The sequence below is a fragment of the Rhodococcus sp. NPDC058521 genome (assembly GCF_042719695.1).
Lineage (GTDB): Bacteria > Actinomycetota > Actinomycetes > Mycobacteriales > Mycobacteriaceae > Rhodococcus_F.
Genome location: NZ_JBHXNL010000015.1, coordinates 1 through 55,538, shown reverse-complemented (window position 1 = coordinate 55,538; position 55,538 = coordinate 1). Strand labels below are relative to the sequence as shown.

Below are 55,538 nucleotides of genomic sequence, written 5' to 3'. Positions count from 1 at the left end.
CGAGTTCGCTCACCGGTTCTGCGGCACGCATGGAGTTTTCGTCCAGAACCAACGGCACGACGCCGGTTCCCCACCGCTCGAGCGCCTGCGCCGTGAGCGGTGCCAGCTCGGGAGATGTCACGACAACCCGAGGTTCGGACTGTTCGAAGATCGCTGCGATGTGGTCTACATACTGTTCTACGTCACCGAATTGTGGTGGAGCAACAGGAGTGAACGCACCACCCGCGGCCCACACGCCGTACAGCGTTGCTATGCAAGGGAATCCGGTGGGCATGACAACACATGCCACATCACCGGACCGAAGTCCGTTCTCCTGCAGCACGGTAGCGACGCGAAGGGTCAGATCTGCGAGTTCGGGATAGGACAGCGAGTTCCAGCCGTCGGAATCGTCCGCGACATACGTGGCCGCGGATTCCACAGGCGACAACATCCAACTGCGGATCCTGTCGACGCTGCCGTCACTCGGCATCCCTACCAGTCCCATCGGAGAGTACGACGACGACGCCCCGTGCCCCGTCTACTCTCAGGTTCATCCCCGTTCGCACCAATTTCGTTACGTCCTTCACTTGCACAACGGTGGGAACACCGAGCTCGCGGGCAATGATCGCGACGTGAGTGAGAGGACTCCCACGCTCGATGACCAGTGCGGATGCAGACGGCAGCGCGGCCACCCAGCCGGGATCGGTGCGATAGGCGATGAGAATTCCCCCTGCCACGTCCCGAGGTTCGTCGACTACCACGGCACGGCCCTCCACGATGCCGGACGCCGAAGGTGTTCCCTCCAGGACTGCGCCGCTCTCGGCGGCTTCGGTGGCTTCGAGAGGAATCCAGCCCTGCTTCTCGAGCGCATCGACGCTGAAGTCCACACCCTCGGTCACGAAACGCGGCGGCGCGACCAGCAACGAATCGCGGGACTTCTGTGCCTTGCGGCCCGCGACGAGATCACGCAATGTTTCCGTGTCGGTTGCACCTTCGTAGCAGCCGCGTAGTTCGTCGAGTCGGAGGTAGAACACGTCCGAGAACTCGTCGAGGACGTCGCGCCGAACCAGATCGCGGCCGAGTGCACGCAGCATCCTTTTCACCATGCCGAATGCCCTGGTCCGGCAGAAACGCAAGCGTTCGCGGTTGGCAAGAGAACGGCTGGTCTTGCTCCGCAGCTTCTCGTAGGCCCGCCGACGGATGCCGCCAAGATGCTCGTCCAGGTAGTCGTCGGCATCGGCGCGTTTGCTCATCGGCCCCTCCGGCAGCGCGCTGCGCAGCATCACGAAGAGACTCGAAGGATCTTCACGCAGATCGGGCGCCTCGAGTTTCAGCTCGTCGAGGCTTCGGTAGCCGTAACTGTCTATATAGGCGTCGACCTCGGCGGCGAACTCCGTCCACTCACTCGACTTCAGCTTTTCGTAGGCGGTCGCCGGGTCGGTGGTGTTCACGAAGTCGAGCAGTTTCGGGTCTGCGCGAACATGCTCGGCCATCAGACTCATCGCCCGTGCAGGTTCCGCAGATTCCACGTCCGAACCTGGGCTGACCACGGCGTACGTGAACCACTCCGGCGCGTTCGGCAGAAAGGCCTTGGTGAGCAGGTAGAGCAGACCCGAGGACGTGAGGAGGATGGCGTCGAGAACCATCATCGGGCCCCAGCGGTCCACGAGATCGCGCTCCATACGGCGGTAACGCTTGTATACCTCGTCCCCGGTCAGGGCGTCGTAGTCGATTGCGTCGTACTTGTCGTAGACGCGGTAGAAGCCCCTCATGAACCTGTCGGTCTTCTTGTCGATCTCGAAGAACCGCTTGATGTAGGTGGCGGTGGTCACCGCACGGGAAACCACGCGAGCGGGTAACGAGTCGAACGTGAAGGGTTTCAACGTTTTCGCGGTTGCGTCGTCCAGAGGTTCGTCCACTCCGAGCGCTACTTCGAGTACACGGCGATTGAGCGGGTAGCCGGGTGCGATGCCGACCATTCGATACCAGTGCAGGAGGTTGTAGTAGACGCGGCCGTGGAAGTACCCGAGCATCACCGGGTTCCACGACTGCATCTGCTTCAACTGCGCCTTGGGCACCCGCAAGGACTTGGCGTAGCTGAGGTATACGCGGCCGTAGACATCCGACGCTGTCGTGAATGTCAGCGGTGAGCTGATTCCGCTGAAACTCTCGATGATGTTGGAGTTGTCCCAGATTCGCAGTTCACCGGCAGGAACGTCTTCGTCCGCGCCCTGCAACTGCACACCGGGCAGGCGTGCCGAGACGGGTGGTTCGCCGAGGGTGGTCACCGGCCGCGACTGCACGATCCAGATGTCGTCGCCGCCCAGGAGCCATTCGATGTCCTGGGGAGCGCCGTAGATCTCCTCGATCCGGTTGCCGACCTCGACGAGCCTTCCCACCTCGTGATCCGTGATCGCGGGCCGGCTCCGCAACTCGTCCGGTACGACGATCGGAGCGAGCCCGTGATCGCCGTCGGCGACGTACTGCTGCTCCTTCTCTCCGACTATCCGGTCTCCGAACACTCCGGTGTCCTTGTTCACCACCACCGAATCGGCGTCGACGGCCCCCGAGACGAGGCCTTCACCGAGCCCGAGGACCGAACTGATCACGATCTCGTCGCGGGCACCGGTGATCGGGTTCGCAGTGAACATGACACCGCTCGCGCGTGCGGGGACGAACTGCTGGATCACCACGGCGATGCCGGAGGCGGACACGGTCGTCCCGCTGCTCAGCAGGTAGCGCACCGAACGATCGGAGTAGGCAGACACCCAGCAGCGACGCACGCAGTCGAGAACGTCTTCCTCGCCGAGGACGTTGAGAAACGAGTCGAACTGGCCCGCGTGCGAGAATTCCGAACCGTCCTCGGCAACGCCCGACGAACGCACCGCAACGGAACCGCCGCCGACCGACTCGTAGGCACCCAGTACCGAGGCACGGACCGAACTCGGAAACTCCGCCTCGGCGATACCGGCGCGCAGGTCCGCTGCCAGTGCGAGAGCGTGCTCGAGATCCTCGGTGTCGGCGAGTTCTCCGATCATGCCTTCGAGGTCGTGTGCCACGACGAATGCAGCGAACGCGTCGACCGCCACCGCCGTCCACAGCGGCACCGGTAACCCCGCTGAGCTCAGCCGATGCAGACTCGCGCCTTTGCCGCCCGTTCGATAGACCTCGTCTTCACTCACCCGGATTTCACCCCACCGTTCTCGCGTACTCCCACCATTGCGCCACCATAACCGCGGATCGGCGGGTGGGCACGGGGTAGCGCCGAATCCGATACAGGCGAACCGGATTCGCCCGGGGCGAAGACTTCGCACGTCACCCGAGGTGGTAAGCAGAACTCATCATGAGCCCAGGCATACAGACCCACGGACCCGAGACGAACCCCAGCGACGACGTCGTGCTGGCAGTGAACGACGTGACCGTCGTGCGGCAGGGCCGCGCCCTGATCGAGTCGATCAGTGTCGACGTTCGTGCCGGCGAACAGTGGGCTCTTTTCGGTCCGAACGGGGCGGGGAAATCCACGCTGCTCGCATTGTGTGGTGCGCGGCTTCATCCCACCTCCGGGACGGTGCACGTGCTCGGACACCGCCTAGGCAGGGTCGACATGCGCTCACTACGCACGCACATCGGCCACGTAGATCCACGATCGCGCATCGAGCCTGCCCTCACCATCCGGGAGACCGTGTTGACGGGTCTGCATGCCGCCTCCGACATTCCCAAGCGGTGGGCACCGTCGGCCGACGAGGAAGCACGCACGGACGAACTGATCGACGCCCTCGGGTTGGCTGAACGGTCGTCGAGCCAGTGGGCCGTGCTGTCCCAAGGTGAACGTGGACGGGCTCTGATCGCCCGGGCACTGATCACACGGCCCGATCTGCTTCTGCTCGACGAGCCGACCACCGGACTCGACGTGGCAGCCCGCGAGATCTTGCTCGGCGTACTCGCCGAACTGCGAGTGCTCCGCCCCGAATTGTCGTCCGTGCTGGTCACCCACCACCTGGAAGAGCTTCCCAGCACCACCACCCACGCACTCGTGATCGCGAACGGTGCCGAGGTGGCCCAGGGCAATGCGGAGAAAACTCTCACTTCCGACATCATCACGCGGGCCTTCGAGTACCCCATCGACATCGAGCGCAAGAAGGGGCGATGGTCGGCCACCGGGGCGCAGTCCACCTCGGCGGCCGACCATTCGTCCGCGTTGCTCAGCCGCCCGACCTCGTAGCCACCAGCTCGTCCTCGGGGTCGGTCGGGTCATCGATCATGAGACGGGATTCGACCCAGTCGCGTTCCGAGCCGGCGCAGACGGCCCGTGATATCCGGGGGTGCATCGAGGATGAACTCGGCTCCGAGGGCGGCGACGAGCACGATGTACTGAGTGACCAGATCCGGAGACTCGGCCGTGAGGCGGACCTGGCACCGGCCGGGGCCGAGGGCATCGATCTCGCCTGGGATCGGCCCGTAGATGCCGTCCCTGACTGCTGCTTCCGATAGGTCCACGGTCAGTCGCGCCGTGTAGCGGTAGTTGGCCGCTGCCAGTGAGCGCATGACGAAACTGACGGCATCGGTTGCCGGCAGCTCCCGTCGATCGGCGGGTCGATGGGTGCGGCGGGGCGTGTCGATGCGGTCGATACGGAAGGTGCGCCAGTCCCCGCGATCGTGGTCGTCTGCCACGAGGTACCAGAATCCACGGTGGGTGACGAGACTGTGCGGCTCGACCCGTCGCGGGCTGACGCGTCCGCCACGACCGCGGTAATCGAAGCGAACGATCTCGTGCTCGCGGCAGCAGGCGGCCAGAATGGCTAGCGTGGCCGGGTCGACGTGTGCCGCGTCATCGCCGGGTGCGGCGCTGGTGGCGCGGGAGATCGCAGCCAATTGCGGGCGCAGGCGTGGCGGGAAGATCTGCTCGAGCTTGACCATGGCCGTGAGCGAAGCGTCCTCGATCCCACTGATTCCACCCCGGCCGGCCATGGCCAGCCCAGCAGCCACCGCGACGACCTCTTCGTCCTCGAGGGTCAGGGGCGGGATATTGCTCCCGGCTGCAAGCCGGTATCCGCCCGCCGTTCCGGTGGTTCCGGTTACCGCGTAATCGAGGGCGCGCAGCCGTTCGATGTCGCGGCGCACCGTTCGCTCGGTCACTCGCAGCCGCTGGGCCAGTTCGGCGCCCGACCAGATCCGGCGCGACTGCAGCAGGCCGAGCAGCCGCAGCATTCGCTCGGGCAGATCGCGCCGTCGAGGTTCGTCCATGTAGTTCAGACTGCCACTCATTGCGGACGTGCAACGTCCGGAAGGACGCCTAGCGTCGCCTTCATGGAGATCACCGAGACCGACAGACAGTCCATCGACCAGTACGTGAACGGAACTGTTTACACGGGTACCCAAGACCCGGAAGACAGGGCGGGTGCTCAGCTTCTCGCCCCGCATCATCCAGCGGTCGTGCTCGAAGCGGAAAGTGCCGAGGATGTCTCTCGGGCCGTAGCGTTCGCCGCGGATCACGGGATGCAGGTGGCGGTCCAAGCCACCGGGCATGGGCGCACGCGCGCTCTCCACAGGGGCCTGCTGATCGATACGGGTTGCATGTGCGAGGTGAGGGTCGACTCCGGGACACGTAGGGCGTGGGTCCCGGCCGGGGCAACGTGGCAGCATGTCATCGAGCAGGCGGCACCACACGGGCTGGCGCCGCTGTCGGGCAGCCTCCCCACGGTCGGCGCACTCTCCTACACCCTGGGTGGGGGCGTCGGGCTCCTCGCTCGACGCTACGGCTACTCAGCCGACCATGTGACGCGATTCGAAGCGGTGACCGCCGACGGCAAGATCCGGCAGGTGAGCCCAGAAGACGAACCTGACCTGTTCTGGGCACTACGCGGAGGTGGCGGCAACGTCGCCGTCGTGACCGGCATGGAGATCGGTCTCATGCCCGTCGCAGAGCTCTACGGCGGCAGCCTGATGTTCGACCTCGCGAAGTCCCCCGAGGTACTCACCGCCTGGACCGCGTGGACCAGGTCGGTACCGGAGGCGATGACCTCGGCGGTGGCGGTGATCCCCTTCCCGGACCTACCCATGATCCCAGCGGACGTACGAGGGCGTCAGGTGGTCCAACTTCAGGTCAGCTTCGCCGGACCGGAGGAAGAGGGACGACGTCTCGTCGAGCCGCTGCTCCACGCCGGATCGCCGCTGCGAAACACGTTGCGCACCATCCCCTATATCGAGTCCGGGGCGGTCTTCGACGAACCGGACCGTCCGGCGGCGTACCGGGGAAAGAGCGTGCTCGTCGACGGCCTCGATCCGCGCTCCCTGTCCGAACTTTCCCATCGAGCCGGCGGGTGCATCGTCGGGGTGCGACACCTGGGGGGCGCTCTGGCGCGCACCCCAAATGTTCCGAGCGCCGTTGGCCATCGGTCTGCCCAGTACTCCGTGGGCGTGTTGTCCCTGCTCCACAACAGCGATCCCAGCGGAGTGTCTCAGGTCCAGGACGAGTTGCTCGCCCCGTTCGCGCCGCGCCGTCTCGGTCTCTCGCTGAACTTCACTTTCGGCCCGGTCGAGCCGGATCAGGTGCGATCCGCCTTCACACCGGCCGATGCCGACCGCCTCGGCGAGATCACGGCACGCTACGACCCGTGCGGCGTCCTGTACGCCAATCACCCGATCCCAACGCCATCCGAGTCCACCTCGGCGGCCGACCATTCGTCCGCGTTGCTCAGCCGCCCGACCTCGTAGCCACCAGCTCGTCCTCGGGGTCGGTCGGGGCCGTCCGCGATCCGAGCTTGGCACCCTCGATGTCGATGTTCGGAAGGATCCGGTCGAGCCACTTCGGGATCCACCATGCGGATTCACCCATGAGCGCGAGCAGTGACGGGATGATGACCATCCGCACGATGAAGGCGTCCAGCAGAACGCCGGCTGCCAGTGCAAAGCCCATCGACTTGGCGACGACGTCCTCTTCCAGCAAGAAGGCGCTGAACACCGAGATCATGATGATCGCCGCGGCCGTCACGACGCGTGCGCCGTGGTGGTAGCCGTTGACCATCGCGTCCTTCGGACTCGACCCGTGCACGTATTCCTCACGCATTCGGGTCACGAGGAACACCTGGTAGTCCATCGCCAGTCCGAACACCAAGCCGATCAACATGATCGGTAGGAAGCTGACGATCGGTCCCGGATCGGAGATCAACCCGAGGGCGCCTTCCTGGAATATCAGCACGGTGGCACCGAACGTCGCTGCCATCGACAGAAGGAACCCGAGGGCAGCCGTGAGCGGCACCAGAATCGACCTGAACACCAGGATCAGCAAGAGGAACGCTGCGCCCGCCACGATGCTCATGTACGGGACGACCGAGCCGAGCAGCTTGTCGTCCACGTCGGCGTAGATGGCCGTGGTTCCGGTGACGCCGTACTGCATTCCGAACTCTTCGGAAAGCCCAGCCTCGGCATCGCGCACGTCCTTCACCAGGTCCTTGGTGTCCTGGTTGTTCGGACCCGACAGCGGGATCGCCTGGAACAGCGCTCCGGCACCGTCCTCGCTCAGTGTCGGGCCGACGACGTAGTCCATGTCCCCGTAGGACTCCATCTCGCCGCGCAGCCGATCGAGAGCGGCGTCCCGGTTCTGCTCCGGGACATCGCTGAGGTCGACCGCTACCTGGAGCACGCCGTTGCTGCCTTCACCGAACCCCTCGGTCCGCAGCTCGTAGGCCTGGCGCACAGTCGAGTCCGCCGGTGCACTCTCCTCGCCCGGCAAACCGAGGCTGAGGTTGAGAGCGGGTGCGGCGAGCGCACCGAGCACGACGACTCCGAAGATCAGGGTCAACGCGGGCGCCTTGCTGATGAATCGAGCGACGCGCTGGCCATTCGTGACCGAGGTGTCGTCCTCGGGGTCGTGCTTGGCGACGAACGGAATCTTCGGTTTGAACAGGAACCGCCCGAACGCGCCGAGCAGTGCGGGCATCAGGGTCAACGCCACGAGCACCGCGAACGCGGCCGCGATGGCGCCGCCCAGTCCCATGAAGGTCAGGAACTCGACCCCGACGATGCTGAGGCCGCTCAGCGCGATCACCACGGTCAGACCGGCGAAGACCACGGCCGAACCCGCCGTTCCCACGGCACGACCGGCCGCTTCCTCGGGACTCTCCGAGACCGTCAGCTCGTGTTTGTACCGGGAGACGATGAACAGCGCGTAGTCGATCGACAAGGCGATACCGATCATCGACGCCAGGAACGTCGTGAACGTCGGAATGGTGAGCACCGAGGTGCCGGCCATGATGAGCATGGTCGCCGCGGCCAATCCCACGATTGCGGTGATGATCGGGACGAATGCTGCGATGAGAGCACCGAACGCAATGATCATCACGATCAGGGCGACACCCATACCCATCAGTTCTGCGGTGCCGCCGGGTGCGCCTTCCTCCATGGCGATCGACCCGCTCACCTCCACCTCGAGGCCCGCGTCGCGTGCAACGTTTCCGGCGTCGTAGGCAGCTTCACGATCTTCGGGAGTGATGTCCTCGAAGGATGCGATGGAGAACGGCACCTCCAGGAAGGCGACACTGTCAGGACTGTTCTCGTTGAGAACGTTGAGAGGCGCTGCGGTGCAGGTGGAAGCGAAATCTGGGCTCGCTCGATCACCGTCGAGGCAACCCATCTCTTCCGCCGCGGTTACGGGGTTCTGAAGCGGTTGTTCCTTGTCGACGATCCCCAGGCTTTCCAACTCCGCGACGAGTGAGTCGACGGCGGCGCGATTCTCCGGGTCCGTGAGCTTCGTTCCATCCGGTGCCCCGATCACGTAAGTGCCGGTCACAGCATCGAAATCGAATGCGGCGGACATGCCGGGGAAGTGTTCGTCCATGATTTCCGTCGCCCTCTCGGACGGCAGATTGGGCATGGTGAAGTTGTCTTCCATGGGTTTCGACACCGCCGTTGCGAGTGCACCCAGCACGATCACCATCAAAAGCCATATGGGCAACACGACCCATTTGCGCCGAAACGCGAACTTGCCGAAACGATAGAGATAGACAGACACGAGAATTCCCCTCGGATTGCACTGACAGGCACCGAACGACCGCCGTCTCGCTCACAGTCGACCACATGATCATCAACCGTCGGGGAGTGATTTGTCATCAGGGTTATCCCCGAGATCACAGCTCGCGCCGACTTCGAGGCCGCACACGTGTGATCAATCTGTCGGGATCGTCGACGTAGAGGCTGATCGCGAAGACGTCCGTACTTCGTCGATTTCCGGGCAGAAGTCCGGGTATGCGTGCGGGGACTGGGCTCTTCAATGCGACGTCGACCATGGTTCCGTCCGCATTCGGCAGGAACAGTCGTCCATCGGCGATCGTCGCCGCCGTCTCGGTGAATCTTCGTCGGTGAGCGACAACGTCTATGTCGTCCAGGTCGACCTCGGCGACGACTTCACCGGATCGCCGAAGAATCAGTCGACCACTCGTCGCGTAGTGCGGATGGGAGCGATCGATTGCAAAGTGCCCCAACAACATCAGGAGTGACAATACCGACAGTACGAGCACCCCACCTTGCAGCCACATCCACGGAATCAGCACATGGAGGACCACTACCTCGATTCCCGCGGCCACCGCGAATGCCACCGGAATCACGAGTGTGCCCTTGCCCGAGTCGAATACGGTCACATCTTCGGTGCCGTGTTGGTAGTGAACTCTGCGGTCTGAACCGTCCTGGGTCTGGTGGAGACCGTGATCTCACCAGGAGAATGACGGAATGGCTGCACCACGAAAGTTCGATCAGGAGACCCGTGAGCGGGCAGTGAGGATGTACCACGACCGACGTGCCGAGCACGGGGAGTCCAAGCTCCGCGCCCGTGAGCATGTCGGCGAGTTGCTGGGCGTGCATCAGGCGACGCTGCGGAACTGGATCGAAAGGGACGCCCCGGTCGCGGCGGGGCAGGGTTCGAAGACGGTGGCCGATCAGGATGCAGAGCTGCGAGCCCTTCGCCGTGAGGTGTCCGAGTTGCGGCGGGCCAATGAGATTCTGAGAACGGCGTCAGCGTTTTTCGCGGCGGCGGAGGTCGACCGCCGACTGCGGTGATCGTCGACTACATCGACGCGCATCGTCATCTTTCGGGGTCGACCCGATCTGTGCCGTACTCACCGAACACGGCATCACGATCGCCCCGTCCACCTACTACGCACGCAAGCACCGCCCGATCTCGCCGGCCGCGGTGGCCCAGGCCCATGCCGCGAACGCTGTGCACCGGCTGTATTGGGCCAACAGGGGTCTCTATGGTGTCCGCAAAATGTGGCATGCGATGCAACGCGCTGGCCACGACGTCGGCCGGGACCAGGTAGGTAGGTTGATGGCGATCTGCGGCGTTGTCGGAGTGGTGCGCGGACGACGCCGAACGGTGACCACGCAGCGTGATGATCGGGCGCCTCGACACCCGGATCTGATCGGCCGCCGTTGGGGTGCGCCGGCCGGTCCGGATCAGTGGTGGGTCGCCGACTTCACCTATTGCTGGACGCTGTCCGGGTTCGTCTACACCTTCGTCGTCGATGTGTTCTCCCGCCGGATTCTGGAGTGGCGGGTGATGACGACGAAGGCTACCTCGCTGGTGTCCGGTGTCCTCGAGCAAGCACTGTTCACACGTCGCAGAAGTGATTTCTCTTTCACAGCAACAGGTTTGGTTCATCACTCCGATGCCGGGTCGCAATACACGTCGCTGGCATTCACGGAGGCGTTGATCGAATCGGGGCTCGCCGGATCGATCGGCACCGTCGGTGATGCGCTCGACAATGCGTTGATGGAATCGACGATCGGGTTGCACAAGACCGAGTTGATCGACCGGCAGAAATCGTGGACCGGACGCAGCGAGATCGAGCGGGAAACCGCGTCCTGGGTGCATTGGTACAACACCAGCCGGTTGCACTCGGCGATCGGATACCTTCCGCCCGTCGATTACGAGAACGAGCACCGTCAGCAGTGCTCGAACGCCACCTCCGACTGCGAGGTGGCCTGAACCAGGTCTCCATCACATCCAGGACGGTTCAGTCCACTACCGATATTTGTGGTGAATTATCGACTCGAGCTGTGGCCGAACACGACTACGTTCGAGGCATGTCCAACATGGTCTTTTCCGTGATCGGTTCGCTCGACGGATATATCGCCGACGAGCGGGGAAACTTCGACTGGGCGTACCCGGGCGAGGAGGTCATCGCTTTCCTCAACGCGCGAAGCGAGGGCGTCACCACCCACCTGTACGGGCGGAGAATGTACGAAATGATGGCGGTCTGGGAGACGGATCCTGCTGCTACTGCGCAATCACCGGAGTCTGCGGCGTTCGCGGAGATATGGAAGCAGGCCCGAAAAGTCGTGTACTCCACCACGTTGGAGGCGGTGTCCACACGCAACACCCAGCTCGAGCGGACATTCGATCCCTTGGCCGTCCAGCAGATCAAGGACGAGTCGGACGGTGACCTGTACATCGAGGGGCCGACCCTCGCGGCTCACGCCTTTCGCGCCGGACTCGTGGACCGAGTGGAGATCGTTGTCGTTCCCATCATCGTGGGCGGTGGCACCCGCATCTATCCCGAACATGTACGCCTCGACCTCGAACTCGACGGCGAACAACGATTCACGAACGGGATGGTGCACCTTCGGTATCGATCTCTACGCAGTCCCACGTGATCGTTCGTTCTCGCGGAATCGGATCTCCGAACTCCACGAACGTGGACGGCCCCGACGGATTCACCGAGTACCAGCCCGGATAGCTGGTCGGCAGGCGATTGGCTTCCCGGGTGACCACACCCCGCCGAACGATGACACCCCGTGAGAGCGGAACCGTCGTACTGAACAGATGTAGGTAGCGGTCGTACATGAGGCAGCCGGTCAACTCGGCGTCACCCTCACCAGCAGATTCACCGTGCAGGAGTGCCGACACGTTCGGGTCCGCGTGCGCGACGTACTCGTCCTTGCCGGATTGTTCGACGCGCACCCTTTCGATGTGGACGGGCACGTTCTCGCTCACGAGTTCCGGCGGAAGGGTGTCGGCCGGACACCATTCCGTCGTCGCCTCGATCGGATCGCCGACGTGGAGGCGCTCGTAGCCTGGTTCCTGATCGACGAGCATCCAGATCCTCATGCCACAACGGTCGTCCGCGGGCGGCTCGCACGCAACCGTCTCCTCACTCACGAATCCTTGGACCGCGCGGTGTGAAAGGCTGCGCGCCTGCACGATGATCCACGATCGACGCCGGATACCCCGCGGATTCGTCCGGGAGCAGCTTCCACGGCGTGTGCGCGTCGAAACCGGCAATTCCACCGAGTTCGGGTACCCAGCGACGCATATACGCGCCGTCGGCGTCGTAGCGCTCGGCCTGCCGGATGGGGTTGAGCACCCGGTTGGGGCCGGGCAGCAGTGAGCACCGGGTTGTCGTGCACCCGCAGGTCACGGGTGAACAGGCGATCGCGACGGTCATTCGGCGGCTCCTGTCACGATGCGGACCATTCCCCCGAAGACGATGAAACGGCGCGATCGCCTTCCAGTAGGCGTGACCAGCCGACCCACGGAGAAGGAAGACGGCAGGTTGCCGATACACGGACCCAACATGTCCATCCGAAACCACGGACAGCTCGAGCCAAGCCAGCCCCGGAACTCGCATCTCCGCGCGCAGTCGTAGAAGCCGCGGCCGTTCGATCTGCTCGACTCGCCACCAGTCGAGAGCCTCACCGTGGTGGAGCCTGCTGGAGGGCCTTGCGACCGCGTCGCAGCCCGACTCTGCTCACCATTCGCTCGATCCATCCGCGTAACGACCACGCCAGTGGGAATGAATACCAACCGGCCTCACCCCCGATGGATTCGATGACACGCCAGAGCGTTTAGGAGTCGGCAGTCGTGCATGCTTCGCGAACGTCCTCGTATACGGATCCGCCGGACCAATCCGGATCTGTCGGTAGCGGGTCCGAGGACAGTGGGCACAACCACAACCGAACCCCCTCTGCCGCAATCGAAATTGGTGACATCGCACGTTTCGTGGCGAACCTGCGCTACTTTCTTCCGGAATCCGTGCGTTATCGCACTGTTACCGCTACGTTGTCCGCACGTGCCTGAACCGCGGTAGCGCCAGAACGCTTCTACGGCGTGCGGCACCGCCCCGCCCGCCCACACAGTCACGAGGATTTGTCCATGGTCAAGCCCGGAAACTTCTTTCGCCCATCGAGACTCGGATTGATTCGCCGTGCAGCCGTAGCCGCGGTCGCGCTGACCTCTATCTCCAGCGCCGTGGCGATCGCGGAGCCGACGCCGCCTGCTCCAGGATTACGCGAGGTGCTGCTCGTCGGCAATAACTGGGAGGGAACCGCAGACGTCATCGGCTCGACCGCGCCGTACGAGAAGGTCGGCCGGATCAGCGTCATTCCGGACAAGGAGGCGCGCATGGCCGAGATCTTCTCCAATCCGGTCAGCGCCGCACTGTTCCTCGGAATCCGTCATACGGTCGGCGAGGGCAATGACCAGTTGATCGACGATCTGTACACGACGCGCGACGGCGAGTCCATCATTGCCTCGCGTCCCAGTTTCGCCGACGTGGTCTCCGTCGACATCGAGTCCGGTGACATCAACTGGCGATTCCCGGTCTCGGGCTTCCGTGCCGACCACATGGCGATTTCACGGGACGGTGCGACCGTCGCCGTCTCGGCGTCTACGAGTAACACGGTGCATGTCGTGGACACTGCGACCGGTGTCGAGCGCGGCCAGTTCGCGACAGGCGACAAACCGCACGAGAACTACTACACGAGCGACGGCAAATACATCTGGAACATGGCGATCGGGGAGGTCAACACGCCCTTGGATGCGCCGGCGCTCGACTTCACCAAGGGTGATCGCTACATCACGGTCGCCGACACCACCAACTTCGAGCGGGTGCGCACCATCGACATGCGTGAGCGCCTCGACGCGTTCGGTCGCAACGACCTTTCCGACTCAGTGCGCCCCGTCGCGTTCACCCCGGACGAAAGCAAACTGTACTTCCAGGTGTCCTTCTTCAACGGATTCGTGGAGTATGACATCGCCCAGGACCGGATCACGCAGATAAAAGAACTGCCCAAGAACCCGGAAACGAGTCCCCGCCGGTCCGACTGGATCAACGACTCCCGTCACCATGGGCTTTCGATGAGTCCGGACGGCAGCAAGCTGTGCGTCGCCGGGACCATGGACGACTATGCAACCATCGTCGATCGCGAAACCTTGACCGAAGGTCCACTCGTCCCCGCGAGCAAGCCGTACTGGGCTACGGTGAATGGGACAGGCACCGACTGCGTCATTTCCGAGAGTGCATCGGATTCGGTGTCGGCCATCAGTTTCGAATCGGGTGAGAGGGTTGCCAGCATTCCCGTCGGCGACCATCCGCAGCGAATCCGACTCGGCGCCGTCCCGACCACGTGGAGCGGGACGAACAACAATTGAGTTGGGCAGGCACTACCGCCGCTGACTCCGAGCGGTCGAACGTGCGGTGACGCCCGCGATTTCATCTTCAGTGAAGGCATTCACGAACAACCAGTGGTCTCTACGGCTCACATCGGCGTAACCGATTCCGATCCGCCGTCGATCACCTCTGAAGTGTCCGACCTACGCCTCCTCGAAGTCGTTGACATCGAAGATCAGCGTGTCCTCTCCGAAATTCATGTACGTCCCGAAGTTCTCGAGATGCAGGTCGCCATGAACAAGCACCCGCCCGGTGCGTTCAAGCATTGAATGGGTCGTAGGTCCCGTGTCGGACGCGGTGATTACGGTAGCCACATGAGCGAGGAATTGTCCGTCGACGACCTCGAAGCACTCCGCGGACCACTGACCGGATACTGCTACCGAATTCTCGGCGCTGCCGCAGACACCGACGACGCAGTGCAGGAAACCATGATCCGAGCGTTCGGAAAGCTGGGACAGTTCGATCCCGAACGCGCCCGGCTGACGACATGGGTGCATCGCATCGCTACCAATGTCTGCTTCGACATGCTCCGCGGAGCCGGCAGACGTGCCCTCGTCATCGATATGAGTCCCTATTCGTCCGGACCCGATCTGGGTGTTCCCCTGCCCCCCGATCGGTGGGTGGAACCCATGCCGGACTCACGTCTGCTCCTCGCCGCGGACCCTTCGGACATCGCAGTGGAGCGAGAGACGATTCGTCTCGCGTTCGTCGCGGCGCTGCAGAGACTTGCTCCAAGGCAACGGGCCGTGCTGGTGCTGCGCGACGTTGTCGGCTTCACCGCACAGGAGACCGCCGACACGCTGGAGACAACGGTGGCGGCGGTGACGAGCGCGCTGCAACGCGCCCGGGCCACGCTGGAAGCCGACCGGCCCACGGCGGCCGACGTTCTCGACCCCGCAGACCCCGAACAGCAACGGTTGTTGCGACGCTACGTCGCCGCGTTCGAGTCGCACGACATGGCACAGCTGAGCGAACTACTGCGGGAGGACGCGATCACGTCGATGCCTCCGTTCGTGTGGTACCTGCGTGGACGCGAAGACATCGTGGCGGTGATGGGGGCAGGCGACGCCTGCGTGAGCGACCGTCTGATTGCCACGAGCATCAACGGGTCACCGGGATTCGGCCAGTATCGGCCGGACGAGGACGGGGTTCTGCGTCCGTTCGCACTGCTCATGCTCGAATTGCGTGAAGGTCTGGTGTCGCACAGCGTGACCTTCCTGGGTGCTGCGGACCGCTTCCCCGAATTCGGCTTACCCGAACGGCTGTGAATCGGTTTCGCCGCGACCGATTAGTTTCCGCCGCCGTGGACGTACAAGAAGGAGAACAGCACACACTCGGCCCTTCGACCCACAGGAGCAGTCATGACGAACGAGACCATGAACGCCACCATCACCATCGACGCACCAGCTCACACCGTGTTCGGGATCCTCGCCGACCCGACGAAACACGCGGCCATCGACGGCACGGGCTGGGTGCGGGAATCGCTCGACGGGATTCACCTCACCGAGGAGAATCAGGTCTTCCGGATCGCTATGTTCCACGGCAACCATCCGGACGGAGCGTACGAAATGGCGAACCGAGTGGAGGTCTTCGATGCGCCACGCGCGATTTCCTGGGTACCCGGCCAGGAAAACGGTAACGGGAAGATCGAGTACGGCGGCTGGACGTGGCGCTACGACCTCGAACCGAACGGCGCAGGATCGACCGTCGTCACCCTGACCTACGACTGGTCGGCGGTTCCGTCGTACATCCGCGAAGAGATCCAGTTCCCGCCGTTCGACCCGGACCATCTCCACAACTCGCTCGAGCACCTGGCCGCCCTTGCACGTCCCGCGTGAGCATTGTGTATGTTTCACTACGTAACAGATACTTCTATCGGGCAACGTGAGGGGTGGCGATGACTGCAGGCATTCTCTTCTCGATCGGACTCGCTGTTTTCGTGGCAGCACTACTGCATCCGGGTTCGGATCTCGACTTCACAGGCCGTTCGGTCCATGCCACGTGCAAGGCCCGTAGTCACCCCGGTCGGCGACGGGTGCGGTACTGAGCAGGTGGCCTCCGAGCTCCGCAACTTCACCGTGCACATCGACACGGGACGCTGGAGCGAGACGGTTGTCGACAGCGTGGACCTCCTCGTCCCGGACGGTCGGATCACCGCGCTGCTCGGGGAATCGGGCTGTGGGAAATCCATGGTGGCAGCAGCCCTGACGGGCACCTTGCCCGAATCGGCGCACGTCAAAGGACAGGTGCGCGTAGGCGCCACGGTCGGTTATGTACCTCAACAGGGGGTCACAGCATTCGACCCCGCCGTGAGCGTCGGCGATCGACTCCACGACCTCGAGCTGCGTCACAAGCGGTGCACGGTGGCCGAGGCCGCGGCCGCCGCACAGTACCCGGTGGCCGAAGTTGGTAGCCTCTATCCACACCAGCATTCAGGTGGACAGATCCAACGCGCTGCCCTGGCCGCCGCGTTCCTGACCGCGCCGGACCTCCTCGTCGTGGACGAGCCCACCGCCTCGTTGGACCTGGGAACCGCCTACCAGGTGTGGCACAGCCTGCGCCGGTACGCCGATACCGGCGCAGCTGTCCTGGTGATCACGCACGACGTCTCGATCCTCGTCGCAACGCGGGTTGCCAACCACATGTCGATCATGAGGGAAGGTCGAATCGTCGCTGCGGATACGGTATCTCGGGTGTCCACAAGCCGCGATCCGTACGTTCAGGGATTCTTTCGGGCATTCGGCGAGTAACGAGAACCGCCTCGACTGCTCACCGAGAGACCATCACGAGGGGTTGGCTTCTACGGCAGGTGGGTTTTCACCGTGGCTTCGCCGATGTGCAGTTCTCTTCCGATTGCGGCGTTGGTGTAACCCTGTGCCACCAGGGAAAGAACTTGAATCTCGCGGTCCGAGAGCGTCGGCGTCCTCGGAGTCCGCACGCGACGAGCCAACCGAACCGCGACCGATGGTGCCAGCACCGTCTCGCCACGCGCCGCAGCCCGGACGGCCTCTGCCAGTTCTGTTCTCGTCGAATCCTTGAGCAGGTACCCGGAGGCGCCGGCCTCCACCGCACGGAGTATGTCCGCGTCGGTTTCGTACGTCGTCACCACCACCTTGCAGTCGGGACGTTCGAGAAGAATCCGTTCGGTGGCCGCGACACCGTCCACGCCGGGCATGCGCAGGTCCATGAGCATCACGTCCGGCGCCACCCGGCCGACCACTGCCACAGCTTCCGCACCCGAGTCGACTTCGCCGGCAACTGCGAGGTCTTCCTCGGCATCGAGCACGCCGCGCAGCCCTTCCCTCACCACGGGATGATCGTCGACCAGCACGATGCTGATGGTTTCTCGGGCGGTCATGTCGGGATCTCCATCTCCACCGTCGTTGCCTTCCCCGCATGGCGAATCCGCCTCCATGCTTGCCGAAGTCGAGGGCGAACACCGCGAACCCGGCCTCGGCGAGAGCGGGCCTGAGGGCGAACCAATTCACGGCCATGGTCTCCGCGAGCCCGGGCACAGGTTCATCGGTGGCTTCGCCGGGTCGACCTCGTCCCACTGGTTGGCGGGCGGGGGTCGACGGCGCGTCGACCGTGCATATACGCGGCGCGGGCGTTACGCGGAGGCGGCCGACTACTGCTCATCTACTTCCTGCTTCCTGGATTCGGTGGTGCCACTCACGGTTGCAACTTGCGCTTGACCGCACGCGCGAGCGGACCCGGAAGATGCTCCAACGAACCGAGGACATGCGGCATGGCCTTCAGCTTCCACGGACTGAAAACCGGTTGAATGACGACCTCTATGAGATGCGGTCCCGGCTCGGCATAAGCACGCTCGAGCTCCGCTACCAAAGACTGCGCATTCTCTGCCCGAGTCGACGGCACCCCGAGCCCATTACCCAGTTGAACGAAATCGATTGGGGGCGTGTTCAAGTCGAGTTGCGCCTTCGCCTTCGGTCCAGGATCTCCGGCGCCGACGCGACTGAGCTCGAGATTCAGGATCGAGTACGACCGATTGTTCAAGATCAGAACCGTGACATCGAGCTGTTCACGGGCCATGGTCCACAAGGACTGAATCGTGTACATCGCCGACCCGTCGGCTTGCAACGCGAGCACCTTCCGGTCCGGGCATGCGACGGCAGCGCCGACCGCGACCGGCAAACCCTGACCTATCGCGCCGCCGGTCAGGGTGAGCCAGTCGTGCGGAGGTGCGCCCGCCGTGGTCGTGGGCAGGCTGGTCCCGGAGGTCTGGGATTCGTCGGACACGATCGCACCTGCCGGCAAGGTGTAACCAACAGCTGCCGAGACTGTGTCCGCGGTGAGCTTCCCGCGCGGGCGGTCGGGGCGGGACGGCTGTTGAAGTACCGGTGGCTCATCGCCCTCGATTCGCGTACCGATCGCTTCCAAAGAGCCGATCACGTCCGTGTCCTCCGCCGCCAATGTATGAACCTGGCAGCTCTCGGGCACCAGGTAGCTCTTCTTGTCCGGGTAGGCGAAGAAGGAGACGGGCGCATCCGTGTCGATCAGGATCAGGTGTTCCAGACCGTCCAGCTGTACCGATGCGAGCTCGGCCAAGTAGGCGAGCCGCTCGACCACGGGCCGACCGGCGCCCCGCTCCATTCGAGCCGGGAACGTCTCGGCGAGCAGGCGAGCGCCGGTCGCCGCGGCGAACTTCGCAGCAAGCGTCAGGGCGGGCTCGCGTAAGCCCCTTCTGCCCACCAGAATTGCCGTCCGCCGCCCCCGACCCAGCGCATCGACCACGGCGTCGAGCGTCGACTCGTCGACGACTTCGCCTCGATGCGCGGACTCGACTTCGCCGACTACGCCGCCTTCGCCCCAAGAGACATCCGCGGGAAGAATGAGAGTTGCGACCTGGCCAGGAGGTCCGGAAGCAGCCCGCACCGCCGCCGCTGCGTCCGACCCGAGCCCTTCGGTGCTCGGGGACGTACGTACCCACGACGACACGTTCCGTGCAACGGTCTCGATATCCGACTGCAACAACGCGTCGTACTGCACGTGATAGGTGGCGTGATCACCGACGATATTGACGACCGGAACCTTGCCTTTGCGCGCGTTGTGAAGATTCGCCACACCGTTACCGAGACCGGATCCGAGATGCAGGAGCGTCGCCGCGGGACGATCGGCCATCCGCGCGTAGCCATCGGCGGCGCCCGTGGCCACGCCCTCGAACAACGTCAACACTGCCCGCATCTCCGGGACGTCGTCCAACGCCGCGACGAAGTGCATCTCGGAGGTTCCGGGATTCGTGAAGCAGGTGTCGAGCCCGTTCTCGATCAGCGTGCGGATCAGGGATTGTGCACCGTTCATGCATCGAGGTTGTCTCGGTTCGGGAGCAATTGCAATGACTTCGCGCCCCGACTACTTTGACATTTCGTGCCACATTGGAAGGACGCGCCCACTGTCGATCCCCGCACGGTGTCGAACGCCTATGTGCGCACACTGATCTCCACGGTCGAGAAGGCGGGGATGCCGCGATCCTTACTGCTGAAAGGGTTGCACCCCGGTGCAGCGGACCTCGTGGTTCCGAACGGCAGAATCTCGGTCGAGGTGGTTCACCGACTGTGGGAACGCGCTGTCGACTACACCCGCAACAGACTTCTCGGACTTGCGATGGCGGCAAATGTCACGCCGGGTACGTTTCGCTCGCTGGGACTGGCGATGGTGCACGCCGCATCGCTCGCGGAAGTTCTGATACTGGTGGCCAGGCACAGCCGACTCGTTAGCGAAGTAGGCTCCCTCACAGTCGGTCGTCACGACGACGGCGCCATGTCGGTGATCTTCTCCGACCAGATGTTGCGCAAGCAGTTGCTGCCGCAGCAGGCAGAAGTGGCGATCGGCGCGGTCCATACGCACGCACGCTGGCTCTCCGGTCACTCGCAGGTCATACCTCAGGCAGTTTCGTTCCGTCATCCCCCTCAAGGGGGTCGTTCGGCATACGAGGACTTCTTCGGGGTGCCGGTCCGATTCGGGGCGCCGCTGGACGAATATGTGCTTTCTGCAACAGACCTCGCTGCGCCACTCCCTTACGCAGATGCCGAACTGTTCGCGATTCAGGCCGCGCGACTCGAACAGGAATTGGCTTGCCTTCCCCCGGTCGGTTTCGTTTCGGCCTTCGCAATCCAATGGCTGGAGGCGCGCCCGCCCGGTTCCGTCCGCATCTCCGATCTGGCGGTCAGGATGGGCACGAGCGTCCGAAGCCTGCAACGGCAGCTCGCCGCCGAGGACACGAGCTGGTCGCAGGTTGTCGACTCCGCGCGGCGAAACGCCTGTACATCACTCCTGACTCAGGGCCTCCCGTTGGACCAGATAGCGCAGCGCCTGGGATACCATGATGCCAGCAGCCTGAGCCGCGCCGCGAAACGTTGGTTCGGCACAACGCCCGGTCGGATGCGGGGCCTATGAGCCTGACCTGTCCAATCGCGGCCGACGTCGGATGCCCGGTTTCGGGTCCGACGCGGGCATGATCACTCGTCCGATGCGCCCGAATCGGGGATCAGTTTGCCCGGGTTGAGAATTCGTGGGGGTCGAGTTCGTTCTTGACCGCACGCAGAATCCTGTCCCCTACGCCCACCTCGTGTCCGACCCACGGGCGATGATCGGTTCCGACCGCATGGTGGTGGGTGATGGTTCCACCTGCGCTCGCGATTGCGCATGGTGAAGTAGTACAGCGATGCACCACCTGCATACAGGTGCGAAATATGGCACTGAACCAGAATGTTCGGGCCGAGCGCCGCGACAATGACTTCCCGAACCCCCGTGTAGAGGTTGAACAGATTCGACCAGGAGGTCGCAGTCTCGAGGGTCTCGACGAGGATTCCCTTGTCCATGAGGTAGTCACGCTGGTAAGGCCCACTGAATCGGCGGCTCATCCGATGCTCGGCGATCGTCTTGGGAAGTCGAACACCCTTGTGTGAGCGCATGATTCGACGAGCAATCCCGCGCCGGTAAGCCAAATTTCGCCGATCGGTGTCTTCCCACTGCAAGACCCCCAGAACGGGGGAACGCCATCCGCGCGCGCATGTAACCCAGCGCGGACAGCCCGGAGCCGGCTGGCCGAGCACGACCGACGCCTCGTCGGGATCGGAGAGACGACTCGGGCACCGACTACTGACCGATGCCGAACCCCACACATCGTGGAGTGGCGAGCCGCGCTGCTGTGGAGGGATATCTCGCTCCCTGCCGCGTCGGGCCTTCCGATCAGTGACGCATTCTTTCGTAGGCGGCTTGTAGCTCGGCGCTCGCCAACGGCGCCGTCGGGTTCGGCCGCGGGATGCCGAGGTGAAGTTCGCGCAGCTCGTCCATCAGGCCTTCCACGAGTTCTGGCCGCTCTCGCATCAGTTCTGCGCGCACGCGCAATTCCTCGGTACCGTCGCGGTGGTCGAGACCCCAGTTGCCTAGCGCCACCATCACGGGCAGCGTCGCGATACCCGCTTCGGTGAGTGAGTACATCGCTCGCTGTCCCCGTGTTGTGTCCGGTTTGGTGAGGAGTCCGGCCACCACGAGCCGCTTGAGCCGACTGCTGAGGATGTTCGAGGCGATGCCTTCTTCCGAACCGGTCAAGAGCTCACGGAAGTGCCGCCGATTGCCGAACATCATGTCGCGCAACACCAGCATCGACCAGGGATCGCCGAGCGTCTCGACCGCGGCATTGATCGGGCATCCGGATCGCTGTTCCATCGTCACCTCCAAAGTAGTTGCATTCTACTATCACCAGAACCTATGGTTGATCCAATTGCACAATGCAATCGGATTAGCGTGACCGGAGGAACCGAAATGTCTCGCACGCGCGTACACAACTTCTCGATCTCCCTGGACGGCTTCGCCACCGGCGAGGGCCTGAGCCTGGATGCGCCCTTCGGCCACGCAGGCCAACGGCTGCACGAATGGGTGTTCGCCACCTCTTTCTGGCGTGAACAGAGCGGTGAAATGACCGACAGCGCCGGAGACGTTCCGAGCCCTCGATCGGGCAATCACATCGGGGCGGGCGTCGACGACGCATTCGCCAGACTTTTCGCGCCCGGCATCGGCGCGGAAATCATGGGCTCGCGCAAGTTCGGACCGCCCGGCTGGCACGAAGACCCGGAATGGCGCGGGTGGTGGGGCGCCAACCCGCCTTTTCACACGCCCGTCTACGTGCTCACCCACCACGAGCGCCCGCCGCTGGAAATGGACGGCGGCACCACTTTTCATTTCCTGGACACGTCACCGAAAGAGGCGCTGGAACGAGCACGCGAGGGTGCGGAAGGTCGGGATGTGCGCATCGGTGGAGGACCGACGACCGTGCGCGAGTTTCTCGCTGCCGACCTGATCGATCACCTGCACGTGGTCCAGGTCCCGATTCTGCTCGGCCGGGGTGTCCGCCTCTGGGACGGATTGGAAGACCTTCAGGATTCGTACGAAGTCGAAGCGACGTCTTCGCCCAGCGGCGTCACGCATCTGACGTTCGATCGAAGCTGATCCGGCACACTCACGGGATGGGCCAACCCGGATACGACGCGCTCGCAGAGCTCTACGCCGAAACTTTCCCGTCTCCGTACCTGCGACCGATCGAGCGCCACGCCATTCATGCGTTCGCCGACATGGTGAACGACATGGACGGCGACGGGCTCGTCATCGATGTCGGATGCGGGCCGGGCGACGTGACCGCGGATCTGGCGCAGTTGGGCCTCGACGTTCTGGGTGTCGATCCGAGTCCGGAGATGCTCGCGATCGCCCGCCGCAAGTACCCGAATCAACGATTCGCGCTCGACGACGCACACCTTTCCGCATTGGCGACGACCCTGCGTGTCGACGCAATCCTTGCCCGTTTCAGTCTCATTCACGTTCCACCGAACGAGATTCCGGGGATTCTGTCGACCTGGCACGAACGCCTGCGGCCGGAGGGCGTCGTCGCCGTCGCGTGCCAAATGGCGGACGAGACAGTTCCCGATGTGGCCGAGTTCGATCACCGTGTCGCACGGGCATGGCGGTGGAACCCCGATCACCTCACCGAACTTCTCACGGAGGCCGGCTTCACCGAATTGTGGCGGACCATCGGTCGCCCGGATGCCGACCACCGATTTCCGGAGGTACACCTAGTTTTCCAACGAGAATCGGAAGACGACTTCACCGACCCGAAAGGCACGCCATGATCGACATGAAACCAGCCCGCGACCGGATGATCGGCCTACTGGACACCGTGTCGGACGATCAACTCACCACCCGACCCCGTGCTACGAGTACACCGTCGCCGACCTCATCGACCACGTCGAGGAAGTCGCCCGTGGCTTCACGGCTCTGGCAAGCGGCACCACCGGCCGGATCGACGGCGTGAGCGGCCGGGCCGTCGTCGCACAGTGCGTGCGTGAACTCGGTGCGGCGTGGGACAACCCGATCGCGTGGCAGGGGTACAGCACCGGAGGATGCGTGGATCTTCCGAACGATGTGTGGGGCAAGATCGCACTCACCGAAATCGTTGTACGCAGCTGGGATCTCGCCCGTGCAGTCGGGTCCACCGTCGAGTTTCCCGACACCGTGTTGGTTGCGGTCCTCGACCAGGTCGCGTCATTCGTCGGCGCGGGGATGATCGACGGACACCGCAACGGGCACACCAAAGCCCTCGAACAGCTGGAGGGCCGACTGGAGCATAACGGACGATAGCCGTATTATTCGTCTCCGTATAGATATGTTTTCCAGAAGGCAGGACAACGAATGGGCGCCTTGCGCACTCCGCGTGGAAAGTGGATCGAAGCGGGCCTTCAGGCCCTGGCGGCCGGCGGCGCGGACAGTGTGCGCGTCGAGTCGCTGGCCAAGGCGCTCGGCGTCACCAAAGGCGGTTTCTACGGCTACTTCTCGGATCGTGACGATCTCCTGGAGGAGATGCTGGACGCCTGGGAACGGGAGAGTGTCGACGAGGTCCTGGAGAAGATCGCACACGAGTCCGGGGATCCGGCCGAGAAGGCCAAGATCGCCGGCCAACTCACCTTTTCCGAAAACCGCATCCTGCCCATCGACCTCGCCGTTAGGACCTGGGCCCGTAGCGACGAAGCGGTCGCGGAACGCCTCCGCCGTGTGGACAATCGACGCATGCAGCTGGTCCGCGAGGCGATCGCCACCTACTGCTCGGACCCCGAGGAAGTAGAGGCCCGCAGCCTACTCGCCTTCTGCATGGCAATCGGCGTCCATTTCGTCGCAGCCGACCACCCCGGGCACACCTCGGACCAGGTTTTCGCCCGAGCCAGCGCCATCATTCTGGGACGCTGACCGGAAGCCGGTCGACCGATTAAGACCAGTAATTCTGGTCCGTATGATCGCGTAAGACGATTGTCGATTCATGAGGACGATCAGCAACACCGACGCGAAGGCGAAGCTCGATGCGCTGCTCGCCGAGTGGAGAGACCGGCGAATCGGTCATCTTTCCGGCAAGACCACCATCCCGATAGACATAGCCGATGCCGTGATGGTCGGCAACTTGCGCCGCGAGCACCGAGACTCCTTCGGCCGTACGCTTGTTGTCGCCAAGCCGCGCGACTGACGCTTGCCAGCAGCGATGTGGCGGTACTGGAGGGCGCTCTATCGGGTACCGCCCCCAAGTGGCCGTGGGCCGCGCGTTCCGACAGGAGTACGACCAACAAACTCTCCGGTCGGCACGACGCGGAGACGGAAGGTGTACGCAGATGGAGAATGTCCTACGTGCAGTAACTGCATCCGCCATGATCCTTCGGGTTGGCAGCGGCAGGTAGCTCGGCCGCCCTCGCCCAGCCTTCTGGTTCACTCGGTGGGGGCGGCGCAGACATCACCTTCTCTCGAGGTGCGGCTGCCGGCCCTGGTGGCTGTTCCGTCGAGGTCGAGAACGTCGGCACCGAAACCGTCGAAGGCGTCAACGTCAGATCTGTGGTCGTCCCGGGGTACAGCGAAGATCTCGGCGACATCGAAGCCGGTGAAACTGCCACTGCAGAGTTCATCGACTGCGCGATCTCACAGTTCCCGATCCCGTTCATCGGATCCACCGCCAACTGGGACGCCAACCTGTTCGACAACTTCGTAATCGTGACTCCGCAGTCGGATAACGCGGAAGAAGGCGAGTAGCAGCATCTCCGCCCCGCAGCAGTTGACACGACCTTTCCAGGAACTGCTGCGGGGCGTCAGCGCGCAAGATTCCGGATTCCGCGCGTGAGCCGCGACAGCAATCGAAATCTTCGGCCCCGGTCCGGCGGGGTCGATATCTGGAGCTCGCTTCTTCCCGCCGCTATCGCGCTGGCGGCCTCGGCAGGATCCACTCCAGCGAAGACCATCAGATCGACCGCTACCAGGTGAAGACTGGCCAGGCAGGTGACCAGCGCTCCGTCCAGCGGTGCGTCGGGTTCGTCGACCATGATGGCATCCGGGATTCTGTCCACGGCTCGCTGGCGCACCGATTGATCGCCGGGTGACGCCGCCAGCTGAGCGAGAAGCTCGGCTACTCGATCGACCGCCGTCTCGATAACTTGGCGGTCTGCGGGCCGTAGTGCGAGCGAGGTGCGCGTCAGCAGCAAACAGCTCCCGCCCAAGAGGTCGAGCTGACCGGCGTTCTCCCGTTCATACACGAGAGGCTTGACCCGTGATCGCCAGGCCAGGGAGCGCCGGGCAACGTTGGCGCTGGCAGTCCGGGTCTTACCGAGGTCGGCGAGCCGGTCGCGCAGGTTGCGCAGTTTCTGCATCGCACGGTCACCGGATTCGTCGTCATCGGTCGCCAAAGCACGAGCGGTCAGCCGCATTCCGGATGCCATGTCCCTCAGTGCGTTCGACTCTGCTCGATGCAGCAGCTTCATGGGATCGGGGCTGAACAACACCTGGCTGAATACCAGGGCCACCCCAGCACCGACGAGGGCATCCGCGATCCGATTGAACCCGCTTTGGCCGTCCGCCACTGCCACGGTCAGGATGGCGCCCGCCGCCGCTTGTGCAACCACAAGGCCATTCCCCCCGAAGGTCCGGGCAATGGCCATGGCGACAAAGGTGGCGAGCCCGAGGCTCACATAACTGTCCGCGCTGAACAAGAGCGTGACCTCGGCAACCGAGATCCCGAGGACCACGCCAAGCAACAGCCGAATCGCGTTCACGCCTCGCTCGCCAAGGGTGGCATTGAGCGCGATGACGGCGGCAATCGGCGCGAAGAACGGCTGTGGGTGGTCCCCGATCCCGAGGGCAATCACCCACGCGATGACAGCGGCAGCAGCACGCTGAGCCAGCGGCCAAGCGTCGGCTCGGATCCGCTGCCATGCCTCTCGGACGTGCGATTGCATCGGTGCTCCAGTGCTTCCGGTTGTACGTGTCGCCGCTATGCCGCGGGGGTATCCGGCTTCCGCCCGTGTGCGCGTACCTGGAGTTCTGCATCTATGTGGTCGAAGTCTCGGTCCTTCGTCTCGGGAACCAAGCGGTAGACGAACGCCAACGCGAGTAGGCACACCAGCGCGAAGATCAAGAACACCGCACCCGATCCGATCACCCCCGTCAGCGGCAGGAATGCCGTCGACATGACGAAGTTCGAAAGCCAGCTGACAGCTGAGCCTGCGCCTGCACCCTCCGCTTGTGCGTTGGGCGGGAAGATCTCCCCGAGGATCACCCACAGCACGGGGCCGATTCCGATCGCGAACGACGATACGAACACCAGCATGCACACGAGCAGGGTCACCGCGCCGAGATCGACGATGAACGAGACACCCAGCAAGGCCACCGAAATTCCCATCCCGATCAGCGAGGTCAACAGCAGCGGCCTACGTCCGATTCGGTCGATCAATCGGAGCGAGACGATCGTCATCCCCAGGTTTACGACGCCGATGACAACCGAATAGACGATAGAGTTCGATGCACTCAAACCGGTGTCTTCCATGATTGTCGGCGCGTAATAGAGCACGGTGTTGATACCGACGAATTGCTGCAGCGCGGCGAGGCCGATCGCTACGACCAGCGCCGGGCGTACCCGACGCACCAGCAAGACACCCCACCCTTTCCGTTCACGGCTAGGGTCCCTCTGCCGTTGCTGTCGCTGCTCTTCGTCCTGCTCGCGGTAACGCTCGATTACCTGGTCGGCACCCTCGGCTCCAGCTACCGACTCGATCAAGGATCGCGCAGAGTCGGTCCGGCCCTTGGCAATCAACCACGCGGGCGACTCGGGTAGCCGCACCACGATCACCGCCAACAGAACGGCGGGGATCGCGCCGACCCAGAACATCGCACGCCAGTCGCCACTGCCGCTGAACGCGAGGTTCACAACGTAGGCGACGAGCATCCCGACCGTCTGCAGCAATTGATTGAGCGTGAGCATCCGGCCGCGGATCTGTGCGGGCGAGATCTCGCCGAGATAAGTGGGTACGAGCGCCGACGCGATACCAACTCCGAGACCCATGACGAGGCGACCCAGGAGCAGCAGTTCGAAACCCGTCGCCAGCGCCGACCCAGCGAATCCCAACAGGAACAGCACCCCCGCGCAGCCGAGCATGGCCTTGCGTCCGAAACGGTCAGCCAGCCCACCGGTGAACATCGCCGCCACCATCGCGCCGAGCAGAAGAATGCTCGTGACCAGTCCCTGCTGGGCGTCGCCGAGGTCGAGGTCGCCGCGGATGTAGAGCAGCGCACCCGAAATGACGCCGGTGGCATAACCGATCATGAAGGTCGCGAGGTTGATCAACAGCCCCCAGCGCGCAACCTTGCGTAGTCCGGAACTGGGGATGTTGTCGAGTGGACTTGGTTGCCCTGACCTGTCTGCCATTTCATATCCCCTCGCCGGGCAGGCCAGTGTGGCTCCAGCCGCTCGGCCCTGGGCTGCCCGCCCTGTACTCGCCCAAGGGCACCCGGTTCTCGCGCCAGGCTCGACGAACCGGTTCGATGATGCGCCAGCACTCCACGGCCATGTCCCCGCGAACCGACAGCGGCGGTTCGCGCTCGATGATGCCCAAGAGAACTTGACCATAGTGCGGCAGCTGTCCTGCACCGAACGTGCCCGCCACACTCACCGGATCGACCTCGAACGGGTCACCTGGACCGCTGATGTTCAGGTCGAGGGAAAACATGTTGGCGCCCAAAGGGATACCGATGTGGAGCCGGTTGGGAGGAACGTTGCCCTTCATACCGGCGGGCACCTGTCGCGGTGGTTCGAACGTGACGGTCACCTCGGTGCTCGGCGAGCCCAGAGCCTTGCCGGAACGCACCCGGAACGGCACCCCCGCCCAGCGCCAGGTATCGACAGCCAGTACGAGCTCGGCGAAAGTCTCGGTACGTCGAGAACCGTCGATGCCGTCCTCCTCCACGTAGGACGGCACCTCACGCCCGTCGATCTCCCCCGCGGTGTAGCGCGCGCGGCGACTGTAGCTGATCGGGTCGTCATCCCAGACCCGTGTGGCCCGCAAAACCTGTGCCTTGGCGTCGCGCACATCCTCGGCTTCCAAAGTGGGGACCGGCTCCATGGCGAACAACGCCAAAACCTCGAGCAGATGGCTCTGAATCATGTCCACCAGCGCGCCGGTGGCATCGTAGAAACGGGCGCGCCCTTCCAGCGTCAGACTCTCGTCGAAGACCACGTCCACGCTGCGCACATGTTGGTTGTTGAGCACGGGTTCGATGATCCGGTTGGCAAACCGCAGACCCAGGATGTTGAGAACCGTCGACATGGCGACGAAATGATCGATCCGGTGCACGCGGTCCTCCGGCACCAGTTGCGTGACCAGATCGTTGAGGGCCACGGCGCTGTCCGCATCGCTGCCGAACGGCTTCTCGATCGCCAGGTGGGTGCCTTCGGGCAGCTCCAGTCCGGTCAGCACGCGGCAGACCTTTTCGGTGACGACAGGGGGGAGCGCGAAGTAGAGAATCAGCTCGCCAGAACACGAGTCCAGGAGACGCCGAAGGTCGTTCTCGTCCGTCACGTCCGACTGGACGTAGTGAGTGTTCGATATGACTGCGTCGACCTGCGGTCCGCTTGCGTCCTCTTCCGCGAACGACTCGGCGACGTGCGAACGCCAACGATCGTCGTCCCAGGCCTCCTGAGCACTGCCGACCAACTGAAGTCGCTCGACCTCGGCTGACGCCAATAGCGCACCGAGACCTGGCAGTAGTAGCCGTGCAGTCAAGTCGCCGGTCGCCCCGAGGATCACGAGAGTCCGATCGTTCGAACTGGGCATATCATTGCTCCTGTCGATCGAGAACGGTAGCTGGAAACCGACCGCGCCAAAGCGATTCGCGCGACCAGTTTCCAGCGCACCACATCGACGGAAGTTGTGTCTTGTCAATCCGATAACGACTCGGCCGGAAGGAGTCCCTCACATGTCAGCCGGCACACAGGTATACGCAGGACTTCCCGTACGCGATCTCGACAAGGCGCTCGACTGGTACGCAGCGTTCTTCGGACGTCCAGCGGACGAAGTCGTCGGTGACGAGCTGATGTGGCAGGTGACCGACAGCACGTGGGTGTTCGTGGCGCCCGACGAAGTACGCGCCGGCGGCGGTTTGATCACCTTGGACGTGGTCAGCCTCGATCCCTACCTGACGCGATGGCAGGCGTCCGGACTCGAGCACAAAGCCCTCGAGACCTACGGGAACGGGGTTCGACACGTCACGATCATCGACCCGGACGGCAACAGCCTGTCGCTGGCCAGCGCGCCGACACCGGACTGAGGTCCGGACCCTGGTCCATGCCGACGCAGACACGGCGACCATCTGTAGTCGGCGGCAAAACGCCACACACTACCAATGGCTCGGTGCGACCATGAACTGTGTCGTCGCCCGGGGCGAGCCCGCCAACGGACAAGGAGGCCATGGAATGCGCGAGAGCAAGGAGCCTGGGACAGACAAAGCAGCGACAGTGGGATTCCGGGTGGTCACCGACCCGTGGCCGACCCGTCACGACGATGTTGCGGTCGCCGCCGAACTCGTCGCCTCTATGACGACCGAGGAGAAACTGGCCCTGGTCAGTGTTCCGATGGGGTACGGCCCCAGTGCGCCGCCGGAGGCGTTGGGTTCCGCCGCGTACTGCAGCGGGGCACCGCGCGTAGGGGTGCCGCCGTGGGACGAAAGCGATGCGAGTCTGGGCGTCACGAACCCGATGGGTGTGCGCGGGGCAGACGACGTGGCCACCGCATTCCCCTCCACTCTCGCTGTGGGAGCAACGTTCAGTCGCGAATTAGCGGCGGAGCAGGGCCGAGCGGTAGGGGCCGAAGCCGCCATCAAGGGCATCACCGTGCAGCTCGCCGGGGGAATGAACCTGGTGCGTGAGCCCCGCGGTGGCCGCAACTTCGAGTACATCAGCGAGGACGCCTTGCACACGGGCATCCTTGCCGGCGCTGCAGTGTCCGGCATCCAGTCCCAGGGCGTGGTGGCGACCGTCAAGCATTTCGCGCTCAACGCGCAGGAGACCGGACGAGTGATGGTCGGTTCCGACCTCGACGAGGCAGCTATGCGCGAGTCGGACCTGCTGGCCTTCCAGATTGCACTCGAACACGGAGCCCCGCGCGCGGTCATGACCGCCTACAACCGGGTGAACCGTGTGTACGCGGCGGAGAACCCTTGGCTGATTCGGACAGTGCTCAAGCAGGACTGGGGATTCCCCGGGTTCGTCATGTCCGATTGGGGCGGTACCCACTCAGCGGAGCACGCCGCCCTCGCCGGGCTGGACCGGCAGTCCGGCCACCAACTGGACACCGCACACTTCTTCGGCGAGGCGTTGGCCGCGGCGATCACAGACGGCCGGGTCCCGATGTCGCGTCTCGACGACATGGTCACTCGCATCGTTGCCGCGTTGCGCTCGGTCGGTGGGCTCGGCGAACGCCGCCGACCCGGCGAACTCGACAATGCCCAACAACGCAAGCACAGGGGAGTTGCCGAACAGGTCGCCGCTGCCTCCATCGTCCTGCTGCGCAACAAGGACGATGTACTGCCGTTGCCCGCAGACACTCCGCGCATTGTCGTCGTCGGAGGGCGGGCCGACGTCGGAGTTCTTTCCGGCGGCGGAAGCACGACGGTCACCCCGCCCGGTGCGGTGAGCGAGCCCGGAATCTCGATCGCCCAAATAACGATGCCGAAGGTGCATCACCCACCCGCGCCCCTCGACGAGCTGCGCGCACGGATGCCCGGCACCGAGATCGTCTTTGTCGACGCAGACCCCGGTGATGTTGCCGAACAGGTCCGCCCCGACGACGTCGTGGTCGTCTTTGCTCAGCGCTGGGGGACCGAAGGCCGAGATCTTCCGGATCTGAGCCTCGACGGTGACCACGATGCCCGGATCTGCGCTGTGGCGGCGCGTGCGCGCCGGACCGTTGTGGTGCTCGAGGTCCCCGGACCGGTCGCCATGCCCTGGCTCGAGCAGGTGGATGCGGTTCTCGTGGCCTGGTACGGCGGCAGCGGTGGCGCCGGCGCGATTGCTGCCGTCCTCAGCGGTGAGGCCGCACCGTCCGGTCGATTGCCGGTGACGTTCCCGTGCGATGTCGACCAACTACCCCGGCGTGCAATGACGGACCCGGACTCGACCACGTCCAATCCGGGGGAGCCACGCCACGGGTTTGTCACGGTCGACTATGACGTGGAAGGCGCCGACGTCGGATATCGGTGGTATGCGCGCGAGTCACTGACACCGCTGTTCTGGTTCGGCGCCGGGCTGTCCTACACGGCCTTCGTCCACGAGGACGTGACGATCGAGCTCGACGCCGACGGATATCCGGTGGTGACAGCTACAGTGCGCAACGTCGGGGCCCGCGAAGGGGTCGACGTGCCACAGGTCTACATCGCCCCACCCGGCTCGGGCTTCCGTCTCGGTGGGTGGGCGCGGGTGTCTTTGGTGCCGGGAGGGGCGCAGCGCGTAGAGATCGTGCTCGACGAGCCCCGCTGTTACGCACGCTTCGACGTTGATGACCCCGGATGGACGATCGAGGCCGGCGACTACCGCGTGCGCCTCGCCCGCAGTGCAGATCCCGGCGATTCCGTCGTCGAAACGACGGTGTCCCTTGCCGAACATCGCATGCGCCCGTGACGGTGTCGGCTAGGACTCGGCTACGGGTCGGGTCTGTGTGGAGCGCAGATGCTCTCTCAGGTAATGGCCGGTGATGCTTTTCTCGCAGTCGGAGACGGACGCAGGAGTGCCGGCCGCCACAACCCGGCCACCGTCATCCCCTCCCCCAGGCCCCATGTCGATTATGTGATCGGCATTGGCGATCACATCCAGATCGTGTTCGATCACCACCACGGTGCCGTCCTGGTCCAGCAGACGCTGCAGCACGCCGATCAGAACCCGCACATCCAGCGGGTGCAGCCCGACCGTCGGCTCGTCCAGTACGAACAGCGTTCGCGCCTGACCCCGATCGATCTCCGAAACGAGCTCGAGGCGCTGCGCTTCACCGCCGGACAGTGCCGGGGTCGCCTCGCCTAGGGTCAGGTATCCGAGGCCGACGTCGAGCAATCCCTCGAGCCGTGCACGAATCTTCTTCACATCGCTGACGTGTTCGACCGCTTCGCAGGCGGTCATGGCCAACAACTCGGGCAGCGACAGATCTCCGCTTCCGGTCGCGGAGGGACGGCGATACCGATCCGCGGCCGGGCTGTAGCGGCCACCCCCACAGGTGGGACACACGATGTCGACGTCCGGCAGGAACTGCACATCCAGGGAGATCTCACCGGTGCCCTGGCAGTGCGGGCACCGCAGGGAGCCGGTGTTGTAGGAGAAGTCGCCGGCTTTCAGGCCGTCGGCTCGGGCCGAGTCGAGACCGGCATAGGCCCGGCGCAGGTCGTCGAGCACCCCTGAGTAGGTGGCGACGGTCGAGCGGACATTGATGCCGATCGGCGTCGCGTCGACCATGCTCACTTTCTCGATGCTCCCGGATTCGAGTCCGATCACATGCTTCGGCCATCCGGCCGCGCCCTCGGCCTGAAGTGCCGGCACGAGGCTTTCCAACACCAGAGTCGTCTTGCCGGAGCCGGAAACCCCGGTGATCGCAGTGATCCGGCTCCGCGGGATTTCGACGTCGAGTGCGTGAACGGTGTGCACCGGCTCGGTTCGCAGCCGGATCCTGCCATTCGCGAACATGGACTCGGCACCACTGCGCTCACGGACGACGCTCGCCTCTCGGCCACCGAGAAACCCGCCGATCAGCGAATCCTGGCTGCGACCGACTTCGCCGACAGTGCCGGATGTGACGACGGTGCCGCCTTCCCGCCCGGAGCCTGGGCCGATCTCGATGAGGTGATCGGCCTCGCGCAGCACCTGCACATCGTGGTCGACCATTACCACGGAGTTACCCTCGGCCAGTAGATCATCGACCACCCCTTGGAGGCCATGGACATTGGCCGGGTGCAGGCCGATGGACGGCTCGTCGAGTACGTAGAGCACCCCGGTCGTTTCGTTGCGCACAGCTCGGGCCAACTGCACGCGCTGCCGCTCTCCGGTGGACAGCGTCGAGGAGGCGCGGTCCAGCGACAGATATCCCAAACCGAGTTCGAGCAGGCGACGAGACATGCCACTCAGAGCATCGACGAGACTGACGGCCATCTGTCGCATGTCCTTCGGTACACCCTCGACGATGGTGGGAGCCCAACGTGCGGTCTCCTCGAGTGTCTGGGCTGTCGTCTCGGCCAAGTTGATGCCGCCGATCTGTGGCGTTCGGGCCGCCGGGGAGAGGCGCGTGCCGTCGCACTCCGGGCACGTGCGTTCACTGAGAAACCGGCTCACCCGTGCCAGACGCTTCTCGTCCTCGGCGCGCTCGAGTTCTTTGGTAACCGTCAGCCGAGCATTACGGAAAGTGAAGTCCAGTTCGTGCACGCCGTTCTTGGTCGTGACGGTGATGTGCTTCTTCTCCTCCGGACCACCGAAAACGATGCCCTTCTCCTTGCCGGTCAGCTTCCGCCACGGCACATCTGTGCGCACGCCGAACTCCCGGGCGATCTGCGGCATGACGTTGAAGCCGAACATCTGCCAAGGAATAACGGTGCCGTCATCGATGGATCTATCGGTGTCACGGATCAGTGAATCATCGTCCACCTCGCGAACAGTTCCCGTGCCCTCGCACGAAGGACAGGCGCCTGCAGAGTTGAAGGCGAGATCTTCCGCGCCGGGGGCATAGAATTCCACGCCACACTCGAGGCAGACGATCGACTCTCCAGCAGCGATATTCAGCGTGGGATTCTGACGGTGCCCGTTGGGGCAGACATGCTCAGCCAGGCGAGAGAACATCAATCGGAGCACGTTGAGCAACTCGGTCGAGGTGCCGAACGTGGAACGTATGCCGGGCACCCCCGGACGCTGACGCAGTGCCAAGGCTGCCGGTACGTGCATCACCCGATCCACGTCGGCCCGTGCAGCCTGACCCATCCGACGGCGGGTGTAGGTCGACAGCGCTTCGATGTAGCGACGCGATCCCTCGGCATAGAGCACGCCCATGGCGAGGGAGGATTTACCGGAGCCCGATACACCGGCGATGCCGACGAACCGGCCCAGCGGAACGTCGACGTCGAGACCTTTGAGGTTGTGCACCCGGGCGCCTCGAACTTCGACGGCGGACGGCTCCTGGCGCTCGTCGGACTTCGGTCGGCTTGTGTCCACCCGCACCTCACGGCGTCCTGAGATCCACGGCATACAGGCATTCTGCTGAAGTGATGAAAACACGGCTACCGAACGGTGACCCACCGAAGGCGACGTTTGAACACACGTGCGGGGTCTCGATCACACCGAGAATCTGGGAATTCGCGTCGAAAACCTGCACGCCGCTGGCGGAACTGGTCCAGACCCAGCCATGAGAGTCCACGGCAAGACCGTCGGGCAGTCCGGGCTCGATGGCCGCGAATCTTCGTCGACCGGACAGTTCCGGTCCGCTTTCGACGTCGAAAGCAAAGATGTCGTGTAGACCGCCCGAGTCGTATTCCCTGGAAGTGTCCGACACGTAAAGGGTCTGTCCGTCCGGGGAGAAGGCGAGGCCGTTCGGCTGTTCGAGGTCGACCATGCGACGCACCTCGTTTGTGGACGGGTCGATGCGGTAGACGCTTCGATGATCGAGTTCGGGCGGCGCCGGATACCCTTGTTCGGCTTTGTCGATGCCGAATGTCGGGTCGGAGAACCAGATTGCGCCGTCGTCGGCAACGACGAGGTCGTTCGGCGAGTTGAACCGATTGCCCTCATAGTGCTCGATGAGCACGGTGATGGTGCCGTCTGTCTCGGTGCGGCTGACACAGCGGCGGCCGTGCTCGCAATGAACCAATCGGCCGCGCTCGTCGACGGCGTTGCCGTTGATGAATTCGGTCGGCGCCGCCCACACCGTCACCATGCCCAGTTGTTCTCCGGAACCGTGCCAGCACAAGAGCTGTCGGCTCTCGATGTCGCTCCACACCAGAACCTCGGACTCGCCTCTCCATACGGGTCCTTCGCTCCACCGCGCGCCATCGAACAGACTCAGCAGGCGAGATTCGGGACCAAGCACCGATCGCATACGGTCGTCGTGCACTGTGATGTCCGAGACAGCCACTTCGTGTGCCGGTCCCGCCGCTCGGAGCACCGTTCCCGGCGGTGACGGCGTTGTCGACCGAGTCAAGAGAACCTACAGGGTTGATCTCGAGTGGGGTCACTCGCAAGCGCGATCATCATCTGCACGCATGGCTCGTGGCCCACCGTGCCTGACAGGTGGCCGACGTTTCCGTCATCGTCGGGGAGGCAGTTCTGGTCCTCCCCGAAGTGAACCTCGCCCGGCCCCATTTCGAGGCGGGTGCCGTCCTGCGTCTGAACGAACCAACGACCCGACAGCGGGACCACCCATTGCGGATGCGGATTGGGATGCCAGTCCCCCACCCATCCGACGGGAAGCACCGAGAAAGTGACCGAGGCGATGCCTTCGTTCAATTTGTTCATCCACTGGTCAGCGACATCCGGACCGACGCTGTCGAGCGTGAACGCTTTCATCGTGCAATGGTGAATGCGACTGTGCCCGTCCGAGCCGATGTAGACGTGTGGATACGAGATCGTGGGGGTTTCGCTCATGGTGTCAACTCGCCTCACTTCTGTTTCCGTGGCGTCAGATTTCGGACTTTGTGGTCGAGTTCACGCTGGTAGAAGTCGATGAAGCCGTCGGGATCCGGGCCTGCGTTCTGCATCACGAGATGATCGAAGCCCGCATCGACATACTCCTGCGTGACATCCACGTAGCGTGCGGGATCGGGGCCGCAGGCGAACTTGCCGCGTATGTCGTCCTCACGCACAGTCGTGGTCGCCGCGGCGAAGTTGACCGGGTTGGGTAGCTCGCTCATCACCTTCCATCCGTTCAGTGCCCAGCGCGAGGTGTCCAGTGCCGCTTGTGCAGCGGAATGCTCGTCCTCCGCCCAGGCCATCGGTACCTCGGCGTAGCGTGGGCCACTACCACCGGCCGCATGAAACTTCTCCACGATCTCGGCCTTCTGTTCGGTAGCGAACAGCCCATCGCCCAATTCCGCGGCTATGCGCGCCGACACCGCTCCGCTGGCCGCGACGGCAATGACCGGGGGCTGGTCCGGCAGATCGAACACCTGCGCGTCGTCCAAGCTCAGATGCTTGCCGTCATAAGAGCGGTAGCCGCCGCTCCACAACAATCGGATGATTTCGAGCGCCTCGCGAAACCTTTCGTGACGAGTCCGAACGGCATCGGGGAAGCCCTGAGCGACGACATGCTCGTTGAGCCGTTCACCGGAGCCGACACCCAGAGTGAACCGACCATCCGAAATCAGCGCGAGTGTGGCAGCTGCCTGGGCGATGATCGCCGGGTGGTACCGCATATGGGGACAGGTCACGCCGCTGACCAGCTCGATGCGCTCGGTCTTCGCCGCCATCGCACCGAACACGGTCCACGCGAAAGGCGAATGTCCCTGATTGTCGAGCCACGGGTGGAAATGATCACTCATCTCCACGAAATCGAAGCCGGCTTTCTCCGCCAACACCGTCTGCCGAACCAGCTCACCGGGACCGAAAGCCTCAGCGGCAAGTTTGTAACCAATCTTCATCATTCGCTCCGCTCGTCGGTCGGTGCAATTCAGCCCAGAAAATCGACGTCACCGCGATCGACGTGGCACGGCGGTGGACCACAAGGTCCAAGCGACCAGCACCGGCTGGAAAAGTAGTCGGGCGAATCGCATCGCGTCGTTGTTGAGACCGAAACCATCTCGCTTGTGGATGAATTGAGCGATGTTCCCTGGGAACACAGCGATGAAGAACATTGCGACCAGCTGCCCCACGAGGACCCGATCGCGGGTAAGCAGGGCAAGACCGGCACCGAGCATGATCTCTACCCCACCCGATGCCATCACGACGCCGTCTTCGTCAAGCGGCACGGACTTGGGCACCTGGGCGCGGAACGTTTCACGTGCCCAGAACAAGTGACTTGTGCCAGCGAGCACGAGTACACCGGCCAGTGCAAGACGTCCGACGGTACGGGCGGGCGTCGACGGCGGGACGGAAGGTAGTGTGGTTCTCGCGAACTGGCGAGCGAGTGGTCCGTCGCCAGGACCTTTGCGGTTGTCGATTATTCGCATCGCGTTTGCTTCCTATGATGATGAAATTGCGGAGGCACAGGAGCCGTCGTCCGGCTCGATTACAGTGCTGCTGCGCCTGCTTCAGCGACCGCTTGGTCTTGTTTCCCGGTGCCTCCGCTGACTCCAATCGCGCCGATGACCTGACCGCCGCGCTGAAGAGGAATGCCGCCGGCGAAGATCATGACCCGGCCGTCATTGCTGGCTGCAATGCCGTAGAACTGCTCACCCGGCTGACTGTTCTCGCCGAGCGCACTGGTCTCGGTATCGAACGCACGGGCCGTCCATGCCTTGTTGATGCTGATGTCGACGCTGCCAATCCACCCACCGTCCATCCGGATATGGGCAACAAGATTGCCACCCGCATCGACGACAGCAACGTTCTGTGGTTGTCCGAGCTCTTCGGCCTTGCCCTGCGCCGCATCGATGATGCGTCGAGCTTCGGCCAACCCGATGGTGTCGTTTGTCATGATTCTCCTCAGCCGTTGGTCGGGTTCAGTACGACCTTCGTCCAACCCCTTTCGCGATTGTCGAAGTCCCGGTATGCAGTCGGGGCGTCGGCGAGCCCGAGGTTGTGCGACACCAACCGCGACGGTGTCGCCTTGCCTTGATGGATCAGATTGCACAGCCTGCGGTTGTACGCCTTGACATTTGCCTGACCAGTGCCCATGCTCTGTCCCTTGAAGAAGAACTTCCCGAAATCGAACGCCAGCTGGCCGTTTCGGGCGAGCTCGTCCGACGCGCCCGGGTCCTGCGGCAGGAATACTCCGACCACTCCGATTCCACCTGTCGGCTTGACCACCTCGACCAGGGCATTCATAGTCATGTTGGGGCGCTCGTTGCCCTCGACGTCGTGGGCCTGATAGCCGACCGCCTCCACGCCGCGATCGACTCCCCGCCCCTCGGTCGCCTCCATGATCTGCTCGACCGGGTCGCCATCGTTGGCGTCGATTCCCACCGCGCCGAACCGTTCGGCCAATTCGAGCCGCTCGGGGATATGGTCGATCACGAACACTCGGCTCGCCCCCTGCAAAACAGCCGAGTATCCAGCCATCGTGCCGACTGGACCGGCACCGTAAATCGCGATGGTCTCCCCGGGTTCGAGTTTCGCCAACCTGGTTCCGTGCCAACCTGTGGGGAAGATGTCGGACAGCATCGCGTAGTCGTTCTCTTTCTCGACACTGTCTTCGGGGAGAACGAGTGCGTTGAAGTCCGCATGCGGCACCTGAAGGTATTCGGCCTGTCCGCCCCGATAGGGACCCATATCGGCGTAGCCGTACGCGCCGCCGGCAGCCGGGGGATGGATGCTCAGACAAAACGCGGTCAGGCCCCGCTCACAGTTGTTGCAGAAACCGCATCCGATGTTGAAGGGCAGACACACACGTTGGCCGACTTGAAGATTCTGAACCCCTGTGCCGACCTCGACGACCTCGCCCAGATTCTCGTGACCGAAGACCGAGCCTGGTTCTATGTCGGTGCGGCCCTCGTACATATGCAGGTCCGACCCGCAGATGTTGGTGGCTGTCACTTTGACCACCACATCGGTGGGCTTCTCGACCGCGGCGTCCGGAACATTCTCCACCGACACATCTTTCGGGCCGTTATAGACCAAAGCGCGCATCTTCCGCTCCTCCGATCGGCTACGTCCCGCACCGCTTACCCCTGACGGCTGTACGTAAACAGACAGCGCCAGTCATTGGAGCCACGGTGCTGGCACCCGTTCGTGCCCTCGACCTCGGCCGGGCGGCCCTGACCGGCTTCAGCGGCGGGCTGCTGACCATGTACTGGAGAACACCGGGTATGCATGACATGGGCTCGATCCGCCCCACCCAGGACGGCACATCCGTCGCCAGGGACTTCTGGATGTTCGGCATCGGCATCGCACTGCTGGTCGATCAAGTAGGACGGTGTAGCTCGTGCCCATCGAAGAAGCCGGTGCATTCTGCCGACGCGCACGATCAGTGAAATCGGTAGCTCGACCCACGATGTTGACTCTCCTCGGATAGCGGCGTGTACTGGATGTTCGGGGATTATTTCTTCTGGAGTTGCCATGGTTGTCATCGGTTTGATCATTCTGATCGCGGCAGTGATCGTCGGTGCGGCGGGCGTCATGACGAACAGCGGTGACGCACACGCGCTTACCAACGACTTTTCTATTTTCGGGTACGAAGCCACTGGTTCGACGGGCATGTTGTTTCTTTGGGGCGTAGTGGTCGGCGCAGTGGGCATGTTCGGCCTGAGCGTTCTCTTGGCCGGTTCCCGTAGAACTGCTCGGCGCGGTCGTGCGGCCCGCCACGACCTCGAACATGCACGCAGTGACGCAGCACCGATCAACACGGACCACCGCGACGTTCGGCCAGCCGGGCCGACCCGGGGACGCAGTTGGCGCCATCCCTTCGCACACGATTCCGGCAATCCGTCGACCATGAGTGGGCACGCCTGATCCGTGGTGACGGCGTGGAAACGGTTCCACGCCTCGGTGCGGACGTGCAACGATGCAGCGTATGGCACCCGATCAAGCACAGGAACAACGGTTGCGCGACATCACCGCGATGCGTCATGTCCGCGACCACATCGATCGGGAGTACGCCGAGCCGCTCAGTGTCGAGACGTTGGCGCGGGGTGCGCACATGTCGGTCGGGCACCTGAGCAGGGAGTTTCGCCGCGTCTACGGCGAGTCCCCTTATTCGTATCTGATGACCAGACGCATCGAGCGCGCGATGACCCTGCTTCGCCGCGGAGATCTGAGCGTCACCGAGGTGTGCTTCGCGGTGGGGTCGTCCTCGCTCGGCACGTTCAGTACGAGATTCACGGAGCTGGTCGGTGTCCCGCCGAGCGTCTATCGTCGCGACCACTCTCAGGCGGGGCACGGCATCCCGCCGTGTCTCGCGAAACAGGTCACCAGACCGGTCAGGAATCGAGAAGCGCGTGGACCTAGCCATGTCTAGCGTTGTGGACATGAACATCACCATTCATTACGCCTTCCTCCCGCACACCGACGGCGAGGCCGCACTCGGGTTCTACCGCGACACCTTGGGGTTCGAGGTCCGCAAGGATGTCGGCTACCAGGACATGCGCTGGATCACCGTCGGCCCCGTCGGTCAACCGGAGACGTCCATCGTGCTGCACCCGCCGGCGACCGATCCGGGTGTCACCGACGCCGAACGCCAGACCATCCTCGAGCTCATCGCCAAAGGCGCATACACGGCGGTCACGCTCGCAACGGACGACCTGGACGGGCTTTTCGAGCGCCTCCAAGCGGCCGGCGCCGATGTGGTTCAGGAACCCATCGACCAGGACTACGGCGTCCGCGACTGCGCATTCCGTGATCCCGCCGGCAACTTGATCCGAGTCAACCAGCGCTGATCGCCCTAGCCCCTGTGGAAATCCGCAGGGGCAAGCGCTGGAATTCGGCGGATTTCCGCAGTGAATTGCAATCCTGCACTTCATAGCGTTCGACGTATGAACTTTTCACTCGCAATGTCACAAGCCGAAACCGGCGACCTCGGGGGCGCAGCAGGCGTCGCAATCCACCTCATGGAAACGATCGGGGCCCCAGGAGCTGGGATCGCGGTGGCGGCGGAGAATCTGTTTCCACCGATTCCCAGCGAGGTGATTTTGCCTCTTGTGGGATTCGCGGCCTCGCGCGGTGACATCTCTCTCGTAGCCGCGATCTCTTGGACCACGATCGGGTCCGTGATGGGCGCATTGGTGCTGTACGTGGTCGGCCGTATGTTCGGCCGTCACCGAATGTACGCGGCCATAGCAAAGTTACCTCTGGTCACCACAACGGATCTGGAACACGCCGAGGATTGGTTCGCCCGTCACGGAACCAAGGCAGTTCCTCGGAAGGATGGTTCCACTCGTCCGAAGCCTGATCTCGATTCCCGCTGGTGTCGAAGCAATGCCAGTAGGCACGTTCCTGATCCTGACCGCTGCCGGAAGCGGGATCTGGAACTCGGCCTTTGTCCTCGCCGGCTATCTTCTCGGCTCCAACTGGGCTGCCGTCGAGCCATACTCCGACCTCTTGCAGAAGCTCGTGATCATCGCCGCAATCGGGGCCATGGCCTTGTTTCTCGTCCGCCGTCTGCGAAGCCGACGTGAACGTACAGTCACATCGTGACCGTGTTTCGATCCATTGGACGCCCGCTCGGGAGATCTCTTCGGGCCGTGATTGGTACAGCGGTCGGCATGGTCGGCGCCCTCACCGGCGCGGCGTCCCTGACCAATCGGGAAGCAGCACGACGGTCGGTGCGGCAGGACCGCAGTCGCCTAATGACCTGGTTCGGGGCCGACACTGTGTTCGACCTGCCGGACCGCGATCCGTCCGGATACCTCCTCGTTCGTCTCGCGTACGGCCCCCTCCTGGGTGTTGTCATGCTGCTCGTCCTGATCGCCGGAAGTGGGTACGCGGGTTGGAGCGTCGTCCTGCTTCTCTCCGGACGTATCCCTCTCGTCGATGGCTTCGTGTCGCTGATCGTCGCCGCGATTGCGATCTACCTGGCCATACGCCTGGCCGTGCTGACCGGTCGATGGGATGTCCAGTTGGCGTTACGAACTCTCGGCAGCGACGAGACCGTCAGGCGGGTACACGAACTTCAACGCACCCGAGCGGATGTGGTCGCGGCGATAGACGACGAGCGCCGTCGGATCGAGCGTGCCATCCACGACGACGTTCAACAGCGCGCGGTGGCCCTGGCACTCGAACTCGGGCGTGCGCGGCGAAAGGCTCAGCAGGGCGACGACGGGCTTCTCGACAACCTCGACACCGCAACTGCCCAGGCGGGGGCACTGCTTACTCATTTGAGGGAAGTCGCGTGGCGGATCTATCCGGCGACACTCGACGAACACGGTCTCGTCGCCGCGTTGGAAGGTTTGTCGGCGCGCACCTACTTGCCGGTCGAGTTGGATCTACGAGTCGACGCCGAGCCGCCGCTCGAGGTGGCGGCGGCGGCGTATTACGTAGCGGCCGAATCCGTTACGAATGCGTCCAAACATTCGGGCGCGGAAGTTGTCACGATCGCGGTGAATGCGAGTACCCGCGCAGTCACCATTTCGGCTACAGACAACGGAATCGGTGGCGCTGCCCCTTCAGGATCCGGACTGACGAGTCTGCGTCGTCGAGTGGCTGCTCTCGACGGCACGTTGTCCATTTCGAGTCCATCGGGCGGCCCGACTGTCGTGGAGGCGCGCATCCCATGCGAATAGTGATTGCCGAGGACTCCATCCTGCTGCGGGAGGGTCTGTCGCGGCTGCTCGCCGACGAGGGACACGAAGTTGTCGGGGGTGTCGGTAACCCGACAGAACTCCACCATGTGGTTGCCGAGAAGGATCCGGATCTCGTTTTGCTCGACGTGCGAATGCCCCCGACTTTTTCGACGGAAGGGATCGACGCTGCACTGCGATTGAAGGCCGAACAGCCGCGACGGGCAGTACTCGTCCTGTCTCAATATGTCGAGCACCGCAATGCGATCTCCCTACTCACCAGTGGGTTGGGAGCAGTCGGGTACCTACTGAAAGACCGCGTATCGGACGTCGGCGCCTTCCTTGCGGATCTCGAACGCGTCGCCGCGGGCGGCACGGCGTTCGACCCCGAAGTGGTCCGTCAACTGCTCACGAAGACGCGAAACGGCAACCCGCTCGCGATCCTCACCGAGCGCGAACGCGACGTGCTCGAGACACTTGCGCAGGGCCTCACGAATGCGGGTATTGCTGTCCGGCTGAGCATGTCGGTCAGCGCCGTGGAAAAGCACGTCAACTCGATCTTCACCAAGCTCGGCCTGGACCGCGATTCGGACCACAGCCGGCGCGTGCACGCAGTTCTGCTGTACCTGGAGAACACCAATCGGTACGGCCGTTCCAGCACCGACTAGCGCACGAATACTGCGGATAACCGCAGTGAAGCCTGCGCACTGCAGCAATAACGTCGTCGATATGACACCTCGGACTCGACCCACCCGCTCACTCGCCATCGTTGCAGGAGTTCTTGTCGGGAGCCTTTTCACCTCCAATACATCAGCTCTGGCAGTCGGCAATGAGCAGGTTCTGGAACTCCTGGTCGCTGCACCGTCGGACACCTCGGCCACCGTGCTTTCGGTGGACGAGCGCACTTGGACCGAAGGCTTTCGTGACTCGAACGCGTCGACACCGCCGACGGGGGACGAACACTTTCGAATCGGCAGCATCACCAAGACATTCGTCGCCACGGTGATCATGCAACTGGTCGAGGACAATCGGATAGAACTGGACGCGCCCGTCGGGCGGTACCTGCCGCATGTAGTGCCGGGTGGAGATCGGGCTACCGTCCGCCAGATTCTCCAGCACACAAGCGGGTTCCCCGATTACATGAAGTCGGATGGTTGGTCGACCAACCGCTGGCGAAGTGAGAACCGATTCCAGGACTACAGCCCCAAAGAACTACTGGCCCAAGCATTCGACCAAAACCCCGAGTTTCCTGCAGGTGAAGGTTTTCACTACTCGAACACGAATTACGTGATCGCCGGCCTGCTCGTCGAAGCAGTCACCGAGCGTCCCTACGAGACCGAGATCGTGGAACGCATCCTGAACCCGTTGACGCTGGAGAACACCAGCTTTCCGGGCTCCGACCCGTCGATTCCCACACCGACGATCCGCGCCGTCGGAACGCTGGACGACGGCCGCCAAGTCGACGTCACCGAACAGAACGAGACACTCGATTGGGCTGCAGGCGAGATGATTTCGACTACGTCGGACCTCTCCGAGTTCTTTGATTCACTTCTGGGCGGGCGACTACTCACTGCTGCGAGCCTCGACGAAATGCGCACTACCGTACCGATGGGAATGGGGTTTCGGTACGGACTCGGGCTCGAGAGCTTCGATCTCCCATGCGGCAAGCAGATTTGGGGTCACGGCGGCCAGCTGCTCGGATACGTCACCTATGCGTATCGCGAAGATGACGGGCGCACTTTTACCCTCCTACAAACATCCGGCGCCGACGACGGCTTTCTTCGATTCGCCGCCATGGCCACCGCGGCGTACTGCCGGTAACTCGATTGGCGTCGAAGCTTCTTCTCACGGGGGCGGACTCTTCGGTGCGTATTGCCCGACAATCCATCGACAAATCGCCTCCACGACGTACTCGCGCTCGTCGGCGTCCAGTTCGTGGCCGGCGGGGATGTGGTGCCACCGGGAAAGGCAGGTGCGGCAGCAGGTGGCGGTGGCGTGTTGCGCGACGAAGACCGGGTGTCCGCGGTACGGGGTTTGGCGGCCGTCGTTGCGTGGCTCGGCAGGCGCAAGTCTGCGTGCAATCAATTGTTCGGCATGCCTGCGCACGGTCGCAATTCCTCGCAGATCGACGATGGCGCGGTCCCGTCCACGCAGCCTGAACTTGGCGCGGAACGCGTGCTGCCCGATCCGGTGCAGTCGTGCGTCCAGCTCGTCCACCATCGCCACCTTCGTATCGAGAAGTCCCCCATTAGGGTCTCACCCGTTGCAATATGCAGTCATATGCCTGCATAATTGTCGGCATGGATGCGGACGCGGTGTTCAAAGCGCTTGCCGACCCCAGTCGGCGGCGCCTGCTCGACATGCTCCACGAGCGTTCGGGGTTGACGTTGGGTGAGCTCTGCACGGAGTTGGACATGCGTCGGCAGTCGGTGAGCCAACACCTGGACCTACTGGAGGCAGCCAACTTGGTGACCTCGGTACGGGCGGGACGGCGAAAGCTTCACTATTTGAATGCCGTGCCGATCCACGACGTCCGGCGCCGCTGGATCTGGAAGTTCGAAGACCCACACCTGGATGCCCTCGACTCGATCAAACAACGCGCAGAGGAACCGATCATGACGAACACAGCTCCCGATTACGTCTACACCACCTACATTCGCGCGACGGCGGAGAGAGTGTGGGAAGCACTCACCGACCGAGAGCTCACCAGCCGATACTGGGGGCACGCGCAAGTGTCCGACTGGACCGTCGGCAGCAGACTCGACCACGTCCGCGACGATGGGTCGGGCATCTCCGACGTCGCGGGGACCGTCAGCGAGGTCGACAGACCACGCCGCCTGGCGTTCACGTTCGACGACCCACAGCGCATCGACGATCCGACCTTCGAACCGAGCCTTGTCACCTTCGACATCGACTCCCACGAAGACATCGTCAAACTCACGATGACTCACACCCGCATCAGAAGCCGCGCCGACCGCGATTCGTTCAGCCAAGGATGGCCGGCCATCCTTGCGAATCTCAAGACCCTTCTCGAGACGGGAGAGGTTCTGCCGCAAGCGCCTTGGGAGTTTCACGCCGAAGAGCGTGCCGACCAGATGGCGAAGAACGGCTGACGAACGGTTCAGTCCTCGGGAAGCTCTTTGAAGGCCTTCTTCGTGTTCCGGTACCAGCCCAAACCTGACACCGGACGCTTCCACCGACCCTGCATGTCCTTCAGAGCGGGCTCGTGCGCCGTGTCGCCCTTTGCGACCATTTCTTTCAGGTGACTGTCCTGTGCGTGGATGATGTCATCGGCCTTCTCGGCGCTGAATGCCGTGTCACACGGACCGCCCAACTGTTTGCAAGTCATTGTTTTCATGTCCACAACGCTAGGCGGGTTCCCAGAGCCGGGCTTCTCGATTCGTGATCGGTTTTGCCACGATCCGCGACTCAGCGCCGCCCCCACGCTGCGAGTACCCGCTCGGTGAGACCGGTGCCGCTCGGATCTGTTTCCGGGCCAAGGGCACCGGGCGCCCTCAGGATCGTTCGGACGGGCTCTCCCCGATCCAGCAGGAAACGACCGAGTGCCGGCTCGATCTCGACTGCAGGATCAGTGATCGAGGCAATGTCCCACGCGTGAATTACCAGCTCCTGCACCCGCATCACCAGTAACGTCGGCGCGTCCACATCCTGCACAGGGTGATGCAGAATGATGCCGTCGTCGCGATGGCGTACGAATTCTCGCCTCAGTGCCTGCGCAAGGTCGTCGTGGGACTTCCTCGGATCATCTCCCAGGTGCTCCGCCGTACGACTCCAGACGATCTTGGACGGATCACCGTCGGGAAAGTAGTTCGTGTAGCGGATAGCTCCTCCGAGCACGTGATTCGCCACGTCATGGGTGCTCCACCCCGGACACCGACTCGGCTGCGACCCGATAAGACGTTCCGCGGACAGCAGCTGTCCGAACACCCCGGTCGCGCAATCGAGGAGCTGCAGATCGTCATCAGAGATCACGAGTCACGAACCACCCTGCCACCGACGAACAAATGCTTCTCGTTGTTGCATGCCCACAGCCTCGAGGAGAACTCCGGAGGCCAAGGCGTCCACGTATCCGAAGTTGCGGCCGTAGCCCCGTCCGTCGAAGAAGCTCTCACCTCCATGGGCAGCCCAGCTCGCCATTGTCCGGTCGAGGCAGTTTGACCACCAACCGATGTGGTGAAATCCCGGCTTCTCCGAGTACCAGGGCGATCCTTCGACGCTGCTGACGAGCTCGAAGTGCGGATGCTCGGTCGAGAACACCAATGTGTAGGGCCACGGTCCCAATTGGGATTCGGTCGGCTCGCCCCAGCTCACACCCACCATCCGGGTCAGCTCGTCCATCGCTGCTGTCAGGTCAGGGACGGTGAAACACACATGGTAGAAGCTGGATTCCTCGAGATCATTCGCTTCCGTTTCAGTCACGGTCAAGGGCCTCCTTATCCGATCTGCGGCAACTGTCGCTGCCCGTGATACACCCGTTCATCTTTCCGCTCGCGGGGAGTGTCGTGCCACTTACTGCTCCTCGATCTCGTCTCTGGCGCTGCCGAGGGCTCGCTGCATATCGGACAGAAAGTTGTCGATCGTCTCGCGCTCCGGTGCGCTGTACTTCCCCAGGGCAGTTGTCGCGTTCGCGATGGCCGGTCCGAAGAATGCCCAACCCATTTCCATGGCCTCGGGGGTGACATTGATCAACACACTTCTGCGATCGTGGTCGTCACGCTGGCGTCGCAGGTGCCCGGATTTCTCCATGCGATCGATCAGAGAGGTGACCGATGCTGAGGTGAGGTGAAGCTGCTCTCCCAGCCAAGTCGGGGTTGCGGCTTGGCCGCTGCGCCCCGCGTCCAGCAGGCAAATCAGCGCTCGGACGTCCGTTGCGTGCAACCCGTGCAACCGTGCGAATTCGGTTCCGAGTAAGTGCAGTTCGACCGCTAGTGCGCGCAGGTGGTGCACCGTCTCCATCGCGATTTCCTCCATAGACAAGTGTGCGTCGACACTTTACTATCTCGAATCACCAAGTATCTCGGTACATCGAATTACCTTTGGAGTTCGCATGCGCACGACTACTGCCGATTTCGCCGCCACGCCCGACGGCTCGGCCTTCTATCGCGCCTACGATCGCGTTCTCGACAAGTGGCCCGTCGATGTCACACGTCTCGATCTCGCCTCGGAGTTCGGGACGACCCGCGTGAACGTATGCGGTCAGGTGGATGCCCCGTCGGTCGTTCTCCTACCTGGAGCAGGAGCTACGTCGACAGTATGGTTCGCGAATGTGGCTGCACTCGCGAACCACTACCGGGTCTACGCAGTCGATCTGATCGGCGATGTCGGTCGGAGCGTTGCCAACGGAACACCTGTGCGAACGGTTGACGACCTCATGAGCTGGCTGAACACTGTCACAGCGGCCGTCGACCTGAAGGAGTTCAGCCTCGTCGGCCACTCGTACGGCGCAATGATCGCACTCGCATACGCACTACGTGAGCCCGACAACGTCAGATCCCTGGCGCTACTCGACCCGAACTCTTGCTTCGCCAGAATGCGGACGTCCTACCTTCTCCGCGCCGCACCACTCCTCCTGCGTCCCACCGCGAAACGTGAACGCAACTTCATTCGGTGGGAAACCGATGGGCAACACGTCGACGAGGACTGGCTCGATCTCCTCGCGTACGGAGCCGCGCACTATCCTAAGTCGAAGACCGTTGTTCCTCAGCGTCCCAAACGAAATGCTGTCGAGCAGATGTCCCTCGACACGACCGTCATTCTCGCAGGCGACAGCAAAGTACACGACAGTGCGCGAGTTGCAGCCAACATCGGGCCGATTCCACGGATTCATACTGTTCTCGTGGGAGGAGCGACCCACCACACCATGCCAATGGTACCTGTAGAAGCGTTGAACGCTGCCCTGATCGACGCCCTGTCGGAGCAGTAGCCCCCGCGAACCGGCAGCGCTACATCCTGCCGCGGTGTTCATCGAACGCCGAGATCGAACTCGCAACGTCTCAATGCTGCGCCTTGGCGGTGATCCCGCCATCGAGTTCTGCCGACGAGCCCAGATGACGAGCGACGAGCTCTTGGCCTTGGTCGGCTCCGGAGCACTGACACACTCGGCATTGGGCCGTAACGGCGCGCCCAGGACCTGCATCTTCGGTCACACGGCGATAGTCACCGCTAGTGTCACCAACACCGCTCACTACGGAGGGCAGCTCATCGACGCGGACGATGCGTCAACCGATTGCGTTTCCGACTGTCCGACAGTTCGTTCGACGGGGGAATTCAGATGGTCAGCTTTTTCACCCAACACGGGGATCATCTCGTGTCGGAACCATTGGCCGTCAGCCCGTGGTCACCGAACCAGCTCAGCGGCACTGGCATCTGCGGTCTTCTCGCACGCCAGCTCGAAACCCACAGCCGGCCCGATTTCGTTCCCGCACGATTGACCGTGGACCTGTTCAGCCCCGTGATCAACGAACCGATTCAGGTCCGCAGCGAAGTCGTCCGTGAGGGAACGCGAATCACGGTCGCCGATGCCTCCATCGAGCAGGACGGAAGAATCCGGGCCCGCGCCTCCGCCTCATTCCTGATCATCGGCGCCGAACCGGAAGGCAAAGTGTGGTCACCCGTTCGGGACCTACCCATGCCGCCTACTGGATGTCTATCGCCGGACGGCGCACCGCCATTGTTCAAGAGTGGTGATCACGAGTGGACACACGATTTCACGGCAACGCAGAATCCCCACCGCAAGACCACATGGCAGAGCCTCCCTCCGCTCGTGACCGATGAAGAAATTTCACCGTTCCAACGGGCTGCGGTAATCAGCGACGCCACAAACCTCGTATGTCACTGGGGCTCCGAGGGGGCCGGGTACATCAACACCGATGTAACACTCACCCTCTCGCGACTTCCGCTCGGCTATGAGCTCGGACTACGTGCCGAGAACAGGGTCTCCCGCGAAGGCATCTCGGTCGGAACGGCCACGCTCTACGACCGGAGTGGAGCGCTCGGCACCTGCGTTGTCACCACCATGTCCAATGCGCGTAGACAGATCGACTTCACAGGCAAGACCTAGTTCGGTTCACCTCGATCGATCGAAATTTTCCCGATGCCAGACCGTTTCACCTGCGAGAATGCGGATCACTGTTAGACAGTTGACGTTTCGTGTCGAGTTTCCTGCTGACCACCGCTGCCGAAGCGGGTAGCGTGCCCGACGGCGGCTTCTGGCCGCATCGCTACGGGAGTACGACCAACAACTCCGCTGTCAGCAGGGCACGGAAATGGAAGGTGTACATATGAAGAACGTTCAGCGTGCAGTAATCACATCCGCCATGATTCTCGGGATGGCCGGCGCAGGCAGCGCGACCGCCCTCGCTCAACCGAGCACAGGTTCACTCGGCGGAGACGGCGCAGACATCAAACTGTCTCAAGGTCTCATCGCCGGCCCTGGTGGCTGTTCCGTCGAGGTCGAGAACGTCGGCACCGAAACCGCTGAAGGTGTCAATGTGAGGTCTGTCGGTTTCTCGGGCTATAGCGAGGATCTCGGCACAATCGAGGCCGGCGAAACGGTGACAGCTCAATTCATCGATTGCGCGCTCTCACCGTTCCCGATCCCGTTCATCGGAACCACCACCAACGGCGACGCGAACCTGACCGACAACTTCGTACTCGTGAATCCACCATCCGGTGACGCGGAGGGGACCGGGTAGCGTCATCCTCGAGCGGCCGTTCGCGCTCTGCCGAATCCAGGGCGCGACGGTACGGCCACTCATCTGAGGACTGGTGCTGCTCGATGGTCATACGCTGATACCACTACGGTGCGCTCGAATCGTCCTATGAGGCATAGTCTCAAAGCCTGACGGCTTGAGAAGTGTTACTGTCCCCCATGCCCAGAACCTTTACCGAAGCAGAGCGTGAAGCGTTCCTCGCCGATACACATGTCGGCGTGCTGTCCGTGGCAACCAACAGGGCCCGTCCCCCCGCAAGCGTCCCGATCTGGTACGACTACACGCCGGGTGGGAACATTCGGGTGAATACTGGTTCTTCGAGCCGCAAGGCAAAGCTCATCGAGCAAGCTGGCGCGGTGACCCTTGTAGTTCAGCGTGACGAGGTGCCGTATCGGTACGTGGTGGTCGAAGGCACCGTCGTAGACACTACGATCCCCTCACCGATGTCCGAGAGAGAAGCTATCGCGGCACGGTATCTGGGGGCGGATGCCGGTCGCGAGTTCGCACGCCAGATGGATGGATACACCAGCGTTCTGTTCACGATCCGTCCCGATCGATGGTTCACTGCCGACTTCAGCGACGAGTTCTGACTGAGCACGGTCACACGGTCGGCTGCCGCCACGATGTCGAGAATGTGTAGCGAGTTCCGTCCCAGTCGAGAAGGCGATCAACGAGGTCGAATCTGAATCAGGGAGCGCACATGAACCGCATAGAGATCGAACGCGAGCTTTCCGATGCTCGCGAGTTGCTCGACTCGTCTTCGGCGGCCCACCTCGCCTACAACGGGGCAGACGGCACACCACGGGTGATTCCGGTCGGGTTCTGGTGGACCGGAGAGCAGTTCGTTGTCTCGACAGCTTCGACGGCGCCGAAGGTCAGCGCGCTGTCGGCCCGTCCTGAAGTAGCCCTGACCATCGACGGCGGCGACACACCGGGCGATGCGCGGGCCCTGTCGGTTCGTGGTCGGGCGGAGATCACCATGGTCGACGGCGTGGTCCCGGAGTATCTGGCCGCCGCCCGTAAGGGCATGGACGCCGAAGCTGCAGCAGTGTTCGAGGAGAACTGCCGCACGATGTACGACCGGATGGCGCGCATCGCAATCACCCCGCACTGGGTACGCTTCTACGACTTCAACGCCGGTCGGATACCGCGCTTCCTGCAAGAACTGGCAGAGAAGAATCTGCCGAGTTGACCACCGACCTGATCGCGCCTCTGACCTTCGCTGAGGCGATGACAGCGGATCGTGGACCCACGTTCGACGGCATCAAGATCGGACGACCGGCCACCGGTGCGCTCATCGATGCCGGGCACTCGACCCTGTCCGACTTCCCCTCGGATCTCGATGTCTGAGGTTCCCCCCGGGTGGTGGACACCGACATAGCGGGATCGAAGGTTCCGCTGGAAGGATGTCCTCATGTCCCGCAAGCGCAGGTCGTTCACGACCGAGTACAAGGTCGAGGCCGCCCACCGGGTGATCGATTCCGGCCGCACCATCGCCGAGGTCGCCCGCGAAGTGGGCGTCAACGAGGCCCTGCTGGGCCGGTGGACGGCGGAGGAGCGCCGTCGTATCGAAGCCGCGGCAGTCAGCGGTGAGGAACCGTTGACCGCCGCCGAACGCACTGAGTTAGCGCGCCTGCGCAAGCAGGTCTCCGAGCAGGAGAAAGACATCGCGTTCCTGAAAAAAGCGTCGGCGTACTTTGCGGCGAATCAACAAAAGTAGAGCATTACTTGTTGATGGCCGCGGAGTACGCGATGGCAGAGCGGCGACATCCGCATCGTCGCACTCGTGCCGGTGGGAATGTGACAGGTGGCCGCGGTGGTTCTCACGCACTGCTCGGCACACACCTGGCCAGGGGAAGGAGTTCGGCTACTCCCAGTTCGGCGGCTCGGAAACCATTGTCCTGCTGCAAAACGGACTTTGACGTGCAGATCGACCCCGACGAGAGCGCCCGGCTCGGTCATCACATGCCGCCGGAGAACACGCTGGACCGACCTCGCCCGCTCATGGAGGCGGCAAGGGTTTCGGAGCCCCCTTCACGGGGTAGCCGTGGGTGGTCTAGGAGGGAGGGCGTCATGCGGGCAGCGGTTTTGCCTGAGGTTGGCCGGGCTCCAAGGTGGCCTTCGCCGAACTAGATGGACAAGCAGTCGACGTGCGAGTCGCTGGCTGTAACGCCGTTCTCCAGCTGGCATCGGGCGCAATGGGCGCAGCCGTTATTGGCTTGGTCGTGCCGTGACGGCGTCCTATCTCGATTTCGACGCGGTGCCGATCGGCGGCGGGCTGGTGGGCGATGCCCATGCATCTACGACTCACCTACGTTGCCGTCCGGATCAGCCGCGGCCGATGGCGCCGAGAGCGCCGTCTCCGATTGACCGGGCCGGAGCCGACGTCTTCATGAAAAGGAGAGACTGATGACTGATGACCTCGCATTACTGGAGGACTACATCCAGCGCTGCTCCAACTGGGGCCGGTGGGGTGCCGAAGACCATCTGGGCACCGTCAACCTCATTACCCCGGAAAAGGTACGCGAAGCCGCAAGGCTGGTGAGAACCGGTAAGACGATTTCGTTGACCATGCCCTACGACGAGGGCGGCCCGCAGACCGGCAACCTCGGCAGGCATAATCCCCACCTGTACCAACTCGCGTCGGGACCGGGATATCTTACCGGTGAGCAACAGAGCGTGGAAACCCCGACGATGACCAAGTGGCGAGAATCCTCCGGGCAACCCGCCAATGCTCTCTACGACGACGTTCTGGTCATGCCCACTCAGTCCGGCACTCAGTGGGACGCACTGTGCCACATCTTTTGGCGCGGTCAGATGTACAACGGGTATTCGGCCGCCGACGCTGGGACAGGTGGGAGCCGCACCAATGGCGTGCAGCACTACACCGGCAAAATCATCACCCGCGGTGTATTCGTCGACGTCGCCGAACACCGTGGCGTCGACAGCCTCGAACCCGGCGATGCCATTACCGTCGACGAGCTCGAGAAGTGCTTGGCCGCCAAGAAGCTGGAAATCAGGACCGGCGACGCGCTGATCGTTCGCACCGGCTTCATGGCCGCTCGACGCGGGAAGTGGCAAGACTACGCCGGCGGGCCGGCGCCGGGACTGTCGCTGCATACCGCTCCGTGGATTCGAGAGCACGACATCGCCGCTGTCGCCACCGACACCTGGGGAGTCGAAGTGCGGCCCAACGAGATCGACTGCTGGCAACCATTTCACGTTGTGTGCCTCACCCACACCGGCCTGGCCATCGGCGAGATTTGGGACCTCGACGGCCTCTCCGAAGACTGCAAAGCCGATGGGGTCTACGAATTCATGCTGTCGGCATCACCGCTACCGCTGACCGGCGCCTCCGGCAGCCCGGTCTCGGCAGTGGCGATCAAATGAATCCACCCCCTAGGCATCTGATACGCCGGACGCCCACGAACAGGGCCCCGACCAACGAAAGGACGGACCGCACCATGGCTTTCATTCCCCTGCCCGACCCGGCTGGCATGTCCGATACGCAACGAGAAGTGTACGAGCGGTTTCCCGCCAACCTGGTACGCGGCATGCTGTGTGCCACGCTTGAAGTCGCCGACGCCTATGAACGTCTGGCCACCGTTTTCCCCAAGGCGTCACTGGAGCCCAAGCTCCGTGAGATGACGATCCTCCGTGTTGCAGCAGTCTCTGGCAGCGCATACGAGCGCATGCAGCACATCGACTCCGCACACTCGGCCGGGGTCACCGACGCAGAGGTCGCTGCCCTGGAATCGGGTCGTTACGACGAACTGACTAACCAAGAGGCGGCCGTTCTTCGGTTTGTGGACGAGTTGATCGACACGCCCAAAGCCGCGACTACCCGTAAGGCGGCACTGCAAACACTCGGCGACGTGAATCTGGCGACCCTCACCGTGCTGGTCGGCTGTTACATGATGACCGCCCGCTTCGTGGAAACTCTCGACATCGAACTCGACGACGCTCCAACGAGTTGGGATAACACTTGACCTAAGCCTCAATCCACCGAACCGGTGATTTGAGCGTGGCGAGTTCCGTTGTGGGGCTTTGGGCGGTGTGTGGGCGTGGGTGATCGTCCGACCTCTGCTGCCGGATTGTTCACCTGGGTCTTTCACGTCGCGGGCGGGCAGGAAGGAACCTGTTAGGCGATCATCGGCTGGGTGCGGCCGAACATCGTGTCGAACAGGGTGTTCCAGGCTGTTTCCCATGGCCAGCCTGTCGGTAGTGCCCCGCGTTTGAAGTCGTTGGACGGTGGGCTTTCGCGAGGATTTGTTCGGCGGTTTTCGTCCAGACGAATGGTTGAGCGCGTGGGTTCCAAGCGCTACCGCCGCAACAATAGGCTTAGCCGAGATCGCGCTGCTGTCAAACGGCGGAGCAACGGTGATCCGCGCCGGCGGATTCTGGTTCTTCCCGTGGCTGATCGGCGTTATCTTCGTCGTCCTGGGAGTTGCGGGCGCGGTCTCACTGTTGACCACCCGACCTACCGTTGCCGCACCTCACGTCAACGACATCGCGACCTACGCGGGCCGCAATCCGCTGTATTGCGCCGCCTACTCGCACGTTCGGGACGTTGACGTCGGAGACGTCACGCCAGTTGTATGAGGCCATGACGTTGGTGACACCGGTATGGAGTCGGGTCGCTGGCGGCCGGTTTCCGGCGGTGGTGTGGGGTCGATGGTAGTTGTAG

Annotated in this window: 60 protein-coding genes, 5 pseudogenes and 1 other annotated feature (1 of these 66 running past the window's edge); of the genes and pseudogenes, 37 read left to right on the top strand and 28 right to left on the bottom strand. The window is 63.3% G+C overall.

From position 1 onward, the window contains the following. Together ACFWO3_RS19255 and ACFWO3_RS19250 are read right to left on the bottom strand one after the other, a co-directional pair. A protein-coding gene (locus tag ACFWO3_RS19255; RefSeq protein ID WP_378580739.1) for an AMP-binding protein crosses the window boundary here: on the bottom strand, positions 1-430 show its 5' portion. 2,747 nt of this gene lie to the left of the window's left edge; 430 of the gene's 3,177 nt are visible here — the first part of the coding sequence; its start codon is at positions 428-430; its stop codon lies beyond the left edge, outside the window. A gap of 28 nt (positions 431-458) precedes the next feature. Beyond that, positions 459-3,161 carry a phosphoenolpyruvate synthase gene (locus tag ACFWO3_RS19250; protein WP_378580736.1) on the bottom strand — a complete coding sequence of 901 codons (2,703 nt, stop codon included), beginning with the start codon at positions 3,159-3,161 and terminating at the stop codon, positions 459-461. 161 nt (positions 3,162-3,322) lie between these two features. Here ACFWO3_RS19250 and ACFWO3_RS19245 point away from each other — a divergent pair, with 161 nt between their 5' ends. After that, the gene (locus ACFWO3_RS19245; RefSeq protein WP_378580733.1) at positions 3,323-4,201 is read left to right on the top strand and encodes an ABC transporter ATP-binding protein; all 879 of its coding nucleotides are present in this window, start codon (positions 3,323-3,325) and stop codon (positions 4,199-4,201) included. A gap of 29 nt (positions 4,202-4,230) precedes the next feature. Here ACFWO3_RS19245 and ACFWO3_RS19240 read toward each other — a convergent pair whose 3' ends face one another. Continuing rightward, positions 4,231-5,223: a helix-turn-helix transcriptional regulator gene (locus ACFWO3_RS19240; protein WP_378580730.1), complete on the bottom strand. Its 993-nt coding sequence runs from the start codon at positions 5,221-5,223 to the stop codon at positions 4,231-4,233. Positions 5,224-5,286: 63 nt separating this feature from the next. Here ACFWO3_RS19240 and ACFWO3_RS19235 point away from each other — a divergent pair, with 63 nt between their 5' ends. Further along, entirely contained in the window at positions 5,287-6,693 is a 1,407-nt protein-coding gene (locus ACFWO3_RS19235; protein ID WP_378580727.1) for an FAD-binding oxidoreductase, read from the top strand. Here ACFWO3_RS19235 and ACFWO3_RS19230 read toward each other — a convergent pair. Beyond that, positions 6,674-8,989 (bottom strand): MMPL family transporter, encoded by a 2,316-nt coding sequence (locus ACFWO3_RS19230; protein ID WP_378580724.1) that lies wholly within the window; start codon positions 8,987-8,989, stop codon positions 6,674-6,676. The two genes, ACFWO3_RS19235 and ACFWO3_RS19230, sit on opposite strands and share 20 nt — an antisense overlap. A 115-nt stretch (positions 8,990-9,104) precedes the next feature. After that, positions 9,105-9,614 carry a hypothetical protein gene (locus ACFWO3_RS19225; protein ID WP_378580722.1) on the bottom strand — a complete coding sequence of 170 codons (510 nt, stop codon included), beginning with the start codon at positions 9,612-9,614 and terminating at the stop codon, positions 9,105-9,107. An 88-nt stretch (positions 9,615-9,702) separates the two neighbouring features. Between ACFWO3_RS19225 and ACFWO3_RS19220 the strand changes: the two are divergent. Next, positions 9,703-10,957, top strand: a pseudogene (locus ACFWO3_RS19220) (IS3 family transposase). Further along, positions 9,987-10,117, top strand: a sequence feature (AL1L pseudoknot). (Overlaps the previous pseudogene by 131 nt.) Before the next feature lie 98 nt (positions 10,958-11,055). Then, positions 11,056-11,625 (top strand): dihydrofolate reductase family protein, encoded by a 570-nt coding sequence (locus tag ACFWO3_RS19215; protein WP_378580719.1) that lies wholly within the window; start codon positions 11,056-11,058, stop codon positions 11,623-11,625. Here ACFWO3_RS19215 and ACFWO3_RS19210 read toward each other — a convergent pair. The 3 genes and pseudogenes from ACFWO3_RS19210 to ACFWO3_RS19200 form a co-directional block, all read right to left on the bottom strand. Continuing rightward, entirely contained in the window at positions 11,573-12,130 is a 558-nt protein-coding gene (locus ACFWO3_RS19210; protein WP_378580716.1) for a hypothetical protein, read from the bottom strand. The two genes, ACFWO3_RS19215 and ACFWO3_RS19210, sit on opposite strands and share 53 nt — an antisense overlap. Then, positions 12,123-12,416, bottom strand: coding sequence for an FAD-binding domain-containing protein (locus tag ACFWO3_RS19205; protein ID WP_378580713.1), 294 nt, complete (start codon positions 12,414-12,416; stop codon positions 12,123-12,125). The genes ACFWO3_RS19210 and ACFWO3_RS19205 overlap by 8 nt, the downstream gene beginning before the upstream one ends. Before the next feature lie 96 nt (positions 12,417-12,512). After that, positions 12,513-12,759: pseudogene (locus tag ACFWO3_RS19200) on the bottom strand (DUF2867 domain-containing protein); the annotation flags it as partial. A gap of 364 nt (positions 12,760-13,123) precedes the next feature. On the opposite strand from ACFWO3_RS19200, the gene ACFWO3_RS19195 reads away from it, so the two are divergent. Next, positions 13,124-14,401: a YncE family protein gene (locus tag ACFWO3_RS19195; RefSeq protein WP_378580710.1), complete on the top strand. Its 1,278-nt coding sequence runs from the start codon at positions 13,124-13,126 to the stop codon at positions 14,399-14,401. 165 nt (positions 14,402-14,566) lie between these two features. On the opposite strand, the pseudogene ACFWO3_RS19190 reads toward ACFWO3_RS19195, so the two are convergent. Further along, positions 14,567-14,680 (bottom strand): annotated as a pseudogene (locus ACFWO3_RS19190) (DUF2252 family protein); the annotation flags it as partial. 54 nt (positions 14,681-14,734) lie between these two features. Between ACFWO3_RS19190 and ACFWO3_RS19185 the strand changes: the two are divergent. The 4 genes from ACFWO3_RS19185 (at position 14,735) to ACFWO3_RS19170 (ending at position 17,170) form a co-directional block, all read left to right on the top strand. Next, on the top strand, positions 14,735-15,688 hold the full coding sequence (locus ACFWO3_RS19185) for an RNA polymerase subunit sigma-70 (RefSeq protein WP_378580707.1): 954 nt from the start codon (positions 14,735-14,737) through the stop codon (positions 15,686-15,688). 93 nt (positions 15,689-15,781) lie between these two features. Then, positions 15,782-16,258, top strand: coding sequence for an SRPBCC family protein (locus ACFWO3_RS19180; RefSeq protein WP_378580704.1), 477 nt, complete (start codon positions 15,782-15,784; stop codon positions 16,256-16,258). A gap of 59 nt (positions 16,259-16,317) precedes the next feature. Further along, positions 16,318-16,467, top strand: coding sequence for a hypothetical protein (locus tag ACFWO3_RS19175; RefSeq protein WP_378580701.1), 150 nt, complete (start codon positions 16,318-16,320; stop codon positions 16,465-16,467). A 4-nt stretch (positions 16,468-16,471) separates the two neighbouring features. Next, positions 16,472-17,170, top strand: a complete 699-nt coding sequence (locus ACFWO3_RS19170) for an ATP-binding cassette domain-containing protein (RefSeq protein ID WP_378580698.1) — start codon at positions 16,472-16,474, stop codon at positions 17,168-17,170. 50 nt (positions 17,171-17,220) lie between these two features. Here ACFWO3_RS19170 and ACFWO3_RS19165 read toward each other — a convergent pair whose 3' ends face one another. After that, positions 17,221-17,778 carry a response regulator gene (locus tag ACFWO3_RS19165; RefSeq protein ID WP_378580695.1) on the bottom strand — a complete coding sequence of 186 codons (558 nt, stop codon included), beginning with the start codon at positions 17,776-17,778 and terminating at the stop codon, positions 17,221-17,223. 314 nt (positions 17,779-18,092) lie between these two features. Continuing rightward, complete coding sequence (locus ACFWO3_RS19160; protein WP_378580692.1) at positions 18,093-19,742, bottom strand: acetolactate synthase large subunit; 1,650 nt, start codon at positions 19,740-19,742, stop codon at positions 18,093-18,095. A gap of 66 nt (positions 19,743-19,808) precedes the next feature. Between ACFWO3_RS19160 and ACFWO3_RS19155 the strand changes: the two genes are divergently transcribed. Beyond that, a complete protein-coding gene (locus tag ACFWO3_RS19155) occupies positions 19,809-20,837 on the top strand; it encodes an AraC family transcriptional regulator (RefSeq protein WP_378580689.1) in 1,029 nt (342 codons plus the stop codon). Positions 20,838-20,928: 91 nt separating this feature from the next. Here ACFWO3_RS19155 and ACFWO3_RS19150 read toward each other — a convergent pair. Further along, positions 20,929-21,262 (bottom strand): annotated as a pseudogene (locus ACFWO3_RS19150) (FAD-linked oxidase C-terminal domain-containing protein). Positions 21,263-21,632: 370 nt separating this feature from the next. Next, the gene (locus tag ACFWO3_RS19145) at positions 21,633-22,112 is read right to left on the bottom strand and encodes a winged helix-turn-helix transcriptional regulator (protein WP_378580686.1); all 480 of its coding nucleotides are present in this window, start codon (positions 22,110-22,112) and stop codon (positions 21,633-21,635) included. Between the two features lie 96 nt (positions 22,113-22,208). Here ACFWO3_RS19145 and ACFWO3_RS19140 point away from each other — a divergent pair, with 96 nt between their 5' ends. The 6 genes from ACFWO3_RS19140 to ACFWO3_RS19115 all read left to right on the top strand — a co-directional run bounded on the left by ACFWO3_RS19140 (position 22,209) and on the right by ACFWO3_RS19115 (position 25,502). Further along, positions 22,209-22,892: a dihydrofolate reductase family protein gene (locus ACFWO3_RS19140; RefSeq protein WP_378580683.1), complete on the top strand. Its 684-nt coding sequence runs from the start codon at positions 22,209-22,211 to the stop codon at positions 22,890-22,892. 17 nt (positions 22,893-22,909) lie between these two features. Next, on the top strand, positions 22,910-23,566 hold the full coding sequence (locus ACFWO3_RS19135; protein ID WP_378580680.1) for a class I SAM-dependent methyltransferase: 657 nt from the start codon (positions 22,910-22,912) through the stop codon (positions 23,564-23,566). Between the two features lie 178 nt (positions 23,567-23,744). After that, positions 23,745-24,074 (top strand): hypothetical protein, encoded by a 330-nt coding sequence (locus ACFWO3_RS19130; RefSeq protein WP_378580677.1) that lies wholly within the window; start codon positions 23,745-23,747, stop codon positions 24,072-24,074. Between the two features lie 51 nt (positions 24,075-24,125). Then, positions 24,126-24,677 (top strand): TetR/AcrR family transcriptional regulator, encoded by a 552-nt coding sequence (locus ACFWO3_RS19125; protein WP_378580674.1) that lies wholly within the window; start codon positions 24,126-24,128, stop codon positions 24,675-24,677. A gap of 70 nt (positions 24,678-24,747) precedes the next feature. Then, complete coding sequence (locus ACFWO3_RS19120; RefSeq protein ID WP_378580671.1) at positions 24,748-24,948, top strand: hypothetical protein; 201 nt, start codon at positions 24,748-24,750, stop codon at positions 24,946-24,948. A 191-nt stretch (positions 24,949-25,139) separates the two neighbouring features. Then, positions 25,140-25,502: a hypothetical protein gene (locus ACFWO3_RS19115; protein ID WP_378580668.1), complete on the top strand. Its 363-nt coding sequence runs from the start codon at positions 25,140-25,142 to the stop codon at positions 25,500-25,502. Positions 25,503-25,558: 56 nt separating this feature from the next. Here ACFWO3_RS19115 and ACFWO3_RS19110 read toward each other — a convergent pair whose 3' ends face one another. The 3 genes from ACFWO3_RS19110 to ACFWO3_RS19100 are packed head-to-tail and all read right to left on the bottom strand — an operon-like array spanning position 25,559 to position 29,569. Next, the gene (locus tag ACFWO3_RS19110; protein WP_378580665.1) at positions 25,559-26,698 is read right to left on the bottom strand and encodes an aromatic acid exporter family protein; all 1,140 of its coding nucleotides are present in this window, start codon (positions 26,696-26,698) and stop codon (positions 25,559-25,561) included. 35 nt (positions 26,699-26,733) lie between these two features. Continuing rightward, complete coding sequence (locus ACFWO3_RS19105) at positions 26,734-28,164, bottom strand: sugar porter family MFS transporter (RefSeq protein ID WP_378580662.1); 1,431 nt, start codon at positions 28,162-28,164, stop codon at positions 26,734-26,736. A 1-nt stretch (position 28,165) separates the two neighbouring features. Continuing rightward, positions 28,166-29,569: a glucose-6-phosphate dehydrogenase gene (locus ACFWO3_RS19100; protein WP_378580659.1), complete on the bottom strand. Its 1,404-nt coding sequence runs from the start codon at positions 29,567-29,569 to the stop codon at positions 28,166-28,168. A gap of 142 nt (positions 29,570-29,711) precedes the next feature. On the opposite strand from ACFWO3_RS19100, the gene ACFWO3_RS19095 reads away from it, so the two are divergent. Together ACFWO3_RS19095 and ACFWO3_RS19090 are read left to right on the top strand one after the other, a co-directional pair. Beyond that, positions 29,712-30,062 carry a VOC family protein gene (locus ACFWO3_RS19095; RefSeq protein ID WP_378580656.1) on the top strand — a complete coding sequence of 117 codons (351 nt, stop codon included), beginning with the start codon at positions 29,712-29,714 and terminating at the stop codon, positions 30,060-30,062. Between the two features lie 145 nt (positions 30,063-30,207). Beyond that, a complete protein-coding gene (locus tag ACFWO3_RS19090) occupies positions 30,208-32,409 on the top strand; it encodes a glycoside hydrolase family 3 C-terminal domain-containing protein (RefSeq protein WP_378580653.1) in 2,202 nt (733 codons plus the stop codon). 9 nt (positions 32,410-32,418) lie between these two features. On the opposite strand, the gene ACFWO3_RS19085 is transcribed toward ACFWO3_RS19090, so the two are convergent. From ACFWO3_RS19085 to ACFWO3_RS19055, 7 genes are all read right to left on the bottom strand, one after another. Further along, positions 32,419-35,004 carry an excinuclease ABC subunit UvrA gene (locus tag ACFWO3_RS19085; RefSeq protein WP_378580650.1) on the bottom strand — a complete coding sequence of 862 codons (2,586 nt, stop codon included), beginning with the start codon at positions 35,002-35,004 and terminating at the stop codon, positions 32,419-32,421. After that, positions 34,979-35,887, bottom strand: a complete 909-nt coding sequence (locus ACFWO3_RS19080) for an SMP-30/gluconolactonase/LRE family protein (RefSeq protein WP_378580642.1) — start codon at positions 35,885-35,887, stop codon at positions 34,979-34,981. The genes ACFWO3_RS19085 and ACFWO3_RS19080 overlap by 26 nt, the downstream gene beginning before the upstream one ends. 62 nt (positions 35,888-35,949) lie before the next feature. After that, positions 35,950-36,396 (bottom strand): hypothetical protein, encoded by a 447-nt coding sequence (locus tag ACFWO3_RS19075; RefSeq protein WP_378580640.1) that lies wholly within the window; start codon positions 36,394-36,396, stop codon positions 35,950-35,952. A gap of 14 nt (positions 36,397-36,410) precedes the next feature. After that, positions 36,411-37,388 carry a TIGR03557 family F420-dependent LLM class oxidoreductase gene (locus tag ACFWO3_RS19070; protein WP_378580868.1) on the bottom strand — a complete coding sequence of 326 codons (978 nt, stop codon included), beginning with the start codon at positions 37,386-37,388 and terminating at the stop codon, positions 36,411-36,413. 48 nt (positions 37,389-37,436) lie between these two features. Beyond that, complete coding sequence (locus tag ACFWO3_RS19065) at positions 37,437-37,916, bottom strand: hypothetical protein (protein ID WP_378580638.1); 480 nt, start codon at positions 37,914-37,916, stop codon at positions 37,437-37,439. Positions 37,917-37,975: 59 nt separating this feature from the next. Then, positions 37,976-38,383, bottom strand: coding sequence for a heme-binding protein (locus tag ACFWO3_RS19060; protein ID WP_378580636.1), 408 nt, complete (start codon positions 38,381-38,383; stop codon positions 37,976-37,978). A gap of 8 nt (positions 38,384-38,391) precedes the next feature. Continuing rightward, positions 38,392-39,534: a glutathione-independent formaldehyde dehydrogenase gene (locus ACFWO3_RS19055; protein ID WP_378580634.1), complete on the bottom strand. Its 1,143-nt coding sequence runs from the start codon at positions 39,532-39,534 to the stop codon at positions 38,392-38,394. An 86-nt stretch (positions 39,535-39,620) separates the two neighbouring features. Between ACFWO3_RS19055 and ACFWO3_RS19050 the strand changes: the two genes are divergently transcribed. The 8 genes and pseudogenes from ACFWO3_RS19050 (at position 39,621) to ACFWO3_RS19015 (ending at position 44,939) form a co-directional block, all read left to right on the top strand. Further along, on the top strand, positions 39,621-39,878 hold the full coding sequence (locus ACFWO3_RS19050; protein WP_378580632.1) for a hypothetical protein: 258 nt from the start codon (positions 39,621-39,623) through the stop codon (positions 39,876-39,878). An 85-nt stretch (positions 39,879-39,963) separates the two neighbouring features. Next, positions 39,964-40,356 carry a hypothetical protein gene (locus ACFWO3_RS19045; protein WP_378580630.1) on the top strand — a complete coding sequence of 131 codons (393 nt, stop codon included), beginning with the start codon at positions 39,964-39,966 and terminating at the stop codon, positions 40,354-40,356. A gap of 61 nt (positions 40,357-40,417) precedes the next feature. Then, a complete protein-coding gene (locus tag ACFWO3_RS19040; RefSeq protein WP_378580628.1) occupies positions 40,418-40,861 on the top strand; it encodes a helix-turn-helix transcriptional regulator in 444 nt (147 codons plus the stop codon). A gap of 10 nt (positions 40,862-40,871) precedes the next feature. Continuing rightward, positions 40,872-41,279: a VOC family protein gene (locus ACFWO3_RS19035; protein WP_378580626.1), complete on the top strand. Its 408-nt coding sequence runs from the start codon at positions 40,872-40,874 to the stop codon at positions 41,277-41,279. Positions 41,280-41,375: 96 nt separating this feature from the next. Then, a pseudogene (locus tag ACFWO3_RS19030) lies at positions 41,376-42,036 on the top strand (DedA family protein). 47 nt (positions 42,037-42,083) lie between these two features. Beyond that, entirely contained in the window at positions 42,084-43,121 is a 1,038-nt protein-coding gene (locus tag ACFWO3_RS19025) for a sensor histidine kinase (RefSeq protein WP_378580624.1), read from the top strand. Next, positions 43,112-43,786, top strand: a complete 675-nt coding sequence (locus ACFWO3_RS19020) for a response regulator (protein WP_378580622.1) — start codon at positions 43,112-43,114, stop codon at positions 43,784-43,786. Before ACFWO3_RS19025 ends, ACFWO3_RS19020 begins: the two co-directional genes overlap by 10 nt. Positions 43,787-43,847: 61 nt before the next feature. Further along, positions 43,848-44,939 carry a serine hydrolase domain-containing protein gene (locus ACFWO3_RS19015; protein ID WP_378580620.1) on the top strand — a complete coding sequence of 364 codons (1,092 nt, stop codon included), beginning with the start codon at positions 43,848-43,850 and terminating at the stop codon, positions 44,937-44,939. Between the two features lie 24 nt (positions 44,940-44,963). On the opposite strand, the gene ACFWO3_RS19010 is transcribed toward ACFWO3_RS19015, so the two are convergent. After that, entirely contained in the window at positions 44,964-45,338 is a 375-nt protein-coding gene (locus ACFWO3_RS19010; protein WP_378580608.1) for a DUF4186 domain-containing protein, read from the bottom strand. 80 nt (positions 45,339-45,418) lie between these two features. Between ACFWO3_RS19010 and ACFWO3_RS19005 the strand changes: the two genes are divergently transcribed. Next, entirely contained in the window at positions 45,419-46,231 is an 813-nt protein-coding gene (locus ACFWO3_RS19005) for an ArsR/SmtB family transcription factor (protein ID WP_378580606.1), read from the top strand. A gap of 8 nt (positions 46,232-46,239) precedes the next feature. Here ACFWO3_RS19005 and ACFWO3_RS19000 read toward each other — a convergent pair whose 3' ends face one another. The 4 genes from ACFWO3_RS19000 to ACFWO3_RS18985 form a co-directional block, all read right to left on the bottom strand. Beyond that, entirely contained in the window at positions 46,240-46,476 is a 237-nt protein-coding gene (locus tag ACFWO3_RS19000) for a hypothetical protein (protein WP_378580604.1), read from the bottom strand. Positions 46,477-46,547: 71 nt separating this feature from the next. Then, positions 46,548-47,111, bottom strand: a complete 564-nt coding sequence (locus tag ACFWO3_RS18995) for a maleylpyruvate isomerase family mycothiol-dependent enzyme (protein WP_378580602.1) — start codon at positions 47,109-47,111, stop codon at positions 46,548-46,550. 3 nt (positions 47,112-47,114) lie between these two features. After that, on the bottom strand, positions 47,115-47,558 hold the full coding sequence (locus ACFWO3_RS18990; RefSeq protein ID WP_378580600.1) for a VOC family protein: 444 nt from the start codon (positions 47,556-47,558) through the stop codon (positions 47,115-47,117). Positions 47,559-47,648: 90 nt separating this feature from the next. Next, positions 47,649-48,110, bottom strand: a complete 462-nt coding sequence (locus tag ACFWO3_RS18985; RefSeq protein WP_378580866.1) for a MarR family winged helix-turn-helix transcriptional regulator — start codon at positions 48,108-48,110, stop codon at positions 47,649-47,651. A 76-nt stretch (positions 48,111-48,186) separates the two neighbouring features. Here ACFWO3_RS18985 and ACFWO3_RS18980 point away from each other — a divergent pair, with 76 nt between their 5' ends. The 10 genes from ACFWO3_RS18980 (at position 48,187) to ACFWO3_RS18935 (ending at position 55,453) form a co-directional block, all read left to right on the top strand. After that, the gene (locus tag ACFWO3_RS18980; protein ID WP_378580598.1) at positions 48,187-49,062 is read left to right on the top strand and encodes an alpha/beta fold hydrolase; all 876 of its coding nucleotides are present in this window, start codon (positions 48,187-48,189) and stop codon (positions 49,060-49,062) included. Positions 49,063-49,446: 384 nt separating this feature from the next. Further along, positions 49,447-50,199, top strand: coding sequence for a thioesterase family protein (locus ACFWO3_RS18975; protein ID WP_378580596.1), 753 nt, complete (start codon positions 49,447-49,449; stop codon positions 50,197-50,199). Positions 50,200-50,419: 220 nt separating this feature from the next. Next, on the top strand, positions 50,420-50,833 hold the full coding sequence (locus tag ACFWO3_RS18970; RefSeq protein WP_378580594.1) for a hypothetical protein: 414 nt from the start codon (positions 50,420-50,422) through the stop codon (positions 50,831-50,833). A gap of 176 nt (positions 50,834-51,009) precedes the next feature. Continuing rightward, the gene (locus ACFWO3_RS18965) at positions 51,010-51,441 is read left to right on the top strand and encodes a pyridoxamine 5'-phosphate oxidase family protein (RefSeq protein WP_378580592.1); all 432 of its coding nucleotides are present in this window, start codon (positions 51,010-51,012) and stop codon (positions 51,439-51,441) included. Between the two features lie 110 nt (positions 51,442-51,551). Beyond that, positions 51,552-52,043 carry a pyridoxamine 5'-phosphate oxidase family protein gene (locus ACFWO3_RS18960; RefSeq protein WP_378580590.1) on the top strand — a complete coding sequence of 164 codons (492 nt, stop codon included), beginning with the start codon at positions 51,552-51,554 and terminating at the stop codon, positions 52,041-52,043. Next, a complete protein-coding gene (locus ACFWO3_RS18955) occupies positions 52,040-52,201 on the top strand; it encodes a hypothetical protein (protein ID WP_378580588.1) in 162 nt (53 codons plus the stop codon). Before ACFWO3_RS18960 ends, ACFWO3_RS18955 begins: the two co-directional genes overlap by 4 nt. Positions 52,202-52,265: 64 nt before the next feature. Then, positions 52,266-52,571, top strand: coding sequence for a transposase (locus ACFWO3_RS18950; RefSeq protein ID WP_378580586.1), 306 nt, complete (start codon positions 52,266-52,268; stop codon positions 52,569-52,571). A gap of 689 nt (positions 52,572-53,260) precedes the next feature. Further along, complete coding sequence (locus tag ACFWO3_RS18945) at positions 53,261-54,241, top strand: cyclase family protein (protein ID WP_378580584.1); 981 nt, start codon at positions 53,261-53,263, stop codon at positions 54,239-54,241. Positions 54,242-54,315: 74 nt separating this feature from the next. Next, positions 54,316-54,840 carry a carboxymuconolactone decarboxylase family protein gene (locus ACFWO3_RS18940; RefSeq protein WP_378580582.1) on the top strand — a complete coding sequence of 175 codons (525 nt, stop codon included), beginning with the start codon at positions 54,316-54,318 and terminating at the stop codon, positions 54,838-54,840. Positions 54,841-55,231: 391 nt separating this feature from the next. After that, positions 55,232-55,453, top strand: coding sequence for a hypothetical protein (locus ACFWO3_RS18935; protein ID WP_378580875.1), 222 nt, complete (start codon positions 55,232-55,234; stop codon positions 55,451-55,453). Positions 55,454-55,538: the final 85 nt, after the last annotated feature.

What these genes read in the sequence shown, in the direction of transcription:
- ACFWO3_RS19245 (WP_378580733.1), top strand. Translation starts at nt 3,323, where the DNA reads ATGAGCCCAGGCATACAGACCCACGGACCCGAGACGAACCCCAGCGAC.
- ACFWO3_RS19240 (WP_378580730.1), bottom strand. Translation starts at nt 5,223, where the DNA reads ATGGACGAACCTCGACGGCGCGATCTGCCCGAGCGAATGCTGCGGCTG.
- ACFWO3_RS19235 (WP_378580727.1), top strand. Translation starts at nt 5,287, where the DNA reads ATGGAGATCACCGAGACCGACAGACAGTCCATCGACCAGTACGTGAAC.
- ACFWO3_RS19215 (WP_378580719.1), top strand. Translation starts at nt 11,056, where the DNA reads ATGTCCAACATGGTCTTTTCCGTGATCGGTTCGCTCGACGGATATATC.
- ACFWO3_RS19205 (WP_378580713.1), bottom strand. Translation starts at nt 12,416, where the DNA reads ATGACCGTCGCGATCGCCTGTTCACCCGTGACCTGCGGGTGCACGACA.
- ACFWO3_RS19195 (WP_378580710.1), top strand. Translation starts at nt 13,124, where the DNA reads ATGGTCAAGCCCGGAAACTTCTTTCGCCCATCGAGACTCGGATTGATT.
- ACFWO3_RS19185 (WP_378580707.1), top strand. Translation starts at nt 14,735, where the DNA reads ATGAGCGAGGAATTGTCCGTCGACGACCTCGAAGCACTCCGCGGACCA.
- ACFWO3_RS19180 (WP_378580704.1), top strand. Translation starts at nt 15,782, where the DNA reads ATGACGAACGAGACCATGAACGCCACCATCACCATCGACGCACCAGCT.
- ACFWO3_RS19175 (WP_378580701.1), top strand. Translation starts at nt 16,318, where the DNA reads ATGACTGCAGGCATTCTCTTCTCGATCGGACTCGCTGTTTTCGTGGCA.
- ACFWO3_RS19165 (WP_378580695.1), bottom strand. Translation starts at nt 17,778, where the DNA reads ATGACCGCCCGAGAAACCATCAGCATCGTGCTGGTCGACGATCATCCC.
- ACFWO3_RS19160 (WP_378580692.1), bottom strand. Translation starts at nt 19,742, where the DNA reads ATGAACGGTGCACAATCCCTGATCCGCACGCTGATCGAGAACGGGCTC.
- ACFWO3_RS19145 (WP_378580686.1), bottom strand. Translation starts at nt 22,112, where the DNA reads ATGGAACAGCGATCCGGATGCCCGATCAATGCCGCGGTCGAGACGCTC.
- ACFWO3_RS19140 (WP_378580683.1), top strand. Translation starts at nt 22,209, where the DNA reads ATGTCTCGCACGCGCGTACACAACTTCTCGATCTCCCTGGACGGCTTC.
- ACFWO3_RS19135 (WP_378580680.1), top strand. Translation starts at nt 22,910, where the DNA reads ATGGGCCAACCCGGATACGACGCGCTCGCAGAGCTCTACGCCGAAACT.
- ACFWO3_RS19125 (WP_378580674.1), top strand. Translation starts at nt 24,126, where the DNA reads ATGGGCGCCTTGCGCACTCCGCGTGGAAAGTGGATCGAAGCGGGCCTT.
- ACFWO3_RS19120 (WP_378580671.1), top strand. Translation starts at nt 24,748, where the DNA reads ATGAGGACGATCAGCAACACCGACGCGAAGGCGAAGCTCGATGCGCTG.
- ACFWO3_RS19110 (WP_378580665.1), bottom strand. Translation starts at nt 26,698, where the DNA reads ATGCAATCGCACGTCCGAGAGGCATGGCAGCGGATCCGAGCCGACGCT.
- ACFWO3_RS19105 (WP_378580662.1), bottom strand. Translation starts at nt 28,164, where the DNA reads ATGGCAGACAGGTCAGGGCAACCAAGTCCACTCGACAACATCCCCAGT.
- ACFWO3_RS19100 (WP_378580659.1), bottom strand. Translation starts at nt 29,569, where the DNA reads ATGCCCAGTTCGAACGATCGGACTCTCGTGATCCTCGGGGCGACCGGC.
- ACFWO3_RS19095 (WP_378580656.1), top strand. Translation starts at nt 29,712, where the DNA reads ATGTCAGCCGGCACACAGGTATACGCAGGACTTCCCGTACGCGATCTC.
- ACFWO3_RS19090 (WP_378580653.1), top strand. Translation starts at nt 30,208, where the DNA reads ATGCGCGAGAGCAAGGAGCCTGGGACAGACAAAGCAGCGACAGTGGGA.
- ACFWO3_RS19085 (WP_378580650.1), bottom strand. Translation starts at nt 35,004, where the DNA reads ATGCCGTGGATCTCAGGACGCCGTGAGGTGCGGGTGGACACAAGCCGA.
- ACFWO3_RS19075 (WP_378580640.1), bottom strand. Translation starts at nt 36,396, where the DNA reads ATGAGCGAAACCCCCACGATCTCGTATCCACACGTCTACATCGGCTCG.
- ACFWO3_RS19070 (WP_378580868.1), bottom strand. Translation starts at nt 37,388, where the DNA reads ATGAAGATTGGTTACAAACTTGCCGCTGAGGCTTTCGGTCCCGGTGAG.
- ACFWO3_RS19065 (WP_378580638.1), bottom strand. Translation starts at nt 37,916, where the DNA reads ATGCGAATAATCGACAACCGCAAAGGTCCTGGCGACGGACCACTCGCT.
- ACFWO3_RS19060 (WP_378580636.1), bottom strand. Translation starts at nt 38,383, where the DNA reads ATGACAAACGACACCATCGGGTTGGCCGAAGCTCGACGCATCATCGAT.
- ACFWO3_RS19055 (WP_378580634.1), bottom strand. Translation starts at nt 39,534, where the DNA reads ATGCGCGCTTTGGTCTATAACGGCCCGAAAGATGTGTCGGTGGAGAAT.
- ACFWO3_RS19045 (WP_378580630.1), top strand. Translation starts at nt 39,964, where the DNA reads ATGGTTGTCATCGGTTTGATCATTCTGATCGCGGCAGTGATCGTCGGT.
- ACFWO3_RS19040 (WP_378580628.1), top strand. Translation starts at nt 40,418, where the DNA reads ATGGCACCCGATCAAGCACAGGAACAACGGTTGCGCGACATCACCGCG.
- ACFWO3_RS19035 (WP_378580626.1), top strand. Translation starts at nt 40,872, where the DNA reads ATGAACATCACCATTCATTACGCCTTCCTCCCGCACACCGACGGCGAG.
- ACFWO3_RS19020 (WP_378580622.1), top strand. Translation starts at nt 43,112, where the DNA reads ATGCGAATAGTGATTGCCGAGGACTCCATCCTGCTGCGGGAGGGTCTG.
- ACFWO3_RS19015 (WP_378580620.1), top strand. Translation starts at nt 43,848, where the DNA reads ATGACACCTCGGACTCGACCCACCCGCTCACTCGCCATCGTTGCAGGA.
- ACFWO3_RS19010 (WP_378580608.1), bottom strand. Translation starts at nt 45,338, where the DNA reads ATGGTGGACGAGCTGGACGCACGACTGCACCGGATCGGGCAGCACGCG.
- ACFWO3_RS19005 (WP_378580606.1), top strand. Translation starts at nt 45,419, where the DNA reads ATGGATGCGGACGCGGTGTTCAAAGCGCTTGCCGACCCCAGTCGGCGG.
- ACFWO3_RS19000 (WP_378580604.1), bottom strand. Translation starts at nt 46,476, where the DNA reads ATGAAAACAATGACTTGCAAACAGTTGGGCGGTCCGTGTGACACGGCA.
- ACFWO3_RS18985 (WP_378580866.1), bottom strand. Translation starts at nt 48,110, where the DNA reads ATGGAGGAAATCGCGATGGAGACGGTGCACCACCTGCGCGCACTAGCG.
- ACFWO3_RS18980 (WP_378580598.1), top strand. Translation starts at nt 48,187, where the DNA reads ATGCGCACGACTACTGCCGATTTCGCCGCCACGCCCGACGGCTCGGCC.
- ACFWO3_RS18970 (WP_378580594.1), top strand. Translation starts at nt 50,420, where the DNA reads ATGAAGAACGTTCAGCGTGCAGTAATCACATCCGCCATGATTCTCGGG.
- ACFWO3_RS18965 (WP_378580592.1), top strand. Translation starts at nt 51,010, where the DNA reads ATGCCCAGAACCTTTACCGAAGCAGAGCGTGAAGCGTTCCTCGCCGAT.
- ACFWO3_RS18960 (WP_378580590.1), top strand. Translation starts at nt 51,552, where the DNA reads ATGAACCGCATAGAGATCGAACGCGAGCTTTCCGATGCTCGCGAGTTG.
- ACFWO3_RS18950 (WP_378580586.1), top strand. Translation starts at nt 52,266, where the DNA reads ATGTCCCGCAAGCGCAGGTCGTTCACGACCGAGTACAAGGTCGAGGCC.
- ACFWO3_RS18945 (WP_378580584.1), top strand. Translation starts at nt 53,261, where the DNA reads ATGACTGATGACCTCGCATTACTGGAGGACTACATCCAGCGCTGCTCC.
- ACFWO3_RS18940 (WP_378580582.1), top strand. Translation starts at nt 54,316, where the DNA reads ATGGCTTTCATTCCCCTGCCCGACCCGGCTGGCATGTCCGATACGCAA.